The 57,671-nt window shown below is 59.8% G+C and carries 46 protein-coding genes and 2 pseudogenes (2 of these 48 only partly in view); 19 read left to right on the top strand and 29 right to left on the bottom strand.

The features are described from left to right. The 3 genes and pseudogenes from mapR to AB7M22_RS10345 all read right to left on the bottom strand — a co-directional run. Nucleotides 1-436, bottom strand: partial view of a GntR family transcriptional regulator MpaR gene (gene mapR, locus AB7M22_RS10335; RefSeq protein WP_454188785.1) — the 5' end (the start) only. Its footprint begins 974 nt before the window's first position; only the first 436 of its 1,410 coding nucleotides appear in the window; it begins with the start codon at nt 434-436; its stop codon lies beyond the left edge, outside the window. A gap of 139 nt (nt 437-575) precedes the next feature. Continuing rightward, nucleotides 576-1,989 (bottom strand): annotated as a pseudogene (ccoG, locus tag AB7M22_RS10340) (cytochrome c oxidase accessory protein CcoG). 195 nt (nt 1,990-2,184) lie between these two features. Further along, the gene (locus AB7M22_RS10345) at nt 2,185-2,418 is read right to left on the bottom strand and encodes a DUF3203 family protein (RefSeq protein ID WP_454186187.1); all 234 of its coding nucleotides are present in this window, start codon (nt 2,416-2,418) and stop codon (nt 2,185-2,187) included. Nucleotides 2,419-2,552: 134 nt separating this feature from the next. Between AB7M22_RS10345 and AB7M22_RS10350 the strand changes: the two are divergent. Further along, nucleotides 2,553-2,645, top strand: a pseudogene (locus AB7M22_RS10350) (MgtC/SapB family protein); the annotation flags it as partial. 8 nt (nt 2,646-2,653) lie between these two features. Here AB7M22_RS10350 and AB7M22_RS10355 read toward each other — a convergent pair. After that, nucleotides 2,654-2,839: a hypothetical protein gene (locus AB7M22_RS10355; protein WP_454186188.1), complete on the bottom strand. Its 186-nt coding sequence runs from the start codon at nt 2,837-2,839 to the stop codon at nt 2,654-2,656. A 216-nt stretch (nt 2,840-3,055) separates the two neighbouring features. On the opposite strand from AB7M22_RS10355, the gene AB7M22_RS10360 reads away from it, so the two are divergent. From AB7M22_RS10360 to glgB, 3 genes are all read left to right on the top strand, one after another. Beyond that, nucleotides 3,056-5,053, top strand: coding sequence for an alpha-1,4-glucan--maltose-1-phosphate maltosyltransferase (locus tag AB7M22_RS10360; protein WP_454186189.1), 1,998 nt, complete (start codon nt 3,056-3,058; stop codon nt 5,051-5,053). 161 nt (nt 5,054-5,214) lie between these two features. Continuing rightward, nucleotides 5,215-8,556, top strand: coding sequence for a maltose alpha-D-glucosyltransferase (gene treS / locus AB7M22_RS10365; protein ID WP_454186190.1), 3,342 nt, complete (start codon nt 5,215-5,217; stop codon nt 8,554-8,556). A gap of 2 nt (nt 8,557-8,558) precedes the next feature. Continuing rightward, nucleotides 8,559-10,790, top strand: a complete 2,232-nt coding sequence (glgB, locus tag AB7M22_RS10370) for a 1,4-alpha-glucan branching protein GlgB (RefSeq protein WP_454186191.1) — start codon at nt 8,559-8,561, stop codon at nt 10,788-10,790. Nucleotides 10,791-10,924: 134 nt separating this feature from the next. On the opposite strand, the gene AB7M22_RS10375 is transcribed toward glgB, so the two are convergent. The 13 genes from AB7M22_RS10375 to AB7M22_RS10435 form a co-directional block, all read right to left on the bottom strand. Continuing rightward, on the bottom strand, nt 10,925-11,992 hold the full coding sequence (locus tag AB7M22_RS10375) for an autotransporter domain-containing protein (protein WP_454186192.1): 1,068 nt from the start codon (nt 11,990-11,992) through the stop codon (nt 10,925-10,927). 427 nt (nt 11,993-12,419) lie between these two features. Beyond that, nucleotides 12,420-13,220, bottom strand: a complete 801-nt coding sequence (locus AB7M22_RS10380) for an endonuclease/exonuclease/phosphatase family protein (protein WP_454186193.1) — start codon at nt 13,218-13,220, stop codon at nt 12,420-12,422. Between the two features lie 307 nt (nt 13,221-13,527). Next, nucleotides 13,528-14,286: a PIG-L deacetylase family protein gene (locus AB7M22_RS10385; RefSeq protein ID WP_454186194.1), complete on the bottom strand. Its 759-nt coding sequence runs from the start codon at nt 14,284-14,286 to the stop codon at nt 13,528-13,530. A gap of 326 nt (nt 14,287-14,612) precedes the next feature. Continuing rightward, nucleotides 14,613-16,772, bottom strand: coding sequence for a glycogen debranching protein GlgX (glgX, locus tag AB7M22_RS10390; protein WP_454186195.1), 2,160 nt, complete (start codon nt 16,770-16,772; stop codon nt 14,613-14,615). A gap of 138 nt (nt 16,773-16,910) precedes the next feature. After that, nucleotides 16,911-17,264, bottom strand: coding sequence for a DUF2934 domain-containing protein (locus AB7M22_RS10395; protein ID WP_007901336.1), 354 nt, complete (start codon nt 17,262-17,264; stop codon nt 16,911-16,913). A 21-nt stretch (nt 17,265-17,285) separates the two neighbouring features. Beyond that, nucleotides 17,286-20,084, bottom strand: a complete 2,799-nt coding sequence (locus tag AB7M22_RS10400) for a malto-oligosyltrehalose synthase (RefSeq protein ID WP_454186196.1) — start codon at nt 20,082-20,084, stop codon at nt 17,286-17,288. Continuing rightward, nucleotides 20,081-22,159 (bottom strand): 4-alpha-glucanotransferase, encoded by a 2,079-nt coding sequence (malQ, locus tag AB7M22_RS10405; protein WP_454186197.1) that lies wholly within the window; start codon nt 22,157-22,159, stop codon nt 20,081-20,083. Before malQ ends, AB7M22_RS10400 begins: the two co-directional genes overlap by 4 nt. Continuing rightward, on the bottom strand, nt 22,156-23,952 hold the full coding sequence (gene treZ, locus AB7M22_RS10410) for a malto-oligosyltrehalose trehalohydrolase (protein ID WP_454186198.1): 1,797 nt from the start codon (nt 23,950-23,952) through the stop codon (nt 22,156-22,158). The genes malQ and treZ overlap by 4 nt, the downstream gene beginning before the upstream one ends. Nucleotides 23,953-23,965: 13 nt before the next feature. Then, on the bottom strand, nt 23,966-25,552 hold the full coding sequence (gene glgA, locus AB7M22_RS10415; RefSeq protein WP_454186199.1) for a glycogen synthase GlgA: 1,587 nt from the start codon (nt 25,550-25,552) through the stop codon (nt 23,966-23,968). 596 nt (nt 25,553-26,148) lie between these two features. After that, nucleotides 26,149-27,102 carry a D-2-hydroxyacid dehydrogenase family protein gene (locus AB7M22_RS10420; protein ID WP_454186200.1) on the bottom strand — a complete coding sequence of 318 codons (954 nt, stop codon included), beginning with the start codon at nt 27,100-27,102 and terminating at the stop codon, nt 26,149-26,151. Nucleotides 27,103-27,115: 13 nt separating this feature from the next. Continuing rightward, entirely contained in the window at nt 27,116-28,159 is a 1,044-nt protein-coding gene (locus tag AB7M22_RS10425) for an alpha/beta fold hydrolase (protein WP_454186201.1), read from the bottom strand. A gap of 85 nt (nt 28,160-28,244) precedes the next feature. Then, nucleotides 28,245-28,679, bottom strand: a complete 435-nt coding sequence (locus tag AB7M22_RS10430) for a YqaA family protein (protein WP_454186202.1) — start codon at nt 28,677-28,679, stop codon at nt 28,245-28,247. After that, nucleotides 28,679-29,125, bottom strand: coding sequence for a DUF411 domain-containing protein (locus AB7M22_RS10435; protein WP_007901350.1), 447 nt, complete (start codon nt 29,123-29,125; stop codon nt 28,679-28,681). Before AB7M22_RS10435 ends, AB7M22_RS10430 begins: the two co-directional genes overlap by 1 nt. 443 nt (nt 29,126-29,568) lie before the next feature. On the opposite strand from AB7M22_RS10435, the gene AB7M22_RS10440 reads away from it, so the two are divergent. After that, entirely contained in the window at nt 29,569-30,099 is a 531-nt protein-coding gene (locus tag AB7M22_RS10440; RefSeq protein ID WP_454186203.1) for a hypothetical protein, read from the top strand. A gap of 49 nt (nt 30,100-30,148) precedes the next feature. Here AB7M22_RS10440 and AB7M22_RS10445 read toward each other — a convergent pair whose 3' ends face one another. Further along, the gene (locus AB7M22_RS10445; protein WP_454186204.1) at nt 30,149-31,144 is read right to left on the bottom strand and encodes an aldo/keto reductase; all 996 of its coding nucleotides are present in this window, start codon (nt 31,142-31,144) and stop codon (nt 30,149-30,151) included. 118 nt (nt 31,145-31,262) lie between these two features. On the opposite strand from AB7M22_RS10445, the gene AB7M22_RS10450 reads away from it, so the two are divergent. Beyond that, nucleotides 31,263-32,186, top strand: coding sequence for a LysR family transcriptional regulator (locus tag AB7M22_RS10450; protein WP_454186205.1), 924 nt, complete (start codon nt 31,263-31,265; stop codon nt 32,184-32,186). A gap of 12 nt (nt 32,187-32,198) precedes the next feature. Here AB7M22_RS10450 and AB7M22_RS10455 read toward each other — a convergent pair whose 3' ends face one another. After that, entirely contained in the window at nt 32,199-32,336 is a 138-nt protein-coding gene (locus tag AB7M22_RS10455; RefSeq protein ID WP_008155215.1) for a hypothetical protein, read from the bottom strand. A 157-nt stretch (nt 32,337-32,493) separates the two neighbouring features. On the opposite strand from AB7M22_RS10455, the gene AB7M22_RS10460 reads away from it, so the two are divergent. Beyond that, a complete protein-coding gene (locus AB7M22_RS10460; protein ID WP_007901365.1) occupies nt 32,494-32,682 on the top strand; it encodes a hypothetical protein in 189 nt (62 codons plus the stop codon). Here AB7M22_RS10460 and AB7M22_RS10465 read toward each other — a convergent pair. Further along, nucleotides 32,672-33,073, bottom strand: a complete 402-nt coding sequence (locus AB7M22_RS10465) for a fe2+ zn2+ uptake regulation protein (RefSeq protein ID WP_454186206.1) — start codon at nt 33,071-33,073, stop codon at nt 32,672-32,674. The two genes, AB7M22_RS10460 and AB7M22_RS10465, sit on opposite strands and share 11 nt — an antisense overlap. Nucleotides 33,074-33,297: 224 nt before the next feature. On the opposite strand from AB7M22_RS10465, the gene pvdQ reads away from it, so the two are divergent. Further along, nucleotides 33,298-35,643, top strand: coding sequence for a bifunctional acylase PvdQ (pvdQ, locus tag AB7M22_RS10470; protein WP_454186207.1), 2,346 nt, complete (start codon nt 33,298-33,300; stop codon nt 35,641-35,643). Nucleotides 35,644-35,697: 54 nt separating this feature from the next. Here pvdQ and AB7M22_RS10475 read toward each other — a convergent pair whose 3' ends face one another. Both AB7M22_RS10475 and AB7M22_RS10480 read right to left on the bottom strand, forming a co-directional pair. Next, nucleotides 35,698-36,699 (bottom strand): FecR family protein, encoded by a 1,002-nt coding sequence (locus AB7M22_RS10475; protein ID WP_454186208.1) that lies wholly within the window; start codon nt 36,697-36,699, stop codon nt 35,698-35,700. Nucleotides 36,700-37,078: 379 nt separating this feature from the next. Then, nucleotides 37,079-41,896 carry a dermonecrotic toxin domain-containing protein gene (locus tag AB7M22_RS10480; protein WP_454186209.1) on the bottom strand — a complete coding sequence of 1,606 codons (4,818 nt, stop codon included), beginning with the start codon at nt 41,894-41,896 and terminating at the stop codon, nt 37,079-37,081. A gap of 267 nt (nt 41,897-42,163) precedes the next feature. Here AB7M22_RS10480 and AB7M22_RS10485 point away from each other — a divergent pair, with 267 nt between their 5' ends. Continuing rightward, nucleotides 42,164-43,204 carry an Ldh family oxidoreductase gene (locus tag AB7M22_RS10485; protein WP_454186210.1) on the top strand — a complete coding sequence of 347 codons (1,041 nt, stop codon included), beginning with the start codon at nt 42,164-42,166 and terminating at the stop codon, nt 43,202-43,204. A gap of 101 nt (nt 43,205-43,305) precedes the next feature. On the opposite strand, the gene AB7M22_RS10490 is transcribed toward AB7M22_RS10485, so the two are convergent. Then, the gene (locus AB7M22_RS10490) at nt 43,306-43,623 is read right to left on the bottom strand and encodes a DUF883 family protein (protein WP_454186211.1); all 318 of its coding nucleotides are present in this window, start codon (nt 43,621-43,623) and stop codon (nt 43,306-43,308) included. A 165-nt stretch (nt 43,624-43,788) separates the two neighbouring features. Between AB7M22_RS10490 and AB7M22_RS10495 the strand changes: the two genes are divergently transcribed. Continuing rightward, a complete protein-coding gene (locus tag AB7M22_RS10495; protein WP_007897387.1) occupies nt 43,789-44,040 on the top strand; it encodes a hypothetical protein in 252 nt (83 codons plus the stop codon). A 19-nt stretch (nt 44,041-44,059) separates the two neighbouring features. Here the strand turns inward: AB7M22_RS10495 and AB7M22_RS10500 are convergent, their stop codons facing one another. Then, on the bottom strand, nt 44,060-44,974 hold the full coding sequence (locus AB7M22_RS10500) for a LysR family transcriptional regulator (RefSeq protein WP_454186212.1): 915 nt from the start codon (nt 44,972-44,974) through the stop codon (nt 44,060-44,062). Nucleotides 44,975-45,059: 85 nt separating this feature from the next. On the opposite strand from AB7M22_RS10500, the gene AB7M22_RS10505 reads away from it, so the two are divergent. Next, nucleotides 45,060-45,980, top strand: coding sequence for a carbon-nitrogen hydrolase family protein (locus AB7M22_RS10505; RefSeq protein WP_454186213.1), 921 nt, complete (start codon nt 45,060-45,062; stop codon nt 45,978-45,980). Here AB7M22_RS10505 and AB7M22_RS10510 read toward each other — a convergent pair. Continuing rightward, on the bottom strand, nt 45,973-46,518 hold the full coding sequence (locus AB7M22_RS10510) for a GNAT family N-acetyltransferase (protein WP_454186214.1): 546 nt from the start codon (nt 46,516-46,518) through the stop codon (nt 45,973-45,975). The two genes, AB7M22_RS10505 and AB7M22_RS10510, sit on opposite strands and share 8 nt — an antisense overlap. A gap of 103 nt (nt 46,519-46,621) precedes the next feature. Here AB7M22_RS10510 and AB7M22_RS10515 point away from each other — a divergent pair, with 103 nt between their 5' ends. Continuing rightward, nucleotides 46,622-48,199 carry an alkaline phosphatase D family protein gene (locus AB7M22_RS10515; protein ID WP_454186215.1) on the top strand — a complete coding sequence of 526 codons (1,578 nt, stop codon included), beginning with the start codon at nt 46,622-46,624 and terminating at the stop codon, nt 48,197-48,199. Nucleotides 48,200-48,202: 3 nt separating this feature from the next. Here the strand turns inward: AB7M22_RS10515 and AB7M22_RS10520 are convergent, their stop codons facing one another. The 3 genes from AB7M22_RS10520 to AB7M22_RS10530 all read right to left on the bottom strand — a co-directional run bounded on the left by AB7M22_RS10520 (nt 48,203) and on the right by AB7M22_RS10530 (nt 51,335). After that, on the bottom strand, nt 48,203-48,676 hold the full coding sequence (locus tag AB7M22_RS10520) for an LEA type 2 family protein (protein WP_454186216.1): 474 nt from the start codon (nt 48,674-48,676) through the stop codon (nt 48,203-48,205). Nucleotides 48,677-48,731: 55 nt separating this feature from the next. Then, nucleotides 48,732-50,207: a nucleobase:cation symporter-2 family protein gene (locus AB7M22_RS10525; protein ID WP_007897378.1), complete on the bottom strand. Its 1,476-nt coding sequence runs from the start codon at nt 50,205-50,207 to the stop codon at nt 48,732-48,734. A gap of 234 nt (nt 50,208-50,441) precedes the next feature. After that, entirely contained in the window at nt 50,442-51,335 is an 894-nt protein-coding gene (locus tag AB7M22_RS10530; protein WP_454186217.1) for a LysR family transcriptional regulator, read from the bottom strand. A 101-nt stretch (nt 51,336-51,436) separates the two neighbouring features. Between AB7M22_RS10530 and AB7M22_RS10535 the strand changes: the two genes are divergently transcribed. The 7 genes from AB7M22_RS10535 (at nt 51,437) to AB7M22_RS10565 (ending at nt 57,325) form a co-directional block, all read left to right on the top strand. Further along, complete coding sequence (locus AB7M22_RS10535; RefSeq protein ID WP_454186218.1) at nt 51,437-52,528, top strand: polyamine ABC transporter substrate-binding protein; 1,092 nt, start codon at nt 51,437-51,439, stop codon at nt 52,526-52,528. A gap of 21 nt (nt 52,529-52,549) precedes the next feature. Beyond that, on the top strand, nt 52,550-53,509 hold the full coding sequence (speB, locus tag AB7M22_RS10540; RefSeq protein ID WP_454186219.1) for an agmatinase: 960 nt from the start codon (nt 52,550-52,552) through the stop codon (nt 53,507-53,509). A 209-nt stretch (nt 53,510-53,718) separates the two neighbouring features. Then, the gene (locus AB7M22_RS10545; protein WP_007897371.1) at nt 53,719-54,435 is read left to right on the top strand and encodes a helix-turn-helix transcriptional regulator; all 717 of its coding nucleotides are present in this window, start codon (nt 53,719-53,721) and stop codon (nt 54,433-54,435) included. 52 nt (nt 54,436-54,487) lie between these two features. Further along, nucleotides 54,488-54,829: a nuclear transport factor 2 family protein gene (locus tag AB7M22_RS10550; protein ID WP_008010768.1), complete on the top strand. Its 342-nt coding sequence runs from the start codon at nt 54,488-54,490 to the stop codon at nt 54,827-54,829. Nucleotides 54,830-54,998: 169 nt separating this feature from the next. Beyond that, complete coding sequence (zapE, locus tag AB7M22_RS10555; RefSeq protein ID WP_454186220.1) at nt 54,999-56,117, top strand: cell division protein ZapE; 1,119 nt, start codon at nt 54,999-55,001, stop codon at nt 56,115-56,117. Between the two features lie 18 nt (nt 56,118-56,135). Continuing rightward, entirely contained in the window at nt 56,136-56,717 is a 582-nt protein-coding gene (locus AB7M22_RS10560) for a DinB family protein (protein WP_454186221.1), read from the top strand. A gap of 116 nt (nt 56,718-56,833) precedes the next feature. Next, nucleotides 56,834-57,325 carry a GNAT family N-acetyltransferase gene (locus AB7M22_RS10565; protein WP_454186222.1) on the top strand — a complete coding sequence of 164 codons (492 nt, stop codon included), beginning with the start codon at nt 56,834-56,836 and terminating at the stop codon, nt 57,323-57,325. 99 nt (nt 57,326-57,424) lie between these two features. Here AB7M22_RS10565 and AB7M22_RS10570 read toward each other — a convergent pair whose 3' ends face one another. Continuing rightward, a protein-coding gene (locus tag AB7M22_RS10570; RefSeq protein ID WP_454186223.1) for a phosphoethanolamine transferase CptA crosses the window boundary here: on the bottom strand, nt 57,425-57,671 show its 3' end. The gene runs 1,499 nt beyond the window's last position; the window shows 247 of its 1,746 coding nt (coding positions 1,500-1,746); its start codon lies beyond the right edge, outside the window — the gene reads right to left on this strand; it ends in the stop codon at nt 57,425-57,427.

Genomic DNA, 57,671 nt, shown 5'->3' on the forward strand with positions numbered 1-57,671 from the left:
ACATGTCGGTAACCACCATGCGCGGGTCCATTTCCCGGGCGGCGCTGGCCAGCGAGCGAGACAGGCGTTGCAGCGGGAACAGCGTGGGGCTGGGGAAGGCCGAGCCGAAGGGCACGGTGTTCGGGTCCTTGATCGAGTCCAGCACCGAGAACACCAGTTCGCTGACGTCGACTTCGGTGGATTCGTTGACCTGGCTGCTGATCACCGGCTCCGAAAACGGGCTCGGTGCATGGGTATTGACGAAGTAACCGGAGCGCGGCCGAGCGCGGATCAGACCACGGCGCTCAAGCAGGTAATAGGCCTGGAACACCGTGGACGGGCTGACCCCGTAAGTCTGGCTGGCGTAGCGCACCGACGGCACCCGCTGGCCGGGACCGAGGACGCCGGAGCGGATCAGTTCAGCGATGTCATCGGCGAATTTTTCGTAGCGTTTCATCAAGTGCCCGGGTTGGATAGTCATTCTGGAGAATCGGGGTGGCTCATTCGCGGGCAAGCCTCGCTCCTACACACACCACCGCACTGTAGGAGCGAGGCTTGCCCGCGAATGAGCGCGAAGCGCTCGCCATCTTAATGGCTCAACGGTTCATCGGTGCAACAAACCGGCTCTTGGCCACGCTGTTGATGTCCGGCTCATCGCTGTCGACAATCTTGAAACTGATGGTCTGCGAGCTACTGCTCGGGCGATCCGTGGTCATGGCCACCGATACCGGCACGTCGACGATCTCTCCGGGGGCCAGGCTCAGTTCAGTCTTGCCTTGCAGCTGGAAGCCGTCGCCATCGACCAGCGTCAATCGATAATCCTGACGTTGCTGGGTCTTGTTGATGACCTTCAGGCTGTAGATGTTTTCGATCTGGCCTTCACTGTTCTCGCGGAACAGGCCACGGTCCTTGCTCACGTCCAGCGACACCATTGGCCGCTCCACCAGCGCCAGGGCGAGAGCGCCGATCATCACCAGCAGCACGGCGGTATAACCGATCAGTCGCGGCCTCAGAAGTTGGGTTTTGCCACCCTGCAATTCATGCTCCGAGGTGTAGCTGATCAGCCCACGGGCGTAGCCCATTTTGTCCATGATCGAGTCACAGGCGTCGATGCACGCGGCGCAACCGATGCACTCCATCTGCAAACCGTCGCGGATGTCGATGCCGGTCGGGCAAGACCTGCACGCACAATTGGCAATCGATGCAATCACCCAGTCCGACCTCGGTGGGTTTGACGTCACGTTTACGCGGGCCACGGTTTTCGCCGCGGGCCACGTCGTAGGAAATGGTCAGGGTGTCCTTGTCGAACATCACGCTCTGGAACCGTGCATACGGGCACATGTGCATGCACACCGCTTCGCGCAGCCAACCGGCATTGATGTAGGTGGCGCCGGTGAAAAACAGCACCCAGAACAGGCTGACCCCGCCGATTTGCAAGGTCAGCAGTTCTTCGGCCAGTGGCCGGATCGGTGTGAAGTAGCCGACAAAGGTCAGGCCAGTGAGCAAGCTGATCGCCAGCCACAGGGTGTGTTTGGCCGAGCGGCGGAGCAGTTTGTTCAGGCCCCAGGGTGCGGCTTGCAGCTTGATTCGCTGGTTGCGCTCGCCTTCGGTGATCTTCTCGCACCACATGAAGATCCAGGTCCAGGAACTCTGCGGGCAGGTGTAACCGCACCAGACCCGGCCTGCGAACACGGTGATCGCAAACAGGCCGAACGCAGCGATGATCAGCAGCGCCGACAGCAGAATGAAATCCTGTGGCCAGAAGGTCGCGCCGAAGATGTGGAATTTGCTTTCGGAAAGATCCCAGAGCACTGCCTGGCGGCCACCCCAGTTCAGCCACACGGTGCCGAAGAACAGCAGAAACAGAACCCCCGCGCCACTCATGCGCAGGGTGCGGAACAAACCCGTGAAGCTGCGGGTGTGGATCAGGTTGTCGCTGGATTTGGCCTTTATCTTTGGACGCAAAGGCTCGAAGTTTTCTACAGTTCGGACGGGGATTCTATCGCTCATGGTCTTTCGCTCATCAGCCTCCATCAGGCCTGAGCACTATGACCAGCGATCTGTTTGCATAACAGACTCAGCTAAAGCAATAAAAAGCGGATCAGATGAGTTTCTGGCACCCGCCTGCGACAACTTGATGCACCCGCAACGGCTGGCCGAAAACGCCTGTGCCAGGTGTTTGCGGCGTGTGTTGATGCGGGTCAGTCAAATCACCGAATCACTGTCCGTGGCCTTCAAATGCCGGCGACCGTCCACTGCGCCTGCTACGGTCAATGCATCAGCTTCTGCTTCGGTGATGTAGATGCGCTGGCCGTCGAGGTCCACCGCCGACATGGATTTTTCCGCGTCGGTGACGATGGTGATGTCGGGGCAAAGACGAATTTCTTCGCCGTTCCTGGTGATGAAGAAGCAGGTCTGGTTTTCGATGTGCACGGTCATGGGGGTGCCCTTTTTTTGCAGGTTCCAGATCGTTAGGACGCATCGGCCTCTCATCGTTCTGTGCAACCGATTAATGGTGGGGGCGGTCCACCTTTTATCGAGTGACTTCCATTGATCATCATAAGGACCGCGTCATGAACGCCTGGTGGCATGAGGTTTGGGTGACGCTGCAAGCAGAGTTCGCTGACATCGGCGACGCGTCACAACTGAAAAGGATCGCCCCCCGCACGACTGATCACTCAGGGGTGACGATTTCCGGTGGCTGGACGGTCGGTGGCTCTTCGCGCGGCGGCGGGTTGGTGCCCGGCGGTTCCTGCTCGGGGACGGGGGCGGGCTTGGTCGGCGGTGTTGGCTGTGTCGGCGGTACCGTCGGCTCATCGATGTTCGGATCGGGTGTCTCGGCCGGGATTGGAATGCTCATCGCTACAGTCTCCAGTGGCAGATGGCGTGAGTCGTGCTTAAGTTGGTTGACCCATGCGCAGGTCATTTGATTCCCCGAAAGACTTGGCAAATCCCTCTGAACTTTTACCGGTGCCTGCTGTTCGGAACTTAAGTGAGTTCATGTCGGGGCAGACCGCTTCGTGTGAACGACGACCAGGCACAAGAGCGTCCTTGGGGCGTTAAGGAGAGATGCTCGATGACCGCTGAAAAACCCACAGAGTTGAGCTACAACCCTCATATACCGCTGTCGCAGGCGTTACTGCTGCCGCGGATCGTGATTGAAAACACCATGCCGACCCTCGATGGCGGGCAATTCGCGGTTAAAGCCGTGGTCGATCAGGACGTGGTGGTGACCAGCAAGGTGTTTGCCGACGGCCACGACAAAATGGCCGTGCGCATTCGCTGGCGTGCCGAGGGCGACGAAACCTGGCAGAGCGAGGTGATGGCCGAGCTGGGCAATAACGGCTGGCAGGGCCAGTTTCGCGTGCAGAAGCAGGGCCGTTATGTGTTCTGCCTTGAAGCCTGGATCGATCAGTTCGCCAGCTTTTGTTATGAACTGAAAAAAAAGCACGACGCCGGCGTCTCGGTCAGCCTGGAACTGCAGGAAGGGCGCACCCACGTCCAGCAGGCCGCCGAACGCTCTGAAGGCCCGCTCAGTGAACAACTGGCGGCGTTGCATCATGAATTGTCCGGTCTGCTCGAAACCGAGCAGGTCGCCTTGTTTCTGCACCAACGCAGCGCGGACTTGATGGCCCAGGCCGACCATCGTCCCTTCCTGAGCCTGAGCCCTGAATACCCGGTGGACGTGGAGCGAGATCTGGCACAGTTCGCCAGTTGGTATGAACTGTTTCCGCGCTCGATCACCGACGATCCGGCCCGTCACGGCACCTTCAATGACGTGCATTCGCGGCTGGCGATGATCCAGGACATGGGCTTCGACGTGTTGTATTTCACGCCGATCCACCCGATCGGCCGCAGCTACCGCAAAGGCCCGAACAACTCGTTGATCGCCGGCCCCGACGACCCGGGCAGCCCGTACGCCATTGGCAGTGAAGAGGGCGGGCATGAGGCGATTCACTCGGAACTGGGTACTCGCGAAGATTTTCGCCGGCTCGTCGCGGCCGCCGCCGAGCATGGGCTGGAAGTCGCCCTCGACTTTGCGATTCAGTGTTCCCAGGACCACCCGTGGCTCAAACAGCACCCGGGCTGGTTCAACTGGCGGCCGGACGGCACGATCAAATACGCCGAGAACCCGCCGAAGAAATACCAGGACATCGTCAACGTCGATTTCTATGCCGTGGACGCGATTCCCAGCCTATGGATCGAGTTGCGCGACATCGTCGTGGGCTGGGTCAAGGAGGGCGTGAAGCTGTTTCGCGTCGACAACCCTCACACCAAACCGTTGCCGTTCTGGCAGTGGATGATCGCCGATGTGCGGGCGCTGTACCCCGAGGTGATCTTCCTGGCCGAAGCCTTTACCACGCCAGCGATGATGGCGCGCCTGGGCAAGGTCGGTTATTCCCAGAGCTACACCTATTTCACCTGGCGCAACACCAAGACCGAGCTGGCGACCTATTTCACCGAGCTCAATGAGTCGCCGTGGCGTGAATGCTACCGGCCGAATTTTTTCGTCAACACGCCAGACATCAATCCGGCGTTCCTGCATGAATCCGGACGCCCCGGTTTTCTCATCCGTGCCGCGCTGGCGACCATGGGTTCCGGCCTGTGGGGCATGTATTCGGGGTTTGAGCTATGTGAAGCAGCACCGGTGCCGGGCCGGGAGGAATACCTCAACTCCGAGAAGTACGAAATCCGCCCACGGGACTTCAACGCGCCGGGCAACATCATTGCCGAAATCGCCCAGCTCAACCGCATCCGCCGACAGAACCCGGCGTTGCACACGCACTTGGGCCTGAAGGTCTACAACGCCTGGAACGACAACATCCTGTACTTCGGCAAACGCAGCGTTGATGGCAGCAATTTCATTCTGGTGGCGGTCAGCCTTGATCCACATCATGCCCAGGAAGCGAACTTCGAATTGCCGTTGTGGGAAATGGGCCTGCCCGATGATGCCGTCACTCAGGGCGAAGACTTGATGAATGGCCACCGCTGGACCTGGCACGGCAAGTACCAGTTCATGCGGATCGAACCGTGGCATCTGCCGTTCGGGATTTGGAGGATTACTCGTTCCTGATCCTGGCGAAGATCAATGTGGGAGCTGGCTTGCCTGCGATAGCGGTGGGTCAGCGCCAAAAATGCTCACTGACAGATTGCTATCGCAGGCAAGCCAGCTCCCACACTGACCGCATTTCTTCAGGCAGATACTGTTTTCCCAGAATTTTTCAGGAGTTACAAATGGCGAAGAAACCCAGGTCAGCCACCTTCATCAAGGACCCGCTCTGGTACAAGGATGCGGTGATCTACCAGGTTCACATTAAATCTTTTTTCGACTCCAACAACGACGGGATCGGCGACTTTCCCGGCCTTATCGCCAAACTCGATTACATTGCCGATCTGGGCGTCAACACCATCTGGCTGTTGCCGTTCTATCCCTCGCCACGGCGCGACGATGGCTATGACATCGCCGAATACCGTGGCGTACACCCTGACTACGGCACCTTGGCCGATGCCAAGCGCTTCATTGCCGAGGCCCATAAACGCGGGCTGCGGGTGATCACCGAACTGGTCATCAATCACACCTCGGACCAGCACCCGTGGTTCCAGCGCGCGCGCAAGGCCAAGCCCGGTTCGGCGGCCCGCGACTTCTATGTCTGGTCCGATGACGATCAGAAATACGACGGCACCCGCATCATCTTTCTCGACACCGAAAAGTCCAACTGGACCTGGGACCCGGTGGCCGGTCAGTACTTCTGGCACCGTTTCTATTCCCACCAGCCGGACCTGAACTTCGACAACCCGCAAGTGATGAAAGCGGTGCTGTCGGTAATGCGTTACTGGCTCGACATGGGCATCGACGGCCTGCGACTGGACGCGATCCCGTACCTGATCGAGCGCGATGGCACCAATAACGAAAACCTGCCCGAGACCCACGACGTCCTCAAGCAGATCCGTGCCGAGATCGACGCAAACTATCCCGACCGCATGTTGCTGGCCGAGGCCAATCAGTGGCCGGAAGACACTCAGTTGTACTTTGGCAACACCTCTGCCGACGGCCAGAACGGCGACGAATGCCACATGGCCTTTCACTTCCCGCTGATGCCGCGCATGTACATGGCGCTGGCCCAGGAAGATCGCTTCCCGATCACCGATATTCTGCGCCAGACCCCGGAAGTTCCCGCGAACTGCCAGTGGGCGATTTTCCTGCGCAACCACGATGAGCTGACCCTGGAAATGGTCACCGACCGGGAGCGCGATTACCTGTGGAATTACTACGCGGCCGACCGTCGGGCGCGGATCAATCTGGGGATTCGTCGGCGTCTGGCGCCGTTGATGGAACGTGATCGTCGTCGCGTGGAACTGCTTAACAGCCTGCTGCTGTCGATGCCCGGCACGCCGACCCTGTATTACGGCGATGAAATCGGCATGGGCGACAACATCTACCTCGGCGACCGCGACGGGGTGCGCACGCCGATGCAGTGGTCGATCGACCGTAACGGCGGGTTCTCCCGCGCCGACCCGGCCAGTCTGGTGTTGCCGCCGATCATGGACCCGCTGTACGGCTACCTGTCGGTCAACGTCGAAACCCAGGCCGGTGACCCTCACTCATTGTTGAACTGGAACCGGCGCCTGCTCGCGGTGCGCAAGCAGTCCAAGGCCTTTGGTCGTGGGACGCTGAAGATGCTCTCACCGAGCAATCGACGGATCCTGGCGTACACCCGCGAATTCACCGGGCCGGACGGCAAGCACGAGGTTATTTTGTGCGTGGCCAACGTGTCCCGCAGCGCGCAGGCGGCGGAACTGGATCTGTCGGCTTACGTCGGCATGGTTCCGGTAGAGATGCTCGGCGGCAATGCGTTCCCGCCCATTGGCCAGTTGAATTTCCTGCTGACGCTGGCGCCTTACGGTTTCTATTGGTTCGGGCTGGCGGCGGAAAACCAAATGCCGAGCTGGCACGTGGAGCCGGCGCAAAGCCTGCCGGACTTCACCACCCTGGTGCTGAAGAAACGCATGGAAGAGCTGCTCGAAGCGCCGTCCCGCCACACCCTGGAACAGGGCATCCTGCCGAGCTGGTTGCAAAACCGCCGCTGGTACGCCGGCAAGGACGGCATCATCGACAACGTCAACCTCGCTTACGGCGTGCGTTTCGGCGACCCGCTGCATCCGGTGCTGTTGGGTGAAATCGACGTCACCAGTGGTGGGCAGACCAGCCGCTATCAGTTGCCGTTCGGTTTTATTTCCGAGGAACAGGTTGGCGCGGCCTTGCCGCAGCAATTGGCACTGGCCAGGGTCCGGCGTGGGCGTCAGGTCGGTTTGATTACCGATGCCTTCAGCCTCGACAGCTTTGTTCATGCCGTGTTGCAGAGCATACAGGCTGGCATGGTGTTGCCGTCGGACGGTGGCGAGATCCGTTTCGAGCCTACCGACGAACTGGCCAGACTCGGGCTTACTGCCGAGTCGGAGGTGCGTTACCTGTCCGCCGAGCAATCCAACAGTTCGGTGGTGATCGGCAGCAGCCTGGTGCTGAAACTGATCCGCAAGGTCGCGTCAGGCGTGCACCCGGAACTGGAAATGAGTGCATACCTGACCCATGCCGGTTTCCAGAATATTTCGCCGCTGTTGGGGGCAGTGATTCGTCGCGATGCGGCGGGTGAGGACACGCTGTTGATGATCGCCCAAGGCTACTTGAGCAATCAGGGCGACGCGTGGGAATGGACCCAAAACAACCTCGAACGGGCGCTTCGCGACGAACTCGCTGATGCTATGTCCGAACAGGAGCAGCACTACAACGCCCTCGGTGAGCTGAGAGATTTTGCCGGCATGCTCGGCCAGCGCCTGGGAGAAATGCATCAGGTGTTGGCAGCCCCGAGCGCCAACCCGGACTTCGCGCCACAAATCACTACTCAGAAAGATGCCCTGGCCTCGGCCAAGGACGTGACGGCGCAACTGGAACATGCCCTGAAGCTGCTCAAACAGCATCAAACTGAACTGAGCGCGGCGGATCAGGCATTGGTCGGTCGCTTGCTGGACAACAAAAAAGCCATCCTCAGCCATGTCCAGGAACTGGGTAAAAAGGCTGCTGGTGGCCTGCGTATTCGCGTGCATGGCGACTTGCACCTGGGGCAGGTGCTGGTGATCAAGGGCGATGCCTATCTGATCGATTTCGAAGGTGAGCCGGCACGGCCGCTGCATGAGCGCCGAGGCAAACACAGCCCTTATAAAGATGTCAGCGGCGTGTTGCGCTCCTTCGATTATGCGGCGGCGATGGCGATCAACGTGCACAACGTCGATAACACTGCCGATGCCCAGGCGGCGCGTCAACGGGTCGCCGATCGTTATCTGAAAGAGGCGCGGCAAGCATTTGTCGACGCTTATCGGCTGGCGGCAGCTAGTCTTGCTCATGCATGGCAAGATCCTGAAGGCGAAGACGCCGCGCTGGCGTTGTTCGGTCTGGAGAAGGCGGCTTATGAAGTGGCCTATGAGGCTGAAAATCGCCCCACCTGGCTGCCCGTGCCGTTGCACGGTCTGTACGGGTTATTGAGTGGGCTCAAACCCTTTTCCGATCTTGGTGGAGAGTAGTCATGAGTATCTCGAACAAGGAACAGGGGCACGTGGAACAGGCGCTGCTGCCCAGGGCGCGGGATATCGATGCGTTGGTACGCGCCGAGCATCGGGACCCCTTTGCAATTCTCGGCCCGCACGGCGATGGCGCTGGCGGGCAATTCATTCGAGCCTATCTACCGGACGCCTTGAGCGTGCAGGTGGTGGACAAGGAATCCGGGGAAGAACTCGGCAACCTTGAGACCACCCAAACTCCGGGGCTGTTCGTCGGGCACTTCGAGCGAGCCCGACCCTATCAGTTGCGAACCCGTTGGGCCGGTGGCGAGCAACTCGCCGAGGACCCTTACAGCTTTGGCCCGTTACTCGGCGAGATGGACTTGTACCTGTTCGCCGAGGGCAATCACCGCGACTTGAGCAGTTGCCTCGGCGCACAGCTGAAGACGGTCGATGGCGTAGAGGGTGTGCGCTTCGCCGTGTGGGCGCCGAACGCCAAAAGGGTCTCGGTGGTCGGTGATTTCAACGTCTGGGACGGCCGTCGGCATCCGATGCGCCTGCGCCATCCTTCCGGCGTCTGGGAGTTGTTCATTCCGCGCCTGCAAGCGGGGGAGGCCTACAAATACGAAATCCTCGGTGCCCACGGCATTTTGCCGCTCAAGGCCGACCCGATGGCCCTCGCCACCGCTCTGCCACCGGACACAGCATCGAAGGTCGCCTCGCCGCTGAAAATCGACTGGCAGGACCACGACTGGATGCAGTCGCGGGGCGAACGTCAGCGAACCAGCGCACCGTTATCGATCTACGAATTGCACGCCGGTTCCTGGCAATGCGAGCTGGATGACCTGGGCGAGGTCGCCCGTCAGTACACCTGGCCCGAGTTGGCCGAGCGGCTGATTCCTTATGTGAAGGAGCTGGGTTTCACCCACATTGAATTGATGCCGATCATGGAGCATCCGTTCGGTGGTTCCTGGGGGTATCAACTGCTGTCGCAATTTGCCCCGAGCGCCCGTTACGGCACGCCGGATGAATTCGCTGCTTTCGTCGATGCCTGTCACCAGGCCGAGATCGGTGTGATCCTCGATTGGGTGCCGGCGCATTTCCCTACTGATACCCACGGCCTGGCGCAGTTCGATGGCACCGCGCTGTATGAGTACGGCAACCCGCAGGAAGGTTTTCACCAGGACTGGGACACACTGATCTACAACCTGGGCCGCACCGAGGTGCACGGCTACATGCTGGCGTCGGCGCTGCACTGGCTCAAGCATTTCCACGTCGATGGTCTGCGCGTGGATGCAGTGGCGTCGATGCTGTATCGCGATTACTCGCGCAAGGCCGGCGAATGGGTGCCCAACCGTCACGGCGGTCGGGAGAATCTGGAGGCCATTGATTTCGTCCGCCACCTCAACGATGTGGTGGCCCTGGAAACGCCGGGTGCGCTGGTGATTGCCGAGGAGTCCACGGCGTGGCCGGGTGTCAGCCAGGGCACGCAGCAGGGAGGGCTGGGTTTTGCCTATAAGTGGAACATGGGCTGGATGCACGATTCACTGCATTACATTCAGCAGGATCCGGTGTACCGCGCCCATCATCACAATGAGCTGAGTTTCGGCCTGGTGTATGCCTGGTCCGAGCGCTTCATCCTGCCGATTTCTCACGATGAAGTGGTGCATGGCAAGCATTCGCTGATCGACAAGATGCCCGGCGATCGCTGGCAGAAGTTTGCCAACCTGCGGGCTTACTTGAGTTTCATGTGGACGCATCCCGGCAAGAAACTGTTGTTCATGGGCTGCGAGTTCGGCCAGTGGCGCGAGTGGAATCACGATCAGCAACTGGACTGGTATTTACTGCAATACCCGGAACACCAGGGGGTGCGCAAACTGGTCGGTGACCTGAATCGGTTATATCGCGAAGAGCCGGCGCTGCACGATCAGGACGATGCGCCGCAAGGCTTCCAGTGGTTGATCGGCGACGACGCGATCAACAGCGTCTATGCCTGGTTGCGCTGGAGCAAGGAGGGCAGGCCGGTATTGGTGGTGGCCAACTTTACCCCGGTGCCGCGTCAGTCCTACCGTGTCGGCGTACCGTTTGCCGGGCGCTGGGTCGAGTTGATCAACAGCGATGCCGACACTTATGCCGGGTCCAATTACGGCAATGGCGGCGGGGTGTTCACCGACGAAGAACCGAGCCATGGCCAGGTCCTCTCACTGGCGTTGAATTTGCCGCCGTTGGGGGTGTTGATATTGCGGCCGGAGGGTTGATCCAAAACCGCGTCCTGATCGTTCCCACGCTCTGCGTGGGAATGCAGCCCGGGACGCTCCGCGTCCCAAGGTGGACGCAGAGCGTCCATTGAGGCATTCCCACGCGGAGCGTGGGAACGATCATCGGCCAGGCTTCACCACCGCATCCGCACACCCAAACTGCCAATCAACCCGTTCAAATCATTGTCATCCACATCGCTACTGTAATCGGCGCTGATATACAGGCTGACCAAAGGCGTCACTCTGGCCACCAAACCCAGACCCACATCCACGGTCGATGAATTGCGACTGCTGCTGATTTTGTCGACCTGATCCAGGCTCACGGTATTGCCGGTGTACACCGTGTGCCACACGTTGGTCCGCACATACGGTTCGACCGGCAAGCCGTTAATGTCGTAACTGCCTTTCAAGCGTGCACCGACCCGACCGCTCCAGGAGGTCATGTCGCTGGAGGAAGCATTGCCTGAGCCGGCGTACGGCGTATCCAGCGTAATGCGTTGATTGATCAACTGCGCCTGGGGTTCGATCACCCAGTTATTACCCAGACCAATCGGGAAACCACCTTCCACCGACAGCGTCACCGCGCTGCCTTCGGTGGCTTGTCGTGCGCCCTGGTCATTGCGACTGTAGCCGTTGACCCGGCCACCGCTGGCCGTCAAGTCGACGTGCCAGCCTTGCGGGCCGGTCAGGCTCCAGTAGGCGCCGAGACTTTGGCCTTGGAGGTTGAGCGTGTCATGGCCGGGATCGGCAAGGGCGCGACTGGTCAGCAGGCCGTGGTCATTGCCCTGGAGTTGGGTGGTGCCGCCGATCAGTCCGACCCGTTGGGTATGGCCGCCGTTGCTTTGTACGGTCAGCAGCGCCGGGCCTTTGAATTCACTGGAGCCGGGGATAGAAGAACTTTGGGCCAGATAATCGGTTTGGGCCTGCCGTGAGGTCTTTCCATAGACGTGGTCCCAGGCCGAAGGCGCGGCGTCTTCAACCGTCAGGCGTGAGCTTTGTAAGTCTGGATTGACGCCTAAGCGGCCGGGATACGTGGCGGAACCGGCGGGCAAGGTAAGGGTTGGCAGTGCCTGGTTGTACCAGAGGGGTGTTTCGTCCTCGGCAGACGAGGCCCGCACCTCCATGGATGAACACAGCAGGAGTGAACCTGTGACCGTGCAAAAAGTGATTTTGATCTCTTGTGAGGTGAATGAAGTTTTCATGGGGGTCTACCTTGCAATCGCATGTGTATCTCGCTGTGGCGTCTCTCCTACCCCGAATGAGGGGCGACCGAATGGATTGAGGCAAGGTCAGACCCGCCCGTTTTTACAGGAGTCTGGAGGCTTGCCCCTGATGGATTTCCGGGGGTAGTAAGCACTAGCTAAGAAGACTGCTGGCGCTGCGTCAAGAAAGTGGCCGATAGGCGGTATGGCTATTTTAGGCGTTGTAAGTGACTGATTTTTGGCGCGTATATAAGTTGTTGTTTGTGCGAAAAATCATCTCGAAAGGCACGAGTCAGACGGGTTGAATAGGGGGTATCGGTTGTTTGACGGATGATCCAGTGCAGGATAAACAAACGGCATCGGCGCGCTATTGCTGTCATTTTTTCTGTCAGGGTTGGCAGTCCTTGGCGACTGCTGCTTGACGCTGTTACAGGCGCACCTCCACCGCCAGCGGCAAATGGTCTGATAGATGCGTCCAGGGTTTGTGGCTGAGTATTCGCGGTTCATGACTGCTGGCATTGCGCAAGTAGATCCGGTCCAGGCGCAGCAGGGGAAAACGCGCCGGGTAAGTTTTCGCCGGTCGACCATGATGACGTTCGAAGGCTTCATGCAGGTAGTCGCGCCGGGCGAGGGCGGCGTTGCCTTGCAACTGCCAGTCGTTGAAGTCGCCGGCAATGATCACCGGGGCCTCATCGGGCAGCGACTCGAGCAACAGGCAAAGCAATTGCAGCTGGAGTTGTCGATGGCTTTCCAACAGGCTCAGGTGCACGCAAATGGCATGCACTTCGGCATGGCCCGGCACATCCAGCACACAGTGCAACAACCCGCGCCGCTCGGGGCCAGTGATCGAGACGTCGAGGTTGCGAAATTCACGGATCGGATATTTCGACAGCAGGGCATTGCCGTGGTGGCCGTCGGGGTAGACCGCGTTGCGACCGTAAGCGAAATCGCTCCACATGCTGTCGGCCAGGAACTCGTACTGCGAGGTCGGTGGCCAATCGTTGTAGCGGGAAGAATGCCGGTCGTGCTCACCGACCACTTCCTGCAGAAACACCAGGTCCGCCGAGGTACTGCGGACTGCTTCGCGCAGTTCCGGGAGGATGAAGCGCCGGTTGAGGGCGGTGAAGCCTTTGTGGGTGTTGACTGTCAGCACTCTGAGTCGATGAATCGCCGACGGCGTGTTCGATGGCATTGATTCGACGGCTTGGCGTTCGGCATCGCTGGTCACGTTCACTCCTCTGAATCAAGGCTGATGTATGTATGCGACTGATGCATGGGCGAGCAGTTCAGTTTGAGCGACGCCAATCCAATGTGGGAGCGAGCTACTGTGGCTGGAGGCTTTTGGCTGAGGGGCTTTTGTGGCGAGGGGGCTTGCCCCCGTTCGGCTGCGAAGCAGTCGCAAAGCTTTTGGGGCCGCTTCGCGACCCAACGGGGGCAAGCCCCCTCGCCACAAAAGCCCCTCAGCCCAAAGCCCTCAGCCACAAAAGCCCCTCAGCCCAAAGCCCCCAGCCCACAAAAGACTTTCCTCGAATAATTCAGACAAACACAATTTCATACGGCAAACGCATGCGCTCCAGCAGTACCCGGGGCACTGACGGGGAGACGCCGATCATCGGTTCACCGTCGAGTTGGCTGGCGTAAGCGTAGGTGGCATGGCTTTTACGCGCGACGGTCCAGGTGTCGAGGCGTACCTTGCGCGCGCGATGCCAGGGGATCAGCCCATGGTCACGTGTCGGCCAGTGCCAGGCCCAAACCGGTATTTCGTTGAGCGTCGCACCGACCAGCGCCGCGGCCCTGGCGCTGGCACGGCCGACGGCGTCGTGGTCGAGGTTGCCGTCTTCGCGCCAGGTGGTGAACACCACATCGCCGGGGCGCAGGTAGCGGACGATGAATTGGGTCAGTTCAGACTCCCGCTCGGCCAGCCCGCTGTCGGTGAAGCCGGCGCGAATCCACTTCAGGCTGTGCATCGGCACTCCGAGCCGGCGCAAGGCTTCGACGCTTTCCTGGGGGCGGAATACGCTCAGGCGTTTCTGTGACCACTGTCGCGATCCAAAATGACTGTAGCTACCGTCGGTGATCGAGATCAATTGCAGAGGATGGCCAAGGGCGCACAGTTGTTGCAGGAGGCCGCCGCAGGTCACCACTTCATCGCCGGGATGCGGCGCGATCACCACTGCGCGAGCGCCGGCCGGGACCAGTGTTTCGGTGTTGATGACAGGGATGTTGTCCAGTTGCCGGGCGTTGTTCCAGATTTGCGCGGGCAGATCACTTTCGCTGATGGAAACCGTTTTCATAGGCGCTACGTCCTTGTTCTGTCTGGCCCTCAGTCGTGCGCAATGCTTGCGAGGGCGCAAGCCTGGCAGACCCGTGAAGGCGGGTAGATAGCAATTGCAGCGCTCCGAACCCTGGATTGCCGCGGGCAGAGTATTGCTCATGGAACGCTATTCGTCGCCCCAGTCTTTGGTCTGATACGATTTTTTTAACCCGGGCTGTGTCAGGTTTCGCAAATAATCGCAATTGCTGTAGGAGCGAGGCTTGCCCGCGAAGGCGGTGCGTCAGGTAACGATGATGTCGACTGACACACCGTCTTCGCGGGCAAGCCTCGCTCCTACATGGATGTTCACTCTTCTTCTTCGCGCTGCAACTCGAACAGCAGCAGCGAACGGCCGGTGACCGAATATTGGTGACCGAACTCGAAGCGTTCCTGGCCACGAATCGACGGTTGATTGGTATCGATCATGCAGGTCCAGAAACCGCCGTCAGGCACTTCCGGCAGCAGGAAGTTGACGATGTCATGGTGGGCGTTGACCACCAGCAGCAGGGTCGCGTCGGCGCCCTTGCGGCGAATGCCGGTTTCCTGGGCGCGGCCATCGAGCAGCATGCCCAGGCAACGACCGTGGCTTTCCTCCCATTGTTCGGTAGACATTTCGCTGCCGTCCGGGGCCAGCCATGTCACATCTTTGACGCCGATGTCTTCGTTGTAATTGCCCACCAGGAAGCGCCCGCGACGCAGAATCGGATAGGCCAGGCGCAATTTGATCAGGCGTTTGACGAACTTGAGCAGGGCCTTGCCGTCTTCGCTCAGGTCCCAATTGACCCAACCGATCTCGCTGTCCTGGCAATAAGCGTTGTTATTACCTTCCTGGGTGCGGGCGAACTCATCGCCGGCCACCAGCATCGGCGTGCCCTGGGACAGCAGCAACGTGGCGAAGAAGTTGCGCATTTGCCGTTGGCGCAGCTCATTGATCTCGGGATCGTCGGTAGGGCCTTCGACACCGTGGTTCCAGGACAGATTGTTGTTGCTGCCGTCCTGATTGTTCTCGTCGTTGGCTTCGTTGTGCTTGTCGTTGTACGACACCAGGTCGTTGAGGGTGAAGCCGTCATGGGCGGTAATGAAGTTCAGCGAGGCATACGGTCGGCGTCCACGCTGGTTGAACATCTCACCGGAGGCGGTCATGCGGTTGGCGAAGTCGGCGAGCTGACCGTCGTCGCCTTTCCAGAACGCGCGCACGGTGTCGCGGAATCTGTCGTTCCATTCGACCCAACCCGGCGGGAATTTCCCGACCTGATAACCGCCGGGGCCACAGTCCCAGGATTCGGAAATCAGCTTCACCTGGCGCAACACCGGATCCTGACGGCAGGCCACGAGAAAGCTGTGACGCTCGTCGAAACCGTCATGGTAACGGCCGAGGATGGTCGCCAGGTCAAAACGGAAACCGTCGACGTGCATTTCCGTGGCCCAGTAACGCAACGAGTCGGTGACCATTTGCAGCACGCACGGGTGACTCAGGTCCAGGGTATTGCCGGTCCCGGAATCGTTGATGTAGTAGCGCTTGTCGTCGGGCATCAGCCGATAGTAGGAGGCGTTGTCGATGCCGCGCATCGACAGGGTCGGGCCTTGTTCGTTGCCCTCGGCGGTGTGGTTGTAGACCACATCGAGGATGACTTCCAGATTGGCCTCGTGCAGGTGCGCGACCATCTCCTTGAACTCGGCGATCTTGCCGCTGGCCAGGTAGCGCGGGTCCGGGGCAAAGAACGCAATGCTGTTGTAGCCCCAGTAATTGGTCATGCCTTTGTGCAACAGATGCTGGTCATTGACGAAGGCGTGAATCGGCAGCAATTCCACGGTCGACACGCCGAGCTTGCGGATGTGTTCCAGCACGTCATCGACCATCAACCCGGCGAAGGTGCCGCGCAGGTTCTCGGGGACGGAGGGGTGACGCATGCTGAAACCGCGTACGTGAGTCTCATAAATGATCGTCTTGTCCCACGGCACGCTGACCCGATGGTCGTGGCCCCAGGTGTGGGCCGGGTCGATCACTTTGCATTTGGGCACGAAGGGCGCGCTGTCCCGTTCATCAAAACTGAGGTCGGCGTCAGGATGGCCGATGGTGAAACCGAACAACGCTTCGGACCATTTCAATTGGCCGACCAGTTGTTTGGCGTAGGGGTCGATCAGCAGCTTGTTGTGGTTGAAGCGATGACCGTTGGCCGGGTCGTACGGCCCATACACGCGATAGCCGTAGATCAACCCCGGATGGGCGTCGGGCAAGTAGCCGTGGTAGATCTCGTCGGTGTATTCCGGCAACTCGATACGTTCGATCTCCACCTCGCCGGCGTCGTCGAAGATGCACAGTTCGACCTTGGTTGCGTTAGCCGAAAACAGCGCGAAATTGACCCCCAGGCCATCCCAGGTTGCACCTAGCGGGAAGGGCAAGCCTTCACGTATCCGCGAGGCCTCGGCATGAGGCTCGGGCGCGGTTTTCTTTGGACTGGTCATAAATGCTCCTGCATTGGGGGGCTGCACTGGACCGCAATGAATCGGGCCGTGGTTTGCGAGCTGCGGTGTTGCGCGGGCGAGCGTGCCCTCGATGGCGAGGGGCACGCCGCGAAATCAAGCGGGGCAAGGCGGCAAACGTCAGGCCGTGGGCGGTTTACGCGCAGCGCGAGGCTTTTTCTCGGCGGTTTTCTTCTCGCCCGGAGGGATCACCGCCGAAGCCGCGGCGGGTTTGGCTTTGGGCTTGGCTTTGGCCTTGAGTGTCGGTTCGATGCCCTTGGCATTGACCAGCTTACCGTCCGGCTTGCCGGCAGCGGACTTGGTGCCGGCGGTTTTGCTGCCGCTTGCTTTCGCGGATTTGCCGGGGGCCAGGCGTTCGGCTTCGACCAGTTTGCAGGCCATCTCCCAATGGCGTTTTTCCTGGCCCACGGGTTTGCCCTCGGACTCCCAGATTTGATAGGCAAATTCGCGGATGCGTTTATCGTCGGTACTCATCGCAATGCTCCTGAACTGAACTCAAGCTTGGGTCGTTTGGATAATGAGATTGACCGGGAAATCCCCCAGCGCGGCGCTGACCATCAGCTCCCTGTGTTTTGTGACTGCGACGCTTGTAAAAAGTCCCTTCAGATCTTCTTCAGGCGCGGCGAACGTCAATTTGATTCGGGTATCGCCCCACCGCGGCGCGTCAACCTGTGGTTTGGCACTGTTTTCCAGCAGTTCGGCACAGCGTATCGGTACGATCACGATAGCCCGTTTTCCCTGCCATTCACGTGTAAATGCCAATACCCGGTGGGCCTGGCTGCCGAGGACTTCAAGGGCTTGATAAGCCCCTTTTTGAAACAGCCCGGCATGCTCGGCCCTCCGGTGTAACGCTTGGGCGATCAAGGTTTGCTTGATGCGCCCGTCACGCCAGTTCGCCAACAGATCGGGCAAGTCCAACCGTACGTGCATGGCCTGCTGACGACTGACGTAATCCACCGGCCGGCGGTTGTCCGGATCGACCAGCGTGAAGTCCCAGAACTCGTTGCCCTGATAGAGGTCCGGTACCCCCGGCACGGTCATTCGCAGCAAGGTTTGCGCCAAGCCATTCAACGCGCCCGGTGCGGCGATGCTCTGCGCCGCCGCTCCGACGGCCATGCGCAGTGGCTGGCCTTCGGGGCTGAGCAGCAGGCGTTCGAGAAACCCATGGATCGCCTGTTCATAGCCCTCGTTTGGCGCGCTCCAGCTGCTTTGCAACTTGGCTTCGCGCAGGGCTTTCTGTTGCCACTGCCAGAGGCGTTTGGCGTAGTCCTCGAGCGCGGGCTGATCGTCGCTGCGCAGTTCCAGCGGCCAACTGCCGAGGATCGCTTGATAGAGAATCAGCTCGTCGCCCGCCGAGGGCGCGCCGGGTTCAGCGCGCAATTCGTCGGCCAGGGTTCGCCAGTGTTCGACCTGTTCGGCATACCAGGCGCTGCGCTCGCTCAACACAGCCAGCCGCGCGCGGGTGTCTTCGCCGCGTTTGTGGTCATGGGTCGCGGTGGCCAGCAGGTTGTCGGGAAATTCGACGAGGCGATTGGCGCAGGCGGCATGGAAGTCAGCCACCGGCGCACTGAACTGCTCGGTGTTGTAGCCCACATCGTTGCGCGACAACAGCACGGCCGAACGATAAAGCGCGGTGTCTTCCACCGCCTTGGCCGCCGCCGGTGAGGTCAGTTGCTGGAAGCGCACGCAGGCATGCTTGAGCAGCTTGCGTGGGCGGCCCACCGGGTGCTTGCGCCAGGGCTGGCCACCGAGCCAGCCGGCCAGGCAATCGAGCACGGGCCAGTCGGCCTCGCCGAGGGTTTGCCTTGCACCGTCCATGGCCTGCTGGAAAAACCCCTCGTCCTGGGCGCAGTTTCGGCCCAGCGGGCTGATGTAAGTGCGATACACCGGGAAGTGCACAATCAGTCCCTGCAAGGCCCGTCGGATCGCGCCGAGGGTCAGGTCCCGGGTCATCACGTCGTCCCGGGCCACTTGCAACAGGGCGTGGGCGACACTTTCGAAATCCCCGGCCAGAGAGCCGTTGAGAATCTGCTGGCGCGCCAGTTGTGCTTCCTGACGGAAATCGGCGGGCCGTTCGCTGTGCCGGCTCCAGAGTTCACCCAAGGTCTGGGCGCCTTCGGGGTCGTGTTGCAGCAACGACAGCTGGTTCATGAATTCGTAACCGGTGCTGCCATCGACAGACCAGTCGCGGTGCAAGGTTTCACCTTCACCGAGGATCTTCTCGACATAGATCGGCAGGTGCCTGCCCGGTGCCAGGCTATCGACTCGGCGGCGCAATTTGCGACAGTAACCACGCGGGTCAGCGAGGCCATCGATGTGATCGATGCGCAGCCCGTCGACAAGACCCTCGGCCACCAGCTCGAAGATTTTGGCATGGGTCGCTTCGAACACTGCCGGGCGTTCGACGCGCAGACCGCCCAGTTCATTGATATCGAAAAACCGCCGCCAGTTGATGTCGTCCGCCGCGGTGCGCCAACTGGCCAGGCGATAACTCTGGCGCTCCAGCAGGTTATGCAGGCGCTGGAAACCCTCGGGAGTGAGCGAGTCGTAGGTGCCGAGCGTGTGCTGGATGGCCTGAAGAATGGCCGGATCGCTGGCCAGTTCAGCCAGTTCCGTTTTCAGTGGAATCGCCAGGCTGTGCGCGTCAGTCTGGTAGCTCAAGGTACTGAAGCGGTCTGCCAGGGATTTGAGCTGCTCGGCCTGCTCGGCATCCAGTTGATCATCTGCCTTGAGCAGTTCGCCGTAGTTCGTCGGGCAAATCGGGAAGTGGTGCTCATAGTGCTCGACATAAAAGGCGCCGCGCCGGGCATCAAAACGCAAGGGCAGGGTGCCGTCCTGCAAGGCGATGCCGTAATCGCTGCCCAAAAAAGGCAGCAGCAATTGGCCCTCCATCAACGGGTCGGGCGAATGCCACTGAATGTCGAAGAACTCGCCGTAAGGGCTCAGTCGCCCCCATTCCAGCAAGTCGAGCCACCAGGGGTTATCGCCACCACCAACGGCCATGTGGTTGGAGACGATATCGAGGATCAGCCCCATGTTCTGTTCGCGCAATGCACCGACCAAACGGCGCAATGCAGCTTCGCCGCCCAGTTCAGGGTTGACGGTGGTCGGGTCCACCACGTCGTAGCCATGCATGGAGCCTGCGCGGGCGGCGAGCAGCGGCGAGGCATAGACATGGCTGATGCCCAGGCTGGCGAAATACGGCACCAGCGGCACCGCCTGATCCAGGGTGAAACCTTTATGAAATTGCAGCCGCAGAGTCGCCCGCAGCGGTTGGTTGAACGGTTGATTCATTGGTCACGCTCGGCCGCCTGAAGTCGCGCGCAGGCGAGCAGTTCCAGGCGTCGGGCGGCGTCCGGATCATCGAGCAGGGCTTCGCTGTCGCCGGGTAGCCTGCGGGACCAGTTGGGATGGGTGTCGGTGGTGCCGGGCAGGTTGGCCTGCTGTTCGATACCCAAGGCATCTTCCATTGGCAGCAATACCAGCGGCGCGCGGGTATGGCCGAGGAAGCGGATCGCGGCATCGAGCACCTGATCGGTTTCGTGGGACTCTTCGCGGAAATTCTGCGGGTCCTGGCTCAGCACCCGACGCAAACCTTCGCGCTCGCGCTCACGGTGTTGGCGCCATTCGATTTCACCCGGGGCGTCGACCAGATTCAAGCGCGCGCTCCAATCGATATCGCGGCCATGCCACCAGCCATTGAGCGTCGGCAGGTCATGGGTGCTGGTGGTTGCCAGGGCGTTGTCCGGCCAGTCGAGAATCGGCTTGAAGTGAGTATTGTCCTGTTCAAACAGCAGTACGCGCATGCCGAGAATCGAGCGCGCAATGAGTTTTTCGCGCAAACCCTCGGGCACGGTGCCGAGGTCTTCGCCGAGAACGATGGCCTGATGTCGATGGGATTCGAGGGTCAGCAAGCGCAGCAGGTCGTCCACCGGGTAATAGAGGTAGGCACCGTCGCTGGGCGGCGCGTCATTGGGGATCACCCACAGTCGTTGCAGCCCCATGACGTGATCGATTCGCAAGCCGCCGGCATGGGCGAAGTTGGCCCGCAGCATTTCGATGAATGCGCGAAAGCCGTTGCGCACCAGGCCTTCGGGGGAGAACGCGGAAATGCCCCAGCCCTGGCCGGAACGGTTGAGGATGTCCGGTGGCGCACCCACGGTCAGTGAGGCGAGCAATTCGTCCTGGCGACTCCAGGCCTGGCTGCCGCCGCCGTCGGCGCCCACTGCCAGGTCGGCGATCAGGCCGACGCCCATGCCGGCACCGCGGGCGGCGGCTTGGGCGCGTTCCAGGCTGCGCGCAATCAGCCATTGGCAGAACGCGTAGTAGCCGATGCGGGTCGAGTTTTCTTCGGCAAAATGCGCCAGAGCGGTGCTGCGCGGGTCACGCCATTGTTCGGGCCACTCACGCCAGTCGAGGCTTTCACCGCGCCGCGCACGGGCTTCCTGGATGGCTTCGAAGCGGCAATGATTTTCCAGTGCTTCGCCACCGGCATGGCGGAAGCTGCTGAAGTCTGGGTGCAAGGGGTGTTCGCCGTGGGTGAATCCTTCGTACAAGGCTTCGAGCAAGCGGTGCTTGGCTTCGGCGGCGGTGGGCCAGTCGATCAGCGGCAGTTTTTCCAGGTGCTTGAGCTCAGCGGCAAGGCCGGTGGCGTCGATCGCGGTACGCAGGGCACGCTCACCGAGAATCGCACCGGGCGCCGCGTACAAGCTATTGAGGAACAAACGACTGGACGGCGAGTAAGGGCTGTACCGCTGGGTGTCGCCGCTGAACATCGCATGCAGCGGGCTGATCGCCAACGCTTCGGCGCCCCTTTCGCCGGCCACTCGGGCCAGATCTTCGAGGGCCTGGGTATCGCCGAAACCGCCATCGCCGGGGCGACGCAGCGAATACAACTGCACGCTCAGGCCCCAGGTGCGCGGGTTTTGACTGTCAACCGCATCGCCGACGCTGTAGCAGCGCTGGGGTGCCACCGCCAGGGTGAAAGATTGATCGTCGATGCTGACGTGCTGATAACCCACCGGCACCAGGCCGGGCAACACAGCGTTGTCATCAAGCTTCAAGTTAATCCGTGAGCCGTCTTCGAGATGGATCTCACACGGGGTTTGCGGTTCGAAGTAGTGGGCCAGGTCAAGGCCGACGCCCACGTCGCAGGTCAGCAGCGGTGGCAGGTGGCGGGTTTGTTGCACCTCTTGCAGTTGCAGCAGGCTGGCGTCGATCTCCTGGGCGGTACTGGCCGGATGGCCTAGTCCGCTGAGTACCGAGCGCAACACCGCCGGGGTGACTTTCTGTGGACGGCCATTTGCGTCGATCCAGTCGACGGCCAGGCCTGCTCGGCTGGCCAGTATTTCCAGTTGCGCATCGCTCATGGGCGCTCTCCATCCGGGGGTAGCAAAGGGGCTGCGGCCGTGAGGCTGACTAGCGCGCAATACGGGGCAAGCATGCCCTGATTCAACAGACCGGCCGATTGTGGCGGGTGTTCGAACAGCAACGTCGCGTCGGCCTGTGGGGAGTGGACCACGGGCGCATCGCTGAGGTTCAGGTCAATGCGCAACTGACTGCCATCGCCCAGCCGCCAGCGCGCCGTCACCGCGCCCGCGGCCAGTACCTGCGCACCCAGCGCCTGGGCGCCGGGCAGGTGCGCGATGATGTGTCGGTGGCGGATCTCCAGCAGTTGGCGATAGAGCTGGTAAATCGGCGATTGGCGGCTGGGGGTCAGTGTCGGCCGTGAAGCTTCGAAGGTCTGTATCGCGTTCGGGTCGGGAATCTGCTTGCGTTTGTGCGGGTCGGCAAAGGCGCTGAACGCCGCGAACTCATTGCGTCGTCCCTCGCGCACCAACTCCGCCAATTCACCATGGTGGCTGGTGAAGAATAGAAACGGTTGCTCGGCGGCGAATTCGTCGCCCATGAACATCAGCGGGATCATCGGCGACAACAGCAGCAACGCGGTGGCGGCGTAAAGGGCGTCAGGATGGGCCAGCTGATGCAGGCGCTCGCCAAAGGCACGGTTGCCGATCTGGTCGTGGTTCTGCAGAAAAAGCACGAAGGCCGTGGGCGGCAAGTGACCGCTCGGCTCACCTCGCGGCGTACCGTGGCGGGTGATGTGGCCCTGAAACACAAAGCCCTGGCTCAGGCAGCGGGCGAGCTGTTCGGTGGGCTGCTCGGCATAATCGGCGTAATAGGCATCGGTTTCACCCGTGAGCAGAACGTGCAGGGCGTTATGGCCGTCATCGTTCCACTGCGCATCGAAACCTTGCTCCAGCAGGCTGGCCTGGTTGTGCTCGTTTTCCGCCATGAGCCACACATGCCGCGCCGGATCGGTTTGCCGCCGCACCCGTTGCGCCAGCTCTTGAAGAAAGTCCGGGTCTTCGATGGCGTGCACCGCGTCCAGACGCAGCCCGTCGAAGCGGTACTCCAGCAACCACATCAGCGCGTTGTCGATAAAGAAGTCGCGCACCTCGCGCCGCCGGAAGTCGATGGCCGCGCCCCACGGGGTGTGTTTGTCTTCGCGGAAAAAGCCTTCTGCGTAGCGATGCAGGTAATTGCCGTCCGGGCCGAAGTGGTTGTAGACCACGTCGAGAATCACCGCCAGGCCATGGCCGTGGGCCGTGTCGATCAGGTGTTTGAGTTGTTCGGGCGAGCCGTAGGAGGCTTGAGGCGCGTAAAGTAAAACCCCGTCATAGCCCCAGTTTCGCTCGCCGGGGAACTGCGCCAGCGGCATCAGTTCGATGGCGGTAATACCCAGCTCGACCAGGTGTTCCAGATGCTGCTCGACCTCCCGGAAACCGCCGAGTACTCCGACATGCAGTTCGTAGATCACCGCCTCATTCCAGGACCGCCCCTGCCAGGCGCTGTATTGCCACCGATAGGCGAGGGGATCGACTACCACGCTGTGGCTGTCGATATCGCCCGCCTGGGCGCGGGAGGCCGGGTCCGGCACCGTAAGCTCGCCATCGATGTTGTAGCGGTAGCGGGTACCCGCGGGGCAGCGGGTCTTGATCACAAACCAGCCATCGGCCTGAGGCAATAGCGGTAGGGATTGTCCATCTTCCAGTTCGAGACTGACGAAAAACGCATCTGGCGCCCACAAGGCAAAACGCGTGTGTTCGGCGTCCAGCATGATCGCGCCGTGGGGCCAGGTCTCAAGGGTCCGTAACGGCATCGTTGAAAGCCTCTTACTGTTTGCCCGATTTTCCCAGCGCTTTAGCCACCAGTTGTTCGTAGAGTTCGGCGTAGGGTTCGACTGCCTTGCACCAGTTGAAAGGCGCCGCCATGGCTCGGCAACGCATGGCGTTGAGCAGACCAGGGAAGGCGAACACCTTGAACGCGCGGCTCAGGGCTTCGCGATAACTCTCCACGGTGGATTCGTCGAAGAGGAAACCGGTCACGCCGTTTTCGATGGTGTCGGCCAGGCCGCCGGTATTGCGGGCCACCGGCAATGAACCGAAGCGCTGGGCGTACATCTGGCTCAGGCCGCAGGGTTCGTAACGCGAAGGCATCAGCAGGAAATCACTGCCGGCGAACATCCGGCGGGCGTCGGTTTCATTGAAGCCGATGTGCACGCCGATTTGCCCGGGGAAGCGCAACGCCAGTTCACGCATGGCCTGTTCTTCTTCCGGTTCGCCACGGCCGATGATCGCGATCTGCCCGCCATTGGCGACAATGTATTCGGCGACGGCTTCGGTGAGGTCCAGGCCTTTCTGGTAGACCAGCCGCGAGACTACGGCAAACAGCGGACCCTCGGAGTCGTCGAGGTCGAACAGCCGGCGAACGTGCGCGGCGTTGACCGCTTTGCCGTCCCAGTCGCCGATGCCGAACGGGTGGAACAGGTGCGGATCGGTCGCTGCGTCCCAGCTCTCATCGATGCCATTGGGAATCCCGCTGAGCAGGCCTTGCTGGGTCTTGGCGGCGAGAAAACCGTCGAGGCCGCAGCCGAAGGCTGGCGTGGTGATTTCCTGTGCATAGGTGGCGCTGACGGTGGTGATGTGGCTCGAGTAGGCCATGCCGGCCTTGAGGAACGACATCTTGCCGTAAAATTCCATGCCTTCCTGTTGCAAGGCATGCAGGGGAATACCGAGTTCCGGGCACGAGCCGAGGCTGGTGACACCCTGGTACGCCAGGTTGTGGATAGTGAACAGGGTCGGGGTGCGTTGGCCACGCCAGTGCATATAGGCCGGTGCCAGGCCAGCGGGCCAGTCGTGGGCGTGCACCAGGTCCGGGCACCAGTGAATTTGGGCGAGGTTGGCGGCGATATCGGCTGCCGCGAGGCCCAGCCGGGCGAAACGAATGTGGTTGTCCGGCCAGTCGCGGCCGTTGTTGGCGCCGTAGGGCAAACCCTCGCGCTCGTACAATTCAGGGCAGATCAATACGTAAATGACCAGGCCGTCGGGCATGTCCATGCGCCCGATCTTGCAGGGCGGCAACGCTGCGTGCCCGCCCAGTTCGCCGATGATATGAATCGGGTTTTCGCTGTTCATCACTTGCGGATAACCGGGGATCAGCACGCGGACATCGTGCAGATGCGCCATGGCCCGCGGCAGTGCGGCGGAAACGTCGCCAAGACCTCCGGTTTTTACCAGGTCGGCAATCTCCGAGGTGACGAACAGGACTTTCTTCTTGTTGGGATTCTGGCTGGCTACCGGTGCCAGCGTCTTGGGGGTCGGCGCTTTGACCGATTTGGCATTGAGGACACCGACGGTGCTCGTTTCCCCGACCTGCTGATGAGCACGTTCTCCCTGGATATCTAAAGCCGCACTGATCATATGAATCTCCCGTGTTGTTGATCTAATTCTAGGTCTGGCACAAACGGTGTTCGTGGCCAAATCCTGTGGCCGGGCGCAAACGCGCTACGCATCGGTGAGCAAGTGCTGCCCATGCGCTGAAGCAGAATGGGTGAAGTGGCTGTTGCAAGGAATGCACCAGTCGCTGTGGCCCTACTCTTAACCTGACCCGAGGCCAGTACCAAAAGTTTCGATTTTTTTCACCGAATGACCAGCCGGTTTTACTCCGCGAAAATCAGTCTAGGCCAGAACTTAGAGCGGGGCCGGTCAACTGCGAAATTGTTCGACAATCGGTTAAGAGAGAGTACAAACATGAGGGCTTTGGGGGGAGGCGCACCGACGAAGGGCAGGTTTGTTTTTGGGTGTGGGTCAAATCGGGACCGGGAGGTCACGATAATCGGGCGTGACGGGATGTGGGTTGCACCATTACGGTGCGCAGGGTTTAGGGGAGATGTAGTGGTTTGAGGGCCTCTTCGCGGGCAAGCCCGCTCCCACAGGATTTGTGTCGGACGCCGGCAATGAGCACGACGCCAAACCTGTGGGAGCGAGGCTTGCCCGCGATGAACGATAACGCGGTCCTAGTTCAGAATCCGAATCGGCGCTCCCGCCGCCCAGGCTTGAATATCTTCGATCATCTGCGAAAAAAACAGTTGGTAATTCTGCCGGCTGACATACCCGACATGAGGCGTGGCCAGCACGTTGTCCAGCGTTCTGAAAGGATGATGGCGGGGCAACGGCTCGTGCTCGAACACGTCCAGCGCAGCGCCCGCCAGGCGTTGTTTCTGCAGCGCCTTGATCAACGCCGACTCATCGACAATCGGCCCGCGGGCGGTGTTGATCAGCCATGCCGTGGGTTTCATCCAGTCCAGTGCCTGAGCGTCCACCAGCCCTCGGCTGCGCTCGCTGAGCACCAGATGGACCGACAGCACATCGGCCTGCTCGAACAGTTCCTGCTTGCTGACATAGGTGACGTCGACTTCAGCAGCCCGTTCGGCGGTCAGGTTTTCGCTCCAGGCAATCACCCGCATGCCGAACACCTGCCCGAACCGGGCTACCCGTTGACCGATGCTGCCCAGGCCGAGGATCGCCAAGGTCTTGCCCTGCAGGTCGCCGCCCAACCCTTGTTGCCACTGACCTGCGCGCAAGGCGTTGGCTTCGGCCACCAGGTTGCGGGTCGCGGCCATGATCAGCGCCCAGGTCAGTTCCGGAGCGGCGTGTTTGTAGCTGTCGGTGCCGCAGACCCGGATGCCCAGCGCGGCGGCGGCTTTCAGGTCCAGGGCGGCGTTGCGCATGCCGCCGGTGACCAGCAGCTTGAGTGCGGGCAAGCGGCGCAGCAGGTCTTCGTCGAACCGGGTGCGCTCGCGCATCACGCAGATCACCTCGAATGCGCCGAGCCGTTCGGCCAGGGTTTCGTTGTCGGCCGGGTAGTCATGGATAAAACTCAGCTGACCGATGCTGTCCAGCACCGACCAGTCCACCACACCGCGAGCCACGTCCTGCCAGTCATCGATCACTGCAATCTGCACCGCCATCAGCCTTACCTCATCAACGAACGGGATTGGTTTTGTTTAGCCAGTCGAGTAATGCCTGATGGAATTTGGCCGGTTCCTCCATCTGCGGCGCGTGGCCCATGCCGGGGAATTCAACCAGTGTCGACTGGGGAATCAGTTTCGCCACTTGCTTGCCGAGCACTTCGTAGTGACCGAGCCTGGCCTTGACCTCGGGCGGTGCAATGTCGCTGCCGATGGCCGTGGTGTCGGAGGTGCCGATCAGTAACAGCGTCGGCACCTTCAGGTCCTTGAACTCGTAGTACACCGGTTGGGTAAAGATCATGTCGTAGATCAGCGCCGAGTTCCACGCGACTTGCGTATGCCCCGGTCCTTTGTTCAGGCCGGCGAGCATGTCTACCCAGCGGTCGAACTCGGGTTTCCAGCGGCCACCGTAATAAGTGTTGCGTTCATAGCTGCGGATGCCGTCGGCGCTGAGCTTGAGCTCGCGTTCGTACCATTGATCGACCGTGCGGTACGGCACGCCGAGGGCTTTCCAGTCTTCCAGGCCGATGGGGTTGACCAGCGCCAGTTGTTCGACTTGATCGGGGTATTGCAACGCATAGCGGGTGGCGAGCATGCCGCCGGTGGAGTGCCCGAGCAGGGTGGCTTTCTGGATGCCCAGGGTCTTGAGCAGTTGCTGGGTGTTGCTCGCCAGTTGCTGGAAACTGTATTGATAGTGGTCGGGTTTGCTGGAGGTGCAGAAGCCGATCTGGTCCGGGGCGATGACCCGGTAACCGGCCTCGCTCAGCGCCTTGATCGAGCTGTCCCAGGTCGCGCCGCAGAAATTCTTGCCATGCATCAGCACCACGCTGCGTCCATTGACCTTGCCTTGGGCGGCAATGTCCATGTAACCCATCTGCAGGGATTTGCCCTGGGACTCAAAAGCGAAATGCTTGACCGTGTAGGGGTACTCGAAGCCCTGAAGTTGCGGACCGTATTCCGGTGTTTCGGCCTGGGTATGGTCCTGGGTTTGGGCGAGAACCGGTAGTGCCGCCGTCAGCAGCAGACCCGGTAACCAGCGGGAGAAAAGGCGCGACATGGGTGAGCTCCACAGGAAATCTGCCGATGCTGGATCGGCATGATTAGGGTGACATTAAACACAGGCCATGGCTGTTCTTTGTCGTTCAACCCATCCATCCCAGCGTAGCCAGGGCCAACACACCGTAGCGGGCGCCCTTGGCGAGTGTCACGATCATCAGGAAACGCCCCAGTGGCTCGCGCATGACACCCGCCACCAGCGTCAGTGGATCGCCGATGATCGGTACCCAACTAAGCAACAACGACCAATGACCGTAACGCTGATAGTGCTTTTGGGCTTGCTCGAGATGGCGGGGGCTGACCGGAAACCAGCGCCGGTCGCGAAACCGCTCGATGCCACGCCCCAGCCACCAGTTCAGCAGCGAGCCCAGCACATTGCCCAGCGTTGCCACCGTCAGCAGCGACCAGAGCCTATACGGGTTGCTGAGCAACAACCCCACCAGCACCGCTTCGGATTGCAGTGGCAGCAGCGTCGCGGCACCAAAGGCCGCGAGAAACAGCCCGATGTATGCGCCGAACATCAATGGGCGGGGTAGTCCGCCACCACCACGTCAGTGCCGTCCTTTTTCAGGCCGATCACTTGGTAGGCATCGCTCATGCCGTCCATTTCCATGCCGGGCGAGCCCATGGGCATGCCGGGGGCGGCAACTCCCAACAGATCGTCACGCTTGCTCAAGGCCAGCACTTGATCGGCAGGTACATGGCCTTCGACGAATTTGCCATTGATAAGGCCGGTGTGGCACGACGCCAGGCGAGGTGGCACGCCGTGTTGTTGCTTGAATTGGCTCATGTCGGCTTCGACATGGTCTTCAACTTTGAAACCGTTGGCTTCCAGATGACTGACCCATTTTTTGCAGCAGCCGCAATTGGCGTCGCGGTGAACTTCGATGGGAATCAGGTCGGCGGCCTGGGCCAGGGAAGAGATGAAGAGGGCGCTCAGGGCGGCCAGACGCAGGTGGGTTCGCATGGGGGGGGCTCGTCTCGGGTTGTGGCCAAAAAGATGCATTTTGACCAATTTACCCAACAAAGAGACAGGGGATTGTTTCGAAGTAATACAGCGTTGGGTAAACCCTGTGGCGAGGTCAGCCTGTACCTTGAGCGCCAGCAAGTTGATTTACCCGACACCCTCAATACAAACAAACTAACCAAGGCGTACATAAAGGCTTGGCTAGTTAATCTGCGCCAATATCGAAAAGTCCATGTAGACCAATGAAAGCAGGCGCTTTTTGGTATGTATCGTAAATGTATAAGAATTGTAAAAAATGGAAATATTTGTTGGTGACGTTAGAGCACACATCGATACTCGCCCGCACTTAACTCGGTTAAACAAGGAACTTTTATGGTCGCCTCACAAGGACGTCTGTGTGTTTTGGATGATCGGCATCCCGTCACACAGTCGGGAGCCCGGTCATGACCATCGGCTATACAGGTGCCTGGACAAGCAAGGCAGGTTTACTGGTCAAGGACACTGGCAGCGGCAAACCTGTCACCCACAGCGCCAGGGTCAAGCAGATGCTGGCACTGGTGGGGGACAATCCCAATGCGCTGAATACGGCGAAAATGGATGAACAGAAACTGCACAGAAACATCAAGGGCTTCGACCCGGAAAATGTCTCCGCCAAGCAACTGGGCAATCTCAGTGCCTTCTTGAGAGGCAAAGGCCTGATTTCCGATATTACTTCGATGACCTTGCTTAATGCCGGTGACAAGTTTGACCGGTTTGGCGTACAGAAAGACCCGGATGCGAAATTCAATGCGCTGGAGTATTTCGCCACGCAACTGGACACCATCCAGAACAACAGCATCAAGGGTGACAGGTACGCCGTTGGCCTGATCCCGGAATACAAGACGGCGATCTACGTACTGCAGAACTTGCGAGCTTACGGCAAGGGCAACGGTACGACGGTACCTAATGACAAGGGCGTTAACGCCAAGGCGTGATGTTTGGCCGCGCTGGCCCGCTCGAACTATCGGACGGGCCGGGCAGCTGCTATCGGTCAAGCAACTTCATGACTTCTTCCGGATAACGCAGGCCTGCCGTGGCATGGGCCGGGAATATCGCTTCCAGCGCCTGCAATTCTTCGCGGCTCAGTTTCACGTCCAGCGCGGCCACATTTTCTTCCAGGTATTTACGCTGTTTGGTGCCTGGAATCGGGATCAGATAATCCCCTTGGGCCAAGACCCATGCCAACGCCAGTTGGCCCGCCGTCACACCCTTGTCGGCGGCCAGGGCCTGAACCTGCTGCACCAGCAACAGGTTTTTTGCGAAGTTTTCCCCTTGAAAACGTGGACTGAAGCGACGGTAGTCATCGGCTGCGAAATCATCCGGGCTTTTCAGTGCACCGGTCAAAAAGCCCCGACCCAATGGGCTGTAAGGTACAAAGGCAACGCCCAGTCGCCGGCACGCGGCCAGGCAACCGTTCTCCTCCTGATCGCGGCTCCATAGCGAATATTCACTTTGCAGTGCGCTGATCGGATGAACCTTGTTCGCTCGTTCCAGCGTGGCGACCGAGGCTTCACTCAATCCCAGGTAACGCACCTTGCCGGTCTTCACCAGTTCTGCCATGGCGCCGACGGTTTCCTCGATGGCCACCTGCGGATCGATGCGGTGCTGGTAATACAAATCCAGGGTCTCCACGCCAAGGCGCTTGAGGGTGCCGTCGATGGATTTGCGAATGTATTCCGGTCGCCCGTTGACGCCCCGTGCACCGGGGTTGGATGGGGCGCGGACAATGCCGAACTTGCTCGCCAGAAACACTTGCTCACGCTTGCCGACAATGGCCTTGCCGATCAACTCTTCATTGGTATGCGGACCGTACATGTCCGCCGTGTCGAGCAGATTGATCCCCAACTCCAGCGCGCGGTGCAAAGTGGCGGTGGCTTCGCGGGTGTCCACGCCTGTGGTGTAGAAATCGGTCATGCCCATGCAGCCCAGACCGATCGCGCTCACCTGCGGACCGTTTTTGCCCAGTTGACGTGTTTGCATGAAATCAGCTCCCTGTGAATTGAAATCCTATTGTTGACCTCGACAGAAACGAGATAAACCGGCTAAAACTGCTATCACTGTTCGCAATTTCTAAATAATCAGCCGGTAAGCCAAAGCAATGGACCGTTTCAACGCCATGCGCGTGTTCACCCGAATCGTCGAACTGGGCGGCTTTGCCAAAGCGGCGGACAGCCTGCAAATGCCTCGCGCCTCCGTGACCATTCTGATCAAGCAACTCGAGACACATCTGGGCGTGCAACTGCTGCAGCGCACCACCCGGCAGATCAGCCTGACGCTTGATGGCGCGGCCTATTACCCGCGTTGCGTGCGGTTGCTGGCGGATCTGGAAGAGACCGAAGCGGTGTTTTCCGCTGCTCGCCACAATCCCAAAGGTTTGCTGCGAGTGGATATGCCGGCGGGAGTGGGGCGTTTGATTGTGATCCCGGCATTGCCGCAATTCACTGCCCGGTACCCATTGATCGAACTGGAAATCGGTTTGAATGACCGGCCTGTGGATCTGATCCGCGAAGGTATCGATTGCGTGTTGCGGGGTGGCTCAACCCTGGACGACTCACTGGTGGCACGGCCGCTGGGCGTGATGGACCAGGTCACCTGTGCGAGCCCGGAATACTTGCAGCGTTGCGGGACTCCGCTGTGTCTGGAGGATCTGAAGGGGCACCAGATGGTGGAATACTTTTCCAACACCGGCAAACGCTACGGACTGGAATTTGTACTCGATGGCCAGCTACGGTTGATCGATCTGCCCAAGCACGTCTCGGTCAATAGCGCCGATGGCTATCTGGCGGCGTGTGAGGCGGGATATGGCTTGGTCCAGACCCCGTATTATCACGTTGCCCGCCAACTGGATGAGGGGCGTTTGATCGAGGTCCTGAGGGACGTGCCGCCACCGGGTATGCCGCTGACGGCGCTCTATCCTCCTCATCGCCAGTTGTCCCGACGGGTGCGGGTGTTCGTCGACTGGATGGTGGAACTCTGTGCGCAGTCGGCTAATGGTTTTTACAAAAAAGACTCAAGCGCCTGAGCGACTTCCCTATTATCGATGTTGATAATAACCGGGGCCGCCACGGTCATAATGGTGGCCGCCGTGCCAGCCGCCGTGGGGGAAAACGATGCAGCCACTCAGGGTCAGGAGCGCGAGCAGGGGAATCAGCAGTGTGATTCGACGGAACATTTCAAAATCCTCATAGTTATCGCCGCAATGAAGTCAAAACTCTTCATCGGCTGTAACATGAGACCCCGTTTGCAGCCCCTCATTCCCGCAGAACAGTACGGGCTTGGTATGCAATCGGATACAAATCGGATACATTTTTTTGGTTCAGGAACCCGCAATGACCCAGTCGCAACGTTTGAAATACTCGATTCTAATCTCCCTGGTGGTACTGGGGATCATGTTCGGCCTTTCCTGGCTGCAAAACGCTGGGATCATCACAGAGCAGCTGTTCCAGTACATCGCCATTGGCGTGGCGGTGCTCGTGGTGGTGATCAATGGCGTGATGCGTCGCAAGGTCAAGCCTTGAGCGACGCCCCCTGGCCGGGTTGCTCGCTGTAAAGGACGGCGGCGGCCTGTGGATGCAGGCTGTAGCTTTTGTCCGGATTGAGGGTGATCACACCTTCACCGCACAAGCGTTTCAACACTTCACGGACACTGAGAAAGGACAGGGGAATGTCCAGGTCCAGCAGGTGACTGTGCACGCCACGCACCCCCAGGCTGCGGTCGCTTTCGGCGGCGGTCAGCAAGGCGTCGATGACTTTCAGACGAATCAGGCTGGTACGCAGGCCAAAACTCTTGAGCAAAAACCTGATCCGTTCGTTGCCGTGGCGTTCGGCTTGTTGATTGAAAACGCCGGAGCCCAGGGGGCTGGCCTTTGGCGCATGGCTACCGTCCGTTGGCAGTTGCGGGTTGTACATGCAAAAACTCCTTTTCAGAGCCTGATCAGGAAAATGTGATGGGTGCTCTCAATCAATTAGACGAACGAGCCAGGCAAATAATGAAGACCCGCATGTAGAAAATTTGTCGCCATTACGTCAGCGGCCCGTGAGCCGGGCGTGGGGTCGCCCTAAATTTTTGCTGTTTGCTTCGTTTTAAGGGGAGGCGCATTGCGTGTCATACGTCTTTTCGATCAGGAGCGAGCGTGATTATTTCCAGGCAGTTAACCAGGTTGAGCCTTGCGGGTGTGTTTATGGGGCTGAGTCTTGCGGCAAACGCGCGCAGCCAGCCAGAGCAGGCGACGGCCGAGATTCGTCGAACCAGTTTCGGCTTGCCGCATATTCGTGCCGACAACGAGCGTGGGCTCGGCTATGGCATTGGCTATGCCTATGCTCAGGACAATCTGTGCTTGCTGGCCAATGAGATTGTCACCGTCAATGGCGAGCGCTCACGGTATTTTGGCCCGGACCAGTCCACCGTCGAAGAGCGCGGGAACCTGGCCAGCGATCTGTTTTTCAACTGGCTGAATACGCCGCAGGCAGTCGCCACTTTCTGGCAGGCGCAAACGCCTGAAGTCCGCGAGCTCATCGAAGGTTATGTGGCGGGTTACAACCGTTCGCTGACAGAGCGTCGAGCGCAGGGGGTGCCGCAGCAATGCCAGGGAGAATGGGTGCGCGCGATTACCGCGCAGGACCTGGTCAAGTTGACCCGACGTCTGTTGGTCGAAGGCGGCGTGGGGCAGTTTGCCGAAGCATTGGCCGGCGCTACCCCGCCGAAAACCGTCGCGCATGTGGCGGGCGAACCGGTGTCGTTCCAGCTGGCGGCTTCACGCATGCAACGCTTCGCTCTGGATCGCGGCAGCAACGCCGTGGCGGTCGGCAGCGAGCGCTCGTTCAACGGTCGTGGGATGTTGCTGGCCAATCCGCACTTTCCCTGGGTCGGTGGGATGCGTTTCTATCAGATGCACCTGACCATTCCTGGCAAACTGGATGTCATGGGCGCCGCGTTGCCCGGCCTGCCCATGATCAATATTGGTTTCAACCAGCACCTGGCGTGGACCCACACGGTGGATTCGTCCAAGCACTTCACGCTGTATCGTCTGCAACTCGATCCCAAGGATCCGACCCGTTACCTGCTGGATGGCAAGTCATTGCCGATGAAAAAGCAGACGCTGGCGGTGAACGTGAAGCAAGCCGATGGCCAGACCCGGCAGATTTCCCATGTGGTCTACAGCTCGCAATTCGGCCCGATTGTGCAATGGCCCGGCAAGCTGGACTGGAACAACCAGTTCGCCTACAGCCTGCGCGATGCCAACCTGGATAACGACCGGGTCTTGCAGCAGTGGTATGCGATGAACCGTGCCGCCAACCTCACTGAATTGCAGGCATCGGTGCACAAAATTCAGGGGATTCCATGGGTCAACACCCTGGCGGTAGACGATCAAGGGCAGACGCTTTACATGAACCTGTCGGTGGTGCCGAACGTCAATGCCGACAAACTGGCCAAGTGCAGCGATCCGCGGGCCGGATTACAGATGATCCTGCTCGACGGTTCCAACAGCGCCTGCGCCTGGGACATTGACCCGAACGCTGCGCAAAAAGGTATTTACGCAGCAGATAAACTGCCGCAACTGCTGCGTAAAGACTTTGTGCAGCACTCCAATGATTCGGCCTGGATGGCCAACCCGGCACAACCGCTCACCGGTTTCTCGCCATTGATCAGTCAGGACAATCAGCCATTGGGGCTGCGTTCGCGCTTCGCCCTGGAGCGTCTGGGCACCTTGAGCAAGGCCGGTCCTGTCGCTGCGGCAGATCTGCAACACATGGTGATGGACGATCAGGTGTATCAGGCGACGCAAGTGATGCCGGACCTGCTGCAATTCTGCGCCGCGGATCTGGGCACCGATGCGCCGACGCTTGCGCCGCTGTGTGCCAGCCTCAAGGCGTGGGATCGCCGGGTGAATCTGGACAGCGGACTGGGCTTTGTGCATTTTCAAAATGTCATGGGGCCGTTACAGCAGATCTCTGACATCTGGCGTGTGGCGTTCGACCCAAAGGATCCGCAGCACACACCGCGTGGCCTGGCAATTGAACGGCCAGACGTCGCCAAAGCAATTCGGGCGGCAATGCTGGCCTCGGTCGAGCAGGTAAGAACCCTTGGCCTGAAGGCCGATAGCCGCTGGGGCGATATCCAGGTGGTCAGCAGTGGCGGGCAGCAAACGCCGATCCATGGCGGGCCGGGCACGCTGGGTGTGTATAACGCGATCCAAAGCGTGCCGAGAACCGACGGCAAGCGCGAAGTCGTCAGTGGCACCAGCTATTTGCAGGTGGTGACTTTCGATGACAAGGGGCCGCAGGCTCAGGGCTTGCTGGCTTTCTCGTTGTCCAGCGATCCGGCGTCGAAGTATTCCCGGGACCAGACACTGGCCTTTTCGAAGAAGCAGCTGAGTGTGTTGCCGTTTACCGAGCAGCAGATCACGTCCGATCCGCAGTACCAGGCTCAGACGATTCGCGAGCAGGATGAAAAAGCAGGGAAGATCGCCGCGCAGTAATAGCGATAGGTTCGAATGAAACATGAAGGCCGCACCCCGCAAGGGTGGCGGCCTTCAGCTTTTTGGGACTTGTTGCGGAATTGAATTGAGGACCGGACTACCGTCCTTGTTGCGGGTCAGGTAGACCGGCAGCACCTTGGGTAGCGAAGCCACCAGGTTGTTGAGCTCTTTGATGTTGTAGATACCGCCGAGGCGAATCGAGCCGGTACTGTGGTCGGCGATCATGACAGGCTTGTTCAAATAACGATTGATCAAGGGCAGGGCATCGGTCAGCGTCAGATCATCGAGCACCAGTTTGCCGCTGCGCCAGGCCAGCGAATGGTCGTTGGCAGAGGTCTGGCTGATTTGTGGTGCGAAGTCGCCGTGCCGGTAACGCGCCTGCATGGCAGGTTCGAGACGTGAACCCTCGCCGGGCAGGGCATCGTTGCTGGTCACCAGCACGGAACCTTCGATCAGGTTCACGCGTACCTGGTTTTCATACATCCACACGTTGAACTGGGTTCCGGTGACGCGAATCCTGCCGTCGGCCGCCCTGACAATGAATGGGTGCTGCAGGTCGTGACTGACGCTGAAGAAGGCTTCGCCTTTTTTCAGCGTGACACGACGCTGATCCTTGTAATTGCTGAACGTCAGTTCACTGCCCAGGTTCAACTCCACCTGACTGCCGTCACTCAGCGTGACCTGACGAACGTTGTCGGTCGCCTCGAAATGCTGATAGGCATTGGGCAGCCATCCCAGGTTCCATCCGGTGTATGCCGCCAGTGGCAATGCCAGGGCGCAGACGGTGGCGGCAATGCCGAAGGTGCGCCAGGGCGTTGTCGGTTTGATGCGAACAGCCGGCGCGGGGGATTCGGCACGTGGCAAATCCCCAGCCACATCCCAGATCTCCAGCATGGCTTCGTACTCGAAGGCGTGCAGAGGATGAGCATCACGCCATTGCTCGAACGCCAGGCGTTCTTCGGCCGTGCAGTCGATGGCATGCAGACGCATGCACCAGTGCGCAGCGGCATCGGTGATGGCGTCGTATTGGGCTTGCGAGAGAGAGTGGTCGGTCATTGACTCATCCTGATTTCCTGCATTCTAACCTTGAGGGGAAGTCTGCGAGAACAACCGTCATGGCAATTGCCCATCAAAGTACAACTTATTTTCACCTGATCGCCCCGAAAACCGGGCGTCGCCGGGAAGTATCCATAAATGGAGTGAAAAAATGGTCAAGACCTCCAGGATTGATCCCGCTGTCCCGGACAAAAAAGCAGGCCTTGTAGCCAATGCCGGCAAGTCAAGAAATTTGAACGACGAAAATCCTGTGGGAGCGTGGCTTGCCCGCGAAGAATGCACCGCGGTTTTTCAGGTACTACGCGTCATCGTTCTTCGCGGGCAAGCCACGCTCCCACAGGTTCTGCGTCTTAACTTACCGGCCTGCTACGGCGGGACGTCAGACCGTGGACGGGGCTGGTACCGGATCCAGTTGTCGACCCATTTCACATATCAAGTAAGCGATCGAGTCGGCGTTGCGCAAAATGGTGTCGACTCTCACGTCCACATTCCTTGGATTCAGAAAGGCATCGCGAGCAGCATCCATCGTTGTACAACCCGTTGCTTTCAGAATTTCCCGACCCACATGCCCTAAACCCGCAATCGAATCCAGATCGTCCCATAAGTCCAGCTCGCTGTTCCAGCGCGCAAACAGTTGTTCCCTCGGGGTCGCCAGGGACAGTGCCTCTCGTTGGAAGTCCAGCTGAGTCTGTTTCAGCTTTGCGCTAAAAAAGGCCATTGGCGTGACAAGATCACTGAATGGACGCCTTGACTCGATCGTCGCGATATCCACGGTTTTTGAATAAAGGTGGGAGAACTCGTGAATCAGGGTGGCGGCCTGGGCATGACTGTTGATATTGAAAGGCTCCGTCAAGAAGTCTTGATAGAAATCGAGTTGCTGATTGAAAAATGTTTCCGTGAAATGCACATGCTTCAATATGTCCTCTTCCACAACAAAAGCGATCGTACTGTCGAGCCCGTATTTGTTGGAACCGACCACAAAACGTTCGGTATTCATCAAATCCTCGTTTGGGTCCACCAGCGCTTTGCAAACAGGAACGATGGGCTGTTTGATTTTGTCGAGAATGCTCGCGTCGATGTTGCCCACATCAAAAAAGGCTTTGAGGAAGGAATCCAGTCGCGTACCGGGGAGGTGTTGCCGGAGCTGCGCCAGGTTATGCAGACTGTTGAACGCGTAGTAACGAGCCAGGTCTATGGCTTGCATGATCATGCGTGCTTTTTCCGGATGTTTTGTCCGAATGTCTTCCATTCCCCGCGCTTCGATATTCAGCACCTCTCGGACCATGCGAGCAGTGGCATGTTGATTGTGCATTTTCGACAGGGCTTTGCCGTAATGGACCGTGTGGATGTCTGGATCGATCACTAGCTGCTGGCCGGGAGCCGCCAGCAACGCGGGTCCTGGCTGTTGGTCTCTGATCATTCGCCAGATCGGTCCGGTTTTGACCACGGGGTAAACCTTTCCCTCGACGGGGGCGTACGTTCGATTGCCGATTGAGTTTCGGTAAGTTCCATCGCTGTTCTTGCGCAGCTCCTTTAATGCTACGTCCGTGGTCTCGAAAGGCTGCAACACCGTGCGCGCCGGTGCCGTCGGTTTCACTTGCGACCATTGCGGGGCAGCCACCGGGTTGGCAACAGGTGGGGTGGCGGAGGTTGTTTGCGCCGTGGTCGCCGACTCCTCCAGCGACAACTTGCCTAACGACACCATCTGCGCGGCACCGGCAATAAATGCCTGCAATGCCCGCGTCCAGTGATGATCCTGCAGGGCTTCGGCGGAGCCCTTGAAGTCCTTGTAGCTTTGCCACAGAAACAGCACATAGGCGAGTTTGCCCGGTAACAGGCGGGAAATCAGATTGATGCCGGAGCTGAACAGGTTTTTGGCGGCTTCCCACTCGGCCTGGCCGCTGATTTCGGAGTGACTGCCGAGCATCTTCGATAGAAGGCTGACGTTATCGCTGAACAGTTGTACAAGCAGGTTGCCGTCGATGGGGGTAGACGCGAGGGTGATTTCGCTTTGTTGTCCGACTGTGGACTTGAACAGGTTGCCGAACAGGGACTGTTCACCCTCGGGAAGCCGTCGAATGATCAGATCCTGCAGTGCCCCGGGTGTATTGATCGCCGAGATAACGCTGGCCTCGTTCTCGAATTCGGTAAACACCGAGCCTGTGTGATAAGGCGCATACAGGATTTGCGGCCCGTCCTGTCCGGCACCGGGGCCGATCAGGTACAGGCCCAGGGTTTTGACGGCTGCGGCACCTGCGGTCTTGATCAGTTCCAGTGACCTGACGATGGCGTGGGCACCTGCTACAGCGGCACGGGCGATGGCGTCCGGCATGTCGAGAACCTGGCAGATCATATCGAACGCACTGGCGGAAAGACGTTGCTGCAGTTTCAGTGCATGAGCGTGTTGCAGCAGTTGCCACGGGAGTTGCTGAATAAAACGCTGTTTTCGACTGTCGGCATCGGTGCCGGTCTTGGTCAATGCATCCGTCACCTGCTTTGCATAATCGCTGTGGATATTCAGTGACTGCACAAGCTGGCGCACGGCGTCCTGATTCAGGCGATCGGGGAGGGCTTGAGCGGTTGTCGAGGCAATTTTGAAGCCGGTGCCTTGAGCGACGTCGACAGGGTTTAGGGCAAACTCGGTCAGGCTACGCGCCGGTCCGGCCAGGGCCAGGTCGGGCGTAATTTTAATGTGGCCGGGGTCAAGTTGCGTTCCAGGGAATCGGCTGCCGAGCAATGACACCAATCGGTCATGCACATAGGACGCCAGGGGCTGGATCCCGTGCAGATAATCTTTGTCGTCGGTGACGCTGTTACGGTATTGCTCCAGCAGTTCGATGTGCAACTGCTGTTCTGCGACGGGGGCCATGCCAAGCCATGCAGGCAGCGACTGCTGGCGGGTGATTGCCTGCGAGATCAATGTGGCTCTTCGCAAGTTGGTGTCGATGACCCTTTGCGTCATCTTTTGCAACGCTTTGATCTGCTGTGTGTCGCCCAGTTTCCGACTGCGCAGGTGTTCGCAGCGAGCCAGGAAGTGGTCAATGGAGGACTGCGCAAGGTGCTGCAGGACGTTGCTTTCAATCAGTCGCAACGAGTTGAGCGTGTAGCGCTGGTGGAATGTGTGCTGGGCAGGGGGGAGGTTTTCCAGCAGCTCCAGGCGTTTGTTGGCGTCGAGCAGGCGCCGGTTCAATTCCGTCATTGCGCTGCTGACTGAAGCGAAAACTTCCAGCCCGGCCGCAGGCGTCCACAGAATCGCCCGGCCGGAATGCTGAACATCAAGCCCGCCACGTTCGGTCAGCAGTACGCAATTGGCCAGGGGCAGCACATCCTTCTGCCCGGAACATTCAAGGATCAGCGAATAGGCATCAGGCCTGAAACCATTGAGGGCGAGGCGCGTTTTTCGATCCGCTTGATCCGGGTTAAGCACCGTATCGACAATGGCCCGGTCGGCGTCCCGCAGCGTCGCGTTGAGTACCCGAAGGCTGGCTTCTCCGCGTACCCCTACGGAAAGCGCGTGGGCCAGCTGGGGTTTCAACTTCTCCAGATATACGCGCTGTAGCGCCAGAGACGTGATCGGCTGAGAAGCGAATTCCGCGCTGATCAGCGATTCGACACTGTTGAAGGTTTTGACGAAAGCCGCTGCCGTGTCTGCCAATACCATGGAGGGCAGTTGGTTACCGGATAACACCGGCCGGGTACTCCAGCGTCCCTGAACATCCAGCGCCAGCAAGTGCTCGCTGATCATGGCGCGTATATCCAGTGCCTTGTCGAACAAGGCGTGGAGGTCCACGGTGCCTTCGCTCTGACGGAAAACCTGCAGAACGTATTCCATGTTTTGCAGTTGCTTGGTGATGACCGCTTCAAACAGCGTTTTGAAGATCGACCCTGAAATCACCTCACCGGAGACCTGTGGCTGATTGAAACCGATGAACCGGTTGCGTTCGTCCAGACTCAGCAGGCCGTAGAGCTCATCTTCGTGACCGGCTGCGCTGAACTTGCTCAGCAAGGTGCCTTTGAGGTCCTGATAGTCCTTCAGAACCTGGAGTCCTTGGGTAGGGGTGTAAAGAAAGGCATCGGCATTGGCGTGACTGATCATCAGTGCGCCAGCCAGTTCGACATAATTGGCTGCGTGCTCCCAAAGACGCACAGCCTCGAGGTTCAGTCCCGAGGCAGTGCCCGCCGTCAGAGCGTGCAAGGCCTGGCTCTGTTCAGGGCTGATGATGTCGGCCTCGCGCTTGATCAGGAACTCTGCGCGTGCCTTTTCACGGATGGCCCGATTGAAAAAATCGCGGCGGGATGCACCGTCGGCCGCCGCATCGTCCCAGTAGTTCTGCAGTTTCCCGCAAAGCAGGCTTAGCAGTTTGCTGGAAGCGGTCTTTACCGCGGTTTCCCAGTGCTGTTGGTCAGTGCTCGCCGGATTTTTTCCCGGATGGGAGAATTCATGAAGCTGCCCGACCGGCCATCGCTGATGGCGGTAGTACGACAGCACCGCGTCACTCAGGGACATGGAATTGATCCAGCGCCGGGGCGGGGCGCTGTCCTGGTCGTCGTCATGGGCCGATGCAACGGAGTAAAAGTCGAGTCGGGTCTGGCTTTGATCAAGGCGTGGGAATGAAGATTGCAACAACTCGTCAAGCAGCGTATTGAGCAGCGAGGTCAGCGTTGGCAGCTTGATCAACTCGTCCAGCATGGCCTGCTCGTTCATTCGCTGGTTATTGGCGATGACAGTGCGCTGGTCTTCGAATACGTCGCCCTCGATGGCCTGAAAACTCACCTGAATATTGCTCGCTGCCGCCAGCGTTTTGCGCTCAGCCAACGACATGAAGGCCAGCAAGTCGTCGTCCTCGGTCACGCTGCTCAGTTGGTGCTTAAGCTGTTCGGTCAAGGCTGCGCGGCTGTGGAACTTCTTTATGCCGGCGTACGGGGTGTAGAGAATTTCACCGTTGTCATCCGGAGTGAGGCTCAACACGAAGCTGCCGGCCAAGGGGACGGAGGCCAGGTCTTGCGCATTGAGCAGGATTTTTTCGGCAAACATCGGCGGGGTCTGTTGACTGCGTAACGTTTGGCTGGCCAGTTCCAGATGACTGAACCATTCGAAATCCTTGCGCGTCAGCCCATGGGTTCTACCCAGATCATTCCAGTGGCCGGGCGATTGCAGGGCCTGGGGGAAAAACAGCGGAGCGGGAGGTGAGGGCATCGTCGAGTCTCATTCAGGGCGCGGTTGAAGGCGCCTGTGGGTTGAGGCTCAAGACTAGAATTCGCAGGTCAGACGTAGGTGGTAGATAGTTACCACACGGCTGCCCGGTGTTCGTGCCAACGTGCGCGGAAGCAGCTTCTCGGTTCAACCGAATGCGCTCAGGTGCAGCGGTTCAAGCGAAAGGTTGACAGGCAGCTCGTCGCCCGTTGTTAATCGGTTGGTTTTCATACGCTGTTGCCCCCTCCAATAATTATTCTGGAGCTTCAGATGTCTGCGCCACACGATCATGTGTCTACTGCGGTTTCGCAAAACCTGTCCTTCGAAGCGCTGACGGCGTTGCTCGAGCAGATCTTCCTGCGCCACGGCACCTCGGCCGATGTCGCCAAAACCCTGGCCCTCAACTGCGCCGGCGCCGAGCGCGACGGGGCTCACAGTCACGGTGTGTTCCGTATCCCCGGTTATGTGTCGACGCTGCAAAGCGGGTGGGTCAATGGCCAGGCCGTGCCGGTGGTCGAGGACGTGGCCTCGGGCTTCGTTCGGGTTGACGCCGATAATGGCTTCGCCCAACCGGCCCTCGCGGCGGCGCGACCCTTGTTGGTCGAAAAAGCCCGCAGCGCCGGCATTGCGGTACTGGCCATCCGTAATTCCCACCATTTCGCCGCCTTGTGGCCAGACGTCGAGCCGTTTGCCGATGAAGGGCTGGTGGCACTGAGCGTGGTCAACAGCATGACCTGCGTGGTGCCGCACGGTGCCGATCGACCGCTGTTCGGGACCAACCCGATTGCCTTCGCCGCCCCTCGGGCCAACGGTGATCCGATCGTCTTCGACCTGGCGACCAGCGCCATCGCCCATGGCGATGTACAGATCGCTGCCCGTAAAGGCGAACGTTTGCCGGCGGGCATGGGAGTGGACAGCCTCGGCCAGCCGACCCAGGACCCGAAAGCGATCCTTGAGGGCGGCGCCTTGCTGCCGTTTGGCGGGCACAAGGGCTCGGCGCTGTCGATGATGGTGGAGCTGTTGGCGGCGGCGTTGACCGGCGGTAATTTCTCTTTCGAGTTCGACTGGTCGAATCATCCGGGGGCGAAAACACCCTGGACCGGTCAACTGCTGATCGTGATCGATCCGAGCAAGTCGGCGGGGCAGAGTTTTGCCGATCGCAGTCAGGAACTGGTCCGGCAGATGCACGGTGTGGGGCTCAAGCGGTTACCGGGTGATCGACGTCACCGGCAGCGCGCCAAGGCCAAGGTCGAAGGCATTGCACTCGATGCTCAGACGCTGGCAAATCTGCGGGAATTGGCCGGGCTCTGAGAGGAGCAGTTTTTTTTGTAGGAGCCAGGCTTGCCGGCGAAGGCGATCTCAAGTCCGCCTTCGCCGGCAAGCCTGGCTCCTACAGGTTCAGTGTTTCCCAATTAACGTCGGGCTAACAACAATCCGACCACCAAACCGAATCCGGCGGAGATAGCCACGGTTTGCCAGGGATGACCGCCGATGTAGATTTCGGTGGCGTCGACCGCGGGTTTGGTCCGGTCACGAACGCTGGAAACTGAACTCCGGGCCTGCTGGAGCTTCTGGGCGATTTGCCCACGAAGGGTGTCCGCCTCCTCACCGACCAGTGAAGCACTGCTTTTCAGCAGTTTTTCCGACTCTTCGATCAGGGACTGAAGTTCGCTGAAGACCTGATCCTTGATTTGATCCTCGGCGATTTGATCGATGATTTTGCGGGCCATTAGAGTACTCCTTGCAGGTGAATGGACAGTGAACAATGGAGTCTGGCGCCGTAGCAAAAGTTGCAGCAATTTTGCGTGGCGACTCCACCCTGAAGAAAAATCCAGGGCAGGACATTTCCTCCTACAGTGTAAGATGTCGCCTATTTTACGCAGCAGGTAATCCCCATGAGCTTCAATCTGGCCGACAAACCCCTTGCCGAGCGCGCGGCGCTTGAAGATGAAAAATCCCGTCTGTTCGAACTCTGGCAAAACAACCTGGGTAAATCCAAGGGCGAAGCCGCACGGTTGTTCGGTGAGCGGGCCAAGCGCAAAGGTAAATGGGCCGAGTGGGTCCGCGCCGAACTCGACGGCATGTCGCCGCCGGAATTCGCGAACATGGTGCGCAGTGAAGTCAATCGCCTGATGGCCGCTAAATAAACGTCCAGACACCATTCCCTTACGTTTGGGAAAAGGTCGCGATAATCGCCTCGCGCACTTTCAGCACCACCGGATCGAGCTGCGTACTGGTTCGCCAGCCCAGCTCGATCGGATAGCGTGGCAGCGTCAAAGGGCAGGGCAGCAGCGCCAGTCCGCTAAGCGCGGCGATACTTCGAGCCGCATGGGCGGGGATGGTTGCCACCGCCTGGCTGCCCTTGAGCAGATACGGCAACGCAGCAAAGTGCGTGGTCGACGCGCATACCCGCCGACTCAGCCCCAACGCCGCCAGGCCTTCATCGGTAATCCCGATAAAACCGCCCGATGACACCAGAATGTGCTCGCGGGCGACGAACGCCTCAAGGCTGAGAGTCTGCTGCCCCTCGGCCAGACTGAGGGGATCCACCAGGCACAGATAATCGCCTTCACCCAGCACTTGGCGACTGAGCAAACGCTCGGCAAATCCACCTGCCGTGATTGCCAGATCGATGCTGCGTTCCATCAAGGCCCGAGCGACGATCTGGCTATGGGTCTGGCGAAAGATCAGCCGCAATTTCGGCGCGCAGCGAGCGATCTCTTCAATCAGTCGTCGCCCGTAGGCGATTTCGAAATCATCCGACAAACCCACGGTCACCGAGCGTCCGTCGTAATGATGCGCAGCCGGATCGACCATCGCCAGGCTCTGGCGGCATTTATTCAGCGCATCGCTCACCACCGGTTTCAACTGGTTGGCCTTGAGTGTCGGCGCAAGGCCTCGACCCGTGCGCACGAACAACTGATCGCCATACGCCTCGCGCAATCGACGCAGCGCCGCGCTGACGGCCGATTGCGTCACGCCCAGACGCAACGCGGCACGGCTGGCGCTGGATTCCTCGTGCAGGGCTTCGAAGACTTTGAGCAGGTTGAGATCGAGGGTGGCGATATTCATCTGGTTCATATCATTCAGCAGTGAGTCGGGCTTTATTCATGATCCTTTGGCGCCGGAGAATGAGCAACACCTCATTACTGACGGAGTCACCGCGATGCCCAAGTCCATCGTTGCTGCGCTGCAAATCGGCACCTTGCCCGGCGGCAAGGCCGACACCCTCGATCAAATCCTCTGCTGGGAAACCGCCATTATCGAATCTGGCGCCGCGCTGGTGGTCATGCCGGAGGCGTTACTCGGCGGCTACCCCAAAGGCGAGGGCTTCGGTACGCAACTCGGTTATCGACTGCCAGAAGGTCGTGAAGCGTTTGCGCGGTATTTCGACAACGCCATCGACGTGCCCGGTGCCGAGACTGAAGCCTTGGCCGGATTGTCCTCACGCACCGGGGCCAACCTGGTGATCGGCGTAATCGAACGCGCGGGCAGCACCTTGTACTGCACGGCGTTGTATTTCGATCCGCAGGCCGGGCTGGTCGCCAAGCACCGCAAGTTGATGCCCACCGGCACCGAGCGACTGATCTGGGGCAAGGGCGATGGTTCGACCTTGCCGGTGATTGACAGCCAGGTCGGGCGAGTCGGCGCCGTGGTGTGCTGGGAAAACATGATGCCGTTGCTGCGCACCGCGATGTACGCCAAAGGCGTGGAGGTCTGGTGCGCGCCGACGGTGGACGAGCGGGAAATGTGGCAGGCGAGCATGCGCCACATCGCCCATGAAGGACGCTGCTTTGTGGTCAGCGCCTGTCAGGTCCAGGCCTCACCGCAAGCCTTGGGCGTGAAAATCGCCAACTGGCCGGCGGAGCGCCCGTTGATCTCCGGCGGCAGCGTGATTGTCGGGCCCATGGGTGACATTCTCGCCGGACCGCTGCGTGACGAAGCGGGTTTGCTCAGCGCCGAAATCGACACCGACGACCTGATCCGCGCCCGTTACGACTACGACGTGGTCGGGCACTACGCGCGCCCGGACGTGTTTGAGTTGACGGTGGATGAGCGGGCCAAACCGGGCGTGCGTTTTATCTGAGGCGCAGCCACTCTTCACGGGTGATTTCCCAGAGATCCTTCGGGAATCGGCCGCTGACGAAGTCGCCTTCTTCGGTGTGTATCAAGCGCATGCCGGTACGTTGCGAGAGTTTGCGCGAACCGATATTCGGCGCCGCTTTCGGCACGCGAAGCAACGACCGGCCGAGTGTTTCGAACCAGTACTCTGTCACTGCCGCACTGGCTTCGCCCATCAATCCCTGGCCTTGCCATTGTGGGCTTAACCAGAAGCCGCGGTTATTGTCCTGTTCATTCATCAGGCTGACATTGCCGATCAGTTGATTGGGGGCGGATTTCAAGCGGATCGACCAGTGCCATTCTTCGCCACGGGCCATCGCCGGTAGGGCAATATCACGCAGATAAGTCAACGCGCCATCGGCGGGATAAGGCCACGGCACCAGGACGTTCAGATAACGCACCACGTCCCAGTGGGGGAATTGTTGCTGGATGGCCTCGGCATCGGCCAGTTCCAGCGGACGCAAGATCAGTCGTTCGGTGTAGAGCGTTGGAGCGGCGTGCATCGTGGGTGACCTCCTTGTAGGGACGGATGGTGCGCATCATGCGCAGCGTCGATTGTGGTCTAGTCTCTAGGCGTTCACACCCCTGTCAACGGATGGACTGTCCATGAGTTTGTTACTCGGCCCGATTCTGCAGTTTCGTGGCATCAACGGTAATGTCTATAACGTGTCTGCCCTAGTGGTTTTACCCTTGGGCGCGACATCACCCAGCGTAAAAGTACCCGGCGGTGTCACGGCCGGCAAACCGTTGGCCACCGCCGATATTCCGTTGCTCAATCCTCAGTACCGCGTCTGGCGCATCGATTTAAAGGCGCTGCAAGACCAGGCTGTTGCCCGCACTTACACGATCAAGATAGAGGGCGCGGAGGCCAACTTCGTCGTTCCCGCCGAGGGCCAGTCGCCGCGCATGGCTTATGTGTCGTGCAACGGCTTCTCGGACCCCAAGGACATGGAGAAGGTGGACCGGAACAACGAGCGTTGGGAGCACATGTGGGGGGCTCATCAAAGCAAGCCCTATCACCTGTTGTTGATGGGGGGCGATCAGGTTTACAGCGACGATATGCGCAGCAGTGTGTCGTCGATGAAAACATGGTTTGCCAAACCCTTCGCCGACCGTCGAAAGGCGGTCTACAGCAAGGTCATCGAAGCCGATCTGGACAAGTTTTTCGCCAGACTCTACCTGGAACACTGGAAACAGCCTGAGGTCGCGAAGCTGCTCAGCGCCGTGCCGACGGTGATGATGTGGGATGACCATGACATCATCGATGGCTGGGGCTCCTACGATGAGATATTGCATTCAAGCCCGGTGTTCCAGGGGCTGTTTGCCACGGCCAAACGCTATTTCAGGATTTTCCAGCAGCAACTGATCCAGACTCATCCTCACCTCAAACCGTCCGCCGATATGCATCCCTGTGCGATTCCCGATACCGCTGACGGCTTTCACCTGGGATTTACCGGCCTGGGCGAATTGGCGTTGCTGGTTCCCGACTTGCGCAGTGAACGTGCGCCGGATTTGACGACTCCGCCCGCTCGGCAAACCCGGATCATTTCGCCCGTCAGTTGGGATGCGATTTATGCCTGGCTGGGCAAGGTCAAGGGGCATAAGCACTTGCTGCTGATGTCGAGTATTCCCGTGGGTTACCTTGATTTGCAGGCGGCCGAAAAGGCACTGGACCTGATTTCGGGGCAACAGGAACTCGAGGACGATTTGCGCGACCATTGGCGAAGCCTGCCCCACCGGGACGAACGCAAGCGGCTGATCATGCGGCTGCTGGATTACGCCCATGCCGAGTCATGCAAGGTCACGATGGTGTCTGGTGATGTCCATGTGGCAGGGGCCTGCGTGATCGAATCGACGTTGTCCCGGCATCGCAATGATGGTTCGGGATTGATCTACCAATTGATTTCGACCGGGGTCGTGCATCCTTCACCACCGGTACTGGCAGTGCAGTTTCTGGAGTCCATTGGCAAGCACCAGGAACAGATCGACTACGCCATCACCGGAACCATGTTGCCCATCGGTTCACGGGGACGTTACCTGATCGCCGCTCGAAACTGGCTGGCGATAGAGCCGGATGAACACAGCACCGGCAAAAGTCGGCTGTGGGCCAACTGGCACGTAGAAGGCTTCAAACATTGTGTGACCCAGGTTATCGATCCGGTTAAGCCGCGGACCGAGCCGTGAGCATTACCAAGTGCCGGTGGTCGGCTCTGGCAGGCTGAGTTTGCCGCGATCAACGAAACGCATCGTGCCGAACACACCGCCAGCCAGTTTGCCCCGAAGCACGTACGGCAGATTGTTCAGTGTCTGCGTCTGACCCAGCCAGAGGGTCTGACGCAGCACCGAGAAGGCCGAAACGCTCACCGGCACCACGATAACTGCTTCGGAAAACCGCGGAATCGAGCCCGACTGGTCGCTGACACCGGAGGCGAGTGATTGACCGTTCACCTCCAGATCCAAGGCTACGCCGTTGTAGGCGATCGCCGTTTCATTGGGGTTTTGCACGCGCAGTTTTACCGCAAAACGCACTTCCAGTTCCTGGCTTGGCAGCGGCTCGATACCGACCACGTTGATGTTCAGCGGGTCGTGTTGGGGGAACAGGGCGCAGGCGCTCAGGGAGAGCAACAGGAGGGACAGAGACAGGGCGAACAATCTGCGCATGGACAGGTTCTCGTAAGGAAAAAGGCCGAGCCGCTCGTGGCTCGGCTCTTGAGCATTACGCACGGTCTAACTGTGCGACAGCCGCAGGTGAAACGGGTTCACCCTTGGCCGCAACATCCGGGTTCTGCATCACCTGAAGCACCGAGGCTTCCGGGTCGAACTCGTCTTCTTCCAGCTCGATGAATTCTTCGGGCAGGAAGATATTCAGCACGATAGCGCACAACGCACCGACGGTGATCGGTGATTCGAAGATGTTGTGCAACGCCTTCGGCAACTCGCGCAACACTTCAGGCACCGCCGCAACGCCCAGGCCCATGCCGAGGGATATCGCCACGATCAGCATGTTGCGCCGATGCAGGCCGGCCTCGGCGAGAATCTTGATCCCGGCCACTGCCACGGTGCCGAACATCACCAGCTCGGCGCCGCCGAGCACCGGTTTCGGCATCAATTGCAGCACCGCGCCGATCATCGGGAACAACCCCAGCACCACCAACAGTCCAGCGATGAAAAACGCCACATAACGGCTGGCCACGCCGGTGAGCTGGATGACCCCGTTGTTCTGCGCGAAGGTCACCATCGGCATGCTGTTGAACACCGCCGCCATGGCAGAATTGAGACCGTCGGCCAGCAACCCGGATTTGATCCGGCGGATATAAATGGGGCCTTTGACCGGTTGCCGGGAAATCATCGAATTGGCGGTCAGGTCCCCGGCGGCTTCCAGGGGCGACACCAGGAAAATCACCGCGACCGGCACAAATGCCACCCAGTCGAATGAGAAACCATATTTGAACGGTACCGGCACACTCATCAGCGGCACGGCGGGCAGGCTGGTGAAATCGACCTGGCCCATGAACCACGCGACTGCATAACCGAGGGCCAGGCCGATGACGATCGCGCCCAGGCGCAGGAACGGCACATCCACCCGGTTCAACACCACAATGGTCCCCAGCACCAGTGCCGCCAGCGCCAGGTGGCTGGCGGCGCCGAGATCCGTCGCACCGAAACCGCCGGCAATGTCGGTCATGGCGACCTTGATCAGCGACAGGCCCATAAGGGTAATGATGGTGCCGGTCACCACCGGGGTGATCAGCATCCGCAGCTTGCCGATGAACTGGCTTAGCACCACTTCGATGAACGCGGCGAAAAAGCACACGCCGAAAATCGTCGAAAGGATCTCATCGGTGCCACCACCGCGCGCCTTGACCATGAACCCGGCGCTGAGAATCACGCTGATAAACGAAAAACTGGTGCCTTGCAGGCACAGTAAACCGGAGCCGACCGGGCCGAACCGCCGTGCCTGGACAAACGTGCCCAGCCCCGAAACGAACAGCGCCATGCTGATCAGATAAGGCACTTCACTTTGCAAGCCAAGGGCGCTGCCCATGATCAGCGTCGGCGTGATAATGCCGACGAAACTCGCCAGTACGTGTTGCAGGGCGGCGAAGACCGTGGCGGTCAGGTGGGGGCGATCGTCGAGGCCGTAAATGAGGTCGTTGTTGCGTGGGGAGGCGGTTTTTTCAGAGGCGGTCATGGTGATTTGCGTGCCGAAAGGCGGGCCGGGTCAGAAAATGGAGGCGCAGGATGCCAGAACGGTCTGGCCACGGCAAAAGCAAGGTCAAAAGATCGCAGCCTTCGGCAGCTCCGCAATGAAAATACTGTAGGAGCGAGGCTTGCCCGCGAAGAATGCGCCGCGGTTTTTCAGGTATTACGCGTCATCGTTCTTCGCGGGCAAGCCTCGCTCCTACGGGGCAAGCCCACTTGATCTTCAAGCAAACGCCGCAAGCAGATCCTCTTCAAAGGCTTTTTGCGCATCCCCCGGCACCTGTGCGCGATGGCGGGCCAGATGGAACGCCACCTCAAAACTCATGCCGCCCTGGCGCACGGCGCGCAGCAACCCTTTGTCTTCCCAGCTGCGGGCGAAGTGATCGGGCAGGTAGCCAACGTGCTTGCCGGAAAGAATGAAGACGAGGGTTCCTTCGACCTGTTCGGAACGCGCCGAACACATCTTCCCCTGAAACGGCTCGTCGCTGCGCAGGAAGCGGTAGGGGTGATCGACCCGGTCGCAGGCCTGAAGCGCCTGATCGTCAGGTGTCTCATCGGTGAACAGCGGATGCCCGGGGGCGCAATACAGATGCTGGGTTTCCGTGAACAGTTCGCGGTAGTCAAAAGCGCTCTGCACCTGTGAGAAATAGCCGATCGCCAAGTCCAGCCGTTGTTGCAGCAACAGCCGCTCCATTTCGCCGGGCATGGCGCTGATCAACTCGATACGCACCGACTCGTCCCGTTCGCGAAAGCGCCGGATCGCCTCGGCAACCCGTTGCAGCACCGATTGATCAAGTGCTTCGGACAAGCCCAGGCGCACTTCGCCGATCAAGCGTCCGGCCACGCCGTTGGATTGATGACGGAACGCTTCGATCGACTCGAACAAGGTGCGAATGGCAAGGAGCAGCTGTTCGCCCTTGGGGGTGATTTTGAACCCGCCCTTGCCACGACTGCACAGGCGATAACCGAGCCGGGTTTCGAGCCTGGCCATCTGCTGGCTGATGCTCGACTGACTCAGCCCCAGTTCACCCTGAGCCGCACTGAAGCCACCGCATTCCACCACGCTGACGAACAGGCGCAGCAGCTGCAGGTCCAGGTCATGAAGTTGACCGAGCATCAAACATTACTCCGTAATAAAGTCAGGATAATTAACTTGGTATTTTTCCAATGTAACCGACGACGCATCCTGCAACCACTTCCTCCGGTCAGGTGTTCGTCATGGCTCCGCTCTTCAAGCTGTGTTTACCCGCACTGTTCCTCGCCATGGCCGTGCCGGCCCAGGCAGAGGAAAAAGTCCTCAATCTCTACAGTTGGGCCGATTACGTGACGCCCGAGACCTTGCAACGGTTCGAAAAGGAAACCGGCATCCATGTGCGCTACGACACGTTCGATGCACCGGAAGTACTGGAAACCAAACTGCTCACCGGCGGCAGCGGTTATGACGTGGTGGTGCCATCGTCCAGCGTGCTGGCCCGTGGGCTGGCGGCGGGCGCGCTGAAGGAAATTCCTCACGATGGCCTCAAGGGTTACGCCAACCTTGACCCAGACATGCTGGAAAAACTGGCGGCGGTCGACCCTGGTAATCGGTATGGCGTGCCTTACACCTGGGGCACGCTCGGGTTGGGGATGAATGTCGAAGCGCTGCAGCAGCGCTTGCCCAACGTACCGCTCAACAGCCTGGACCTGCTGTTCAAACCCGAATACGCCAGCAAGCTGAAAGATTGCGGCATCGCGATTCTCGATTCGCCGCAAGAGGTGATCGGCCTGGCGCTGCACTATCTGGGTAAAGATCCCTACAGCACCGACAAGGCTGATCTGACAGCCGCCGACGCCCTGTTGCGTCAGTTACAGCCGTCGGTGCTGTACGTCGCCACCGGGCGGCAGATCAACGATCTGGCCAATGGTAGCGTCTGCCTGGCATTGACCTACAACGGTGACGCGAGCATGGCTGCCGACCAGGCGCGCAAGGCCAACAAACCGTTTGAAGTGGCCTACCGCATTCCGCGCGAAGGCACGCTGGTGTGGCAGGACAACCTGGCGATTCCCAAGGACGCGCCGCACCCCGAAGCCGCCCGGGCCTTCATCGAGTTCATGTTGCGCCCCGAATCCGTCGCCGCGCTGACCAATACGCTGTTTTTCGCCACAGCCAATCGGGCGGCGACGCCATTGGTGGATGAGGCGGTGCGCAGCGATCCCGACATCTACCCGCAGAGCGAAGTACGTGAGCGGCTGTACGCCGACCGCAGCATGAGCCTCAAGGACATGCGTCAGCGCACCCGCTTGTGGACCACTTTCCGTAGCCGCCAATAAGCCAATAGCAAGGAATACACCATGGACGTCCCTGCACAGAACGATCAGGCCATGACCCGCGACAGTCTTTACGGGACTGCCGCCGAAAGTACCTACGCCGGTATCACCAGTTTCATGCGCCGCCGCTACAGCCGCGACTTGCGTGGCGTCGACGTGGTGGTCAGCGGCGTGCCGTTCGACACTGCCACCAGCAACCGCCCCGGCGCGCGTTTCGGACCGCGCGGCATTCGGGCGGCGTCCACCGGGATCGCCTGGGAACGCCATTGGCCGTGGACGTTCGACCCGTTCGATCACTTGGCGGTGATCGACTACGGCGATTGCGCCTTCGATTACGGCACGCCGCAGTCGGTGCCGGAAAGTATCGAAGCCCACGCCGAGCACATCCTGAGCAGCGGTTGCGCGATGCTGACGTTTGGCGGCGATCACTTCATCAGTTATCCGCTGCTCAAGGCCCATGCCCGCAAGCATGGCCCGTTGTCGTTGATTCACTTCGACGCCCACAGCGACACCTGGCCGGATGAGGAGGGCAAGCGCGTCGATCACGGCACGATGTTCTGGCATGCGGCCAAAGAAGGGTTGGTGGATCCGTCGCGCTCGGTGCAGATCGGGTTGCGCACCACCAATGACGATCATCAGGGCTTTCAGGTGCTGGATGCGCGGCAGGTGCATCGGCAAGGGTGCGAGGCAATCGTCGAGGCGATTCGTGCGCGGGTTGGTGATCATCCGGTGTACCTGACCTTCGACATCGACTGCCTCGACCCGGCTTTTGCGCCGGGCACCGGAACGCCGGTGTGTGGCGGCTTGAGCACGGTGCAGGCGCTGGAGATTCTCGGTGGCTTGCGCGGGATCAACCTGGTGGGGATGGACGTGGTGGAAGTGGCGCCGGCCTACGACAGCGCGGACATTACCTCACTGGCAGCGGCGACATTGGCCATGGAGATGCTGTGTTTGTATGCGGCCAGGCATAAGGTCGATCGGTAGTTTTGATTTGTGGTGTCTGGTATGGCGCCTTCGCGGGCAAGCCTCGCTCCTACAGGTACAGCGATTGCCGCGTGATTTGGGCACGACACAGAACCTGTAGGAGCGAGGCTTGCCCGCGAAGCTTTTCAGACCGGCCAACCGCTCCTGCCAGTTTCTGACAGCAGCCTCTGCTAAGCTCCGACGACTTTTCAGGAAAGAGCCTGCCGACCGTGTCGCGAACCAGCCGTTTACTGACGTTGTTACAAGTGCTGCGGGGCAAAAGTCGTCCGGTGACGGCCGCGACATTGGCCAGCGAACTGGAGATTTCCGAGCGCACGCTGTACCGCGATATCGCGGAACTGACCGCGCTCGGCGCGCCGATCTTTGGCGAGGCGGGGATCGGCTACGTATTGCGCAGCGGCCTGTTTCTGCCGCCCTTGATGCTCAATGCCGATGAGACCGAAGCCATCGTGCTTGGCTTGCGTTACGTGGATCAGCGTGGTGATGAGGTGTTGGGCAAAGCCGCGGCCGATGCCCTGGCAAAAATCGCCGCGGTACTCGACCCCGCCGCCCAGGAGGCCTTGCGCAACCCGACGGTGCTGCCGGGGCCGCCGGGTTATGGCTATCCGCAAAATGCCGTGCCTTTGAACGTGTTTCGCCAAGCCATCCGCGATCAGGCCAAGCTGCACATCGACTACGCGGACGCCAATCAGGTGCCCAGTCAGCGGCTGATCTGGCCACTGGCCCTGGGTTTTCTCAACGAGGTGCGGATCATCGTCGCCTGGTGTGAATTGCGCAGTGCCTATCGCACCTTTCGCACCGACCGGATCTCAGCCGCCAGCGAGCAGGGCGAACGCTATCCGGGGCGGCGCAGCGACCTCTTGCGCACCTGGCGCAAGCAGATGCAACTGGACGAAGCCGGGCGTTTCACTCCTGACAAGAATTGACACAGGCTTGTTTTAGCATGGCTCCAGAATCAACTCACAAGGAGCCGTAAACATGTCCAATCCAGCCTCTTCACTGGCCCCCGCCATCGCCGCCTACATTGCTGCTGCCAATGCTCGCGACACGTCGAGGGTTGCCAGTTTTTTCGCTGAGGATGCCAACGTGTTCGATGAGGGGCAGCATCAGGTCGGCACACAAGCCATCGCCCAATGGATGCAAGACACCGCACAACGTTATCAGCCTCGGGTCGAGGTGCTCGACGTTCAACAACGCACCGGCAAAGTGCTGGTGCACAACCTGATCTCCGGCACGTTCCCTGGCAGCCCGCTGGAACTGCGCTACATGTTCCGCCTCAATGAGCAGGGCAAGATTGCCCGGCTGGACATCTCTCTGTAACCCGGCGCGAAACCTGTGGGAGCGGGCTTGCCCGCGAAAGCGGTGTGTCATCCAACATGCATGGCGACTGACACGGCCTCATCGCGGGCAAGCCCGCTCCCACCGGGGGTGTGTTTGACCTACTGGCATCAGGCTTCACCAGCAGCCCCAGAGACGTATACTGCCGCGCATGAATGTCGACTCTCCCTTAAGCGCCTGGCAACACGCCATCGACCAGAAGGGCTTCGTCCAGGACGAAGCCCAGGAACACGCCGTGTGGGCGCTGCAAAAATGCCACGAAGCCTTGCATGAAAACCGCACGCCCGTCACCGGCGTGTACCTCTGGGGTCCGGTCGGGCGGGGCAAGACCTGGTTGATGGATCAGTTCTACCAAAACCTGCGCGTCCCGGCCCGGCGTCAGCACTTTCATCACTTCATGGGCTGGGTGCATCAGCGCTCTTTTCAATTGACCGGCACCGCCGACCCGTTGAAAGCGCTGGCCCGCGAGCTGAGCCAGGAAGTACGGGTGTTGTGTTTCGATGAATTGTTCGTCAACGACATCGGTGACGCGATCATTCTCGGGCGTTTGTTTCAGGTGATGTTCGAGCAGGGCGTGGTGGTGGTCTGCACCTCCAATCAGCCGCCGGATCAGCTGTACGCGGATGGCTTCAACCGTGACCGGTTCGTGCCGGCTATTGCTGCGATCAAGCAACACATGCAAGTGATTGCGGTGGATGGCGGGGAAGATCATCGCCTGCATCCTGGCGCCGGTCTGCAGCGTTACTGGGTGAACGTACCGGGGCAGCCCGGCGCATTGAGCGAGGTGTTCAAAGCCTTGACCGTCGGCCAGTCGCTGTCCAGCGATCCGGTCAAGATCGGCTACCGTTCGGTCAATGTCATGCAGGCCAGTCAAACCGTGCTCTGGTGCCGTTACACCGAGCTCTGCGAGCAGCCGTTTGCGGCCATGGACTTCATGGCCCTGTGCGATACCTTCAGCGCTATTGTGTTGAGTGACGTGCCCAATCTCAGCGCGCAAAAACGCGAAGGGCGCATCGCCCGCGGCACTGAAGACGGCGTCGAACGGGTGACGGCGGGGGATCGCGAGTTGCCGCAATTGTCGGTGCACGACGACGGCGTGCGCCGGTTCATCGCTCTGGTGGACGAATGCTACGACCGCAAGGTGCCGCTGTACCTCGAAGCGCAGGTGCCGATGGAGGCGTTGTACACCGAGGGCTATCTGGAATTTCCGTTTCGCCGCACCCTCAGTCGTTTGCAGGAGATGCAGCTAAAACGTTTCGCCGAGGCTTGATATCCGGGAGGAGCGAACATGAATCAGCCCTTGTCCCACCATTTGCTGACCATGGCCTATCAGAACGCCTGGGCCAATCACCGACTGGCCAAGGCTTGGCTTCAGTTAAGCCCGGCCGAACTGGCGGCGCCGCGAGTCAGTTTCTTTCCCAGCCTTAGCGCAACCCTGAATCACATCCTGACCTGTGACTGGTTCTATGTGGATGCACTGGAGCGGGAGTTGCACGGTGACGAGCCGCATCCCGATTGCTACGTGTTTTTCAACGAAGACGAGCCGTTCGCCCACGGCGCCGATCTCAAGCGCGAGCAAGCCCAGGTGGACCGTCGACTGATCGCCTACTGCGAGCAACTGCGCGACGCAGACCTCGGGCGGCTTGTGACCATCGCGCGTGACACCCCGCAACATGACAGCCGTTTACGCATGCTGTCCCATTTGTTCGAGCATCAGATTCATCATCGCGGGCAGGTTCACGCGATGCTCAGTGGCACCTCGGTCGCGCCGCCGCAACTGGACGAGTTTTTCTGTGCCGGAGAATCGGCGTTGAGGGCCGAGGATTTTGCCGAGTTGGGATGGACCGAGGCAATGATCTGGGGCGTTTGAGAGAGACCGATCACAACAGGATCCGGTTGTCGGCACCCCGGTACTCGCGATAAGGTCACTGGACCTTTCAGTGCGCAAGAGGCGAACTGGGGCAACTTGTGTGATTGAGGGTGGAAATGGAATCCGCAGAAATTCTTGTGCTTCAGGCCAGCTACACCAACCCGGTGCATGCCGAGGCGATTGGTCTGGTGTTGAACCACTACGCCGAAGACCCGATGGGCGGCGGTCACCCGTTACCCGCCGATAGGTTGCAACAACTGCCGGGAGAACTGGCCAAACGTCCGCATGCTTTCAGTGTACTGGCGTTTGTTGGCGGTGAGCCGGCAGGGCTGGTCAACTGCTTTGAAGGTTTTTCGACCTTCGCCTGCCGGCCACTGGTCAACGTGCACGATGTTGCCGTGGTGTCGAAGTTTCGCGGGTTGGGGCTGAGTCAGAAGATGCTGCACAAAGTCGAAGACATCGCACGCCAGCGCGGCTGCTGCAAAATCACCCTGGAAGTGCTGGAAGGCAATGCAGTGGCTCAGGGGGCTTATGGCAAATTCGGTTTCTCGCCAGGCATGTTCGACCCGGCGCACGGCCGGATGCTGTTCTGGACCAAGGCGCTTTAATTCGCAGTCCTAATGAACCGCTTTTTGTAGGAGCCAGGCTTGCCGGCGAAGGCGCACTTAAGATCGCCTTCGCCGGCAAGCCTGGCTCCTACAAAAGAATTACTGCTGAACGACTGCCGGAGTGGCCGGCGCGTTCTTGGGCTTCATCAAGCTGAAGTCGATCAACGGCCGCTGCTGACGCTCATAAGGGTTGCCGATCATCAATGGCCGAGGCTTGAAGCTGTCGCTGACCAGGCTTTTGCTGCGGTCGAGTTCATCGAAACTCAGGCCGGCCAGATCCGCCCACGTGTGAATCAGTTGCGAACTGCTGTACGGCCGGCTCAAGTCGCCAGCAAAACTCCAGTCA

Source organism: Pseudomonas sp. ADAK2 TE3594, from assembly GCF_053628675.1.

Coding starts and splice junctions, on each gene's coding strand:
- AB7M22_RS10345 (WP_454186187.1), bottom strand. CDS start 2,418: ATGACCGTGCACATCGAAAACCAGACCTGCTTCTTCATCACCAGGAAC.
- AB7M22_RS10355 (WP_454186188.1), bottom strand. CDS start 2,839: ATGAGCATTCCAATCCCGGCCGAGACACCCGATCCGAACATCGATGAG.
- AB7M22_RS10360 (WP_454186189.1), top strand. CDS start 3,056: ATGACCGCTGAAAAACCCACAGAGTTGAGCTACAACCCTCATATACCG.
- treS (WP_454186190.1), top strand. CDS start 5,215: ATGGCGAAGAAACCCAGGTCAGCCACCTTCATCAAGGACCCGCTCTGG.
- glgB (WP_454186191.1), top strand. CDS start 8,559: ATGAGTATCTCGAACAAGGAACAGGGGCACGTGGAACAGGCGCTGCTG.
- AB7M22_RS10375 (WP_454186192.1), bottom strand. CDS start 11,992: ATGAAAACTTCATTCACCTCACAAGAGATCAAAATCACTTTTTGCACG.
- AB7M22_RS10385 (WP_454186194.1), bottom strand. CDS start 14,286: ATGAAAACGGTTTCCATCAGCGAAAGTGATCTGCCCGCGCAAATCTGG.
- glgX (WP_454186195.1), bottom strand. CDS start 16,772: ATGACCAGTCCAAAGAAAACCGCGCCCGAGCCTCATGCCGAGGCCTCG.
- AB7M22_RS10395 (WP_007901336.1), bottom strand. CDS start 17,264: ATGAGTACCGACGATAAACGCATCCGCGAATTTGCCTATCAAATCTGG.
- AB7M22_RS10400 (WP_454186196.1), bottom strand. CDS start 20,084: ATGAATCAACCGTTCAACCAACCGCTGCGGGCGACTCTGCGGCTGCAA.
- malQ (WP_454186197.1), bottom strand. CDS start 22,159: ATGAGCGATGCGCAACTGGAAATACTGGCCAGCCGAGCAGGCCTGGCC.
- treZ (WP_454186198.1), bottom strand. CDS start 23,952: ATGCCGTTACGGACCCTTGAGACCTGGCCCCACGGCGCGATCATGCTG.
- glgA (WP_454186199.1), bottom strand. CDS start 25,552: ATGATCAGTGCGGCTTTAGATATCCAGGGAGAACGTGCTCATCAGCAG.
- AB7M22_RS10420 (WP_454186200.1), bottom strand. CDS start 27,102: ATGGCGGTGCAGATTGCAGTGATCGATGACTGGCAGGACGTGGCTCGC.
- AB7M22_RS10425 (WP_454186201.1), bottom strand. CDS start 28,159: ATGTCGCGCCTTTTCTCCCGCTGGTTACCGGGTCTGCTGCTGACGGCG.
- AB7M22_RS10430 (WP_454186202.1), bottom strand. CDS start 28,679: ATGTTCGGCGCATACATCGGGCTGTTTCTCGCGGCCTTTGGTGCCGCG.
- AB7M22_RS10435 (WP_007901350.1), bottom strand. CDS start 29,125: ATGCGAACCCACCTGCGTCTGGCCGCCCTGAGCGCCCTCTTCATCTCT.
- AB7M22_RS10440 (WP_454186203.1), top strand. CDS start 29,569: ATGACCATCGGCTATACAGGTGCCTGGACAAGCAAGGCAGGTTTACTG.
- AB7M22_RS10445 (WP_454186204.1), bottom strand. CDS start 31,144: ATGCAAACACGTCAACTGGGCAAAAACGGTCCGCAGGTGAGCGCGATC.
- AB7M22_RS10450 (WP_454186205.1), top strand. CDS start 31,263: ATGGACCGTTTCAACGCCATGCGCGTGTTCACCCGAATCGTCGAACTG.
- AB7M22_RS10455 (WP_008155215.1), bottom strand. CDS start 32,336: ATGTTCCGTCGAATCACACTGCTGATTCCCCTGCTCGCGCTCCTGACC.
- AB7M22_RS10460 (WP_007901365.1), top strand. CDS start 32,494: ATGACCCAGTCGCAACGTTTGAAATACTCGATTCTAATCTCCCTGGTG.
- AB7M22_RS10465 (WP_454186206.1), bottom strand. CDS start 33,073: ATGTACAACCCGCAACTGCCAACGGACGGTAGCCATGCGCCAAAGGCC.
- AB7M22_RS10475 (WP_454186208.1), bottom strand. CDS start 36,699: ATGACCGACCACTCTCTCTCGCAAGCCCAATACGACGCCATCACCGAT.
- AB7M22_RS10480 (WP_454186209.1), bottom strand. CDS start 41,896: ATGCCCTCACCTCCCGCTCCGCTGTTTTTCCCCCAGGCCCTGCAATCG.
- AB7M22_RS10485 (WP_454186210.1), top strand. CDS start 42,164: ATGTCTGCGCCACACGATCATGTGTCTACTGCGGTTTCGCAAAACCTG.
- AB7M22_RS10490 (WP_454186211.1), bottom strand. CDS start 43,623: ATGGCCCGCAAAATCATCGATCAAATCGCCGAGGATCAAATCAAGGAT.
- AB7M22_RS10495 (WP_007897387.1), top strand. CDS start 43,789: ATGAGCTTCAATCTGGCCGACAAACCCCTTGCCGAGCGCGCGGCGCTT.
- AB7M22_RS10500 (WP_454186212.1), bottom strand. CDS start 44,974: ATGAACCAGATGAATATCGCCACCCTCGATCTCAACCTGCTCAAAGTC.
- AB7M22_RS10505 (WP_454186213.1), top strand. CDS start 45,060: ATGCCCAAGTCCATCGTTGCTGCGCTGCAAATCGGCACCTTGCCCGGC.
- AB7M22_RS10510 (WP_454186214.1), bottom strand. CDS start 46,518: ATGCACGCCGCTCCAACGCTCTACACCGAACGACTGATCTTGCGTCCG.
- AB7M22_RS10515 (WP_454186215.1), top strand. CDS start 46,622: ATGAGTTTGTTACTCGGCCCGATTCTGCAGTTTCGTGGCATCAACGGT.
- AB7M22_RS10520 (WP_454186216.1), bottom strand. CDS start 48,676: ATGCGCAGATTGTTCGCCCTGTCTCTGTCCCTCCTGTTGCTCTCCCTG.
- AB7M22_RS10525 (WP_007897378.1), bottom strand. CDS start 50,207: ATGACCGCCTCTGAAAAAACCGCCTCCCCACGCAACAACGACCTCATT.
- AB7M22_RS10530 (WP_454186217.1), bottom strand. CDS start 51,335: ATGCTCGGTCAACTTCATGACCTGGACCTGCAGCTGCTGCGCCTGTTC.
- AB7M22_RS10535 (WP_454186218.1), top strand. CDS start 51,437: ATGGCTCCGCTCTTCAAGCTGTGTTTACCCGCACTGTTCCTCGCCATG.
- speB (WP_454186219.1), top strand. CDS start 52,550: ATGGACGTCCCTGCACAGAACGATCAGGCCATGACCCGCGACAGTCTT.
- AB7M22_RS10550 (WP_008010768.1), top strand. CDS start 54,488: ATGTCCAATCCAGCCTCTTCACTGGCCCCCGCCATCGCCGCCTACATT.
- zapE (WP_454186220.1), top strand. CDS start 54,999: ATGAATGTCGACTCTCCCTTAAGCGCCTGGCAACACGCCATCGACCAG.
- AB7M22_RS10560 (WP_454186221.1), top strand. CDS start 56,136: ATGAATCAGCCCTTGTCCCACCATTTGCTGACCATGGCCTATCAGAAC.
- AB7M22_RS10565 (WP_454186222.1), top strand. CDS start 56,834: ATGGAATCCGCAGAAATTCTTGTGCTTCAGGCCAGCTACACCAACCCG.